This is a genomic window from Lysinibacillus sp. NPDC048646 (assembly GCF_050272295.1).
Lineage (GTDB): Bacteria > Bacillota > Bacilli > Bacillales_A > Planococcaceae > Lysinibacillus.
The window spans coordinates 173,015-230,279 of sequence record NZ_JBNNLZ010000001.1 but is presented as its reverse complement, the minus strand read 5'-3'; the positions used below and the strand labels follow the sequence as shown (position 1 = coordinate 230,279).

Genomic DNA, 57,265 nt, shown 5'->3' with positions numbered 1-57,265 from the left:
ATACAGTAAATATATAGAATGAATATTCGAATAATATAGAGGTGATGATGAAATGGAGTTAAGCTTAAAGGGGAAAGTAGCAGTTATTACAGGATCAAGTAAAGGCATTGGTTATTATACAGCGATGCAGCTTGTCAAAGAAGGCGCAAAAGTTGTGCTGTGTGCGCGTGGTGAAAAACAGCTACAAGTAGCAGCCAGTTGTATTAAAAACGAAACGGGCGAGGATGTTTTATTCGTGCCGACTGATATTACGAAAGAAAAAGATTGTAAAAAGCTAATCGAGCGAACAGTGGAGCATTATGGGCGTATTGATATTGTCATTAATAACGCTGGTACAGCATCGGCAAATCCATTTGAAGATGTAAGCAGTGAAGTATGGCAGTCTGATTTAGACTTAAAGGTGTTTGGTGCCATCAATTGTTCGAAATATGCCGTACCCCATATGCGTAAGGTCGGTGGGGGTGCAATTGTTAACGTAACAGCTGTTATGGCAAAAACGCCACCAGCTAGTTCGCTTCCGACCACTGTCAGTCGTGCAGCGGGACTTGCGCTAACGAAGGCTATGAGCAAAGACTTAGGAAAAGATAATATTCGTGTAAATTCGGTTTGTATTGGATTAATTCGCAGTGATCAAATCGAGAATCGATGGAAAAGCGAAGCGTCTGAGCTATCATGGGAAGATTATTCTCGCAAGGTTGGCCAAGCGATTCCACTAGGTCGTGTTGGCGATACTCAGGAAGCGGCAAATGTTATTACTTTCTTAGTATCTGATGCTGCAAGCTATGTGACAGGAACATCTGTTAATATCGATGGTGGTTCAGGACACGCATTATAAAAATTATAACCTGCGTAAAGAGACAATATTCTTCTTTGTGTAGGTTTTTTTCTATTATTTTTCTAAAATTATAATAGACAGAAAATTCCCGCACATGTAGAATGAACGTGGGGGGTGAAAGTGGTAAATGTTGAACGAAAATTTTGCTGCTGTGTTAATGAGGGTTGTTCGAATTATTGTCCAGATAGGGATACTAAATATTTTTTATTATATGGGCGTTGGTATTGTGTCTTTCTTGCATCTGCCTCTTCCAGGAAGTGTAATTGGGTTACTACTATTAGCACTTTCATTCAATTTCAAAATCATTAAAGTAGAATACATTCAAGAGGGCGCTGGTTTTTTAATCGGTATATTAACATTATTTTTCATTCCCGCAACAGTAGGGGTGATTGACTATCCAGAGCTTTGGTCAAAGACGGGTCTGCTAATTATTTTAGCAGTTATCGCTAGTACATTAATTTCTATTTATATTACTGGTTTGCTTGGCCAACTCATTGAGAAAAAAGAGGCGGCTAAAAAAGAAGCTATTGTAGATGAGGGCGAGGGGGAATTAACCGTTGACTGAGATAATTGTCGTATTGGGCACAATTGCTTTATTCTATTTATTGACAAAACTTTATCAGCGTTTCCCATATCCTTACATGATTCCATTAGTAACGACAACATTACTCAGTATAGTGATGTTATTGGTATTTGATATTCCATATGCTACGTATATGGAGGGTGGAGAATGGCTTCAGAAAATGTTAGGACCTGCTGTAGTAGCACTTGCTTATCCGTTATACAATCAGCGTACTATTATCATGAAGTACAAGATTTCAATTTTGTCGGGAATTGTCATTGCGATGCTAACAGGTATAGTAACGATCTTTATGATGCTGAAATGGATAGGGGTTAGTGAAAGTTGGCTGTTAACAGCACTGCCTAAGTCATTGACAACTCCTGTTGGGATGCAAGTTAGTGAGACGATAGGCGGTATTCCTCCTCTCACAGCTGTATTTGTAATGATAGCAGGATTTGTAGGAGCTATTATCGGGCCATTGGTTATTAAGTATGGCAAAATTGAATCAGCTGTCAGTCGAGGTGTTGCAGTAGGAAGTGCCTCACACGGTGTAGGACTTGTCAAATTGAAAGATTACGGGGAGCAGGAATTATCCGTCGGATCCTTGTCAATGGGCTTAACAGCGATTATAGGGGCGTTTCTGTGCCCACTCTTTGTCTATTTATTTATGTAAAAAGGCTATATACAGAAGAAAATCTGTATATAGCCTTTTTTAACTTTTTTCTATAATAAATTGAATGGTATGCGCAAGCCCTGTATGCAGAATACCTTCATTTCTTACCTGTTCTCCTGTGAAAAAGTGCAAAATTTTATGCGATTGACACCAAGAAAGTACATCAATTGGATTATATAAAAATTCAAGCTCTCTAGGACCACCAGATGCATAAGGAAGTTGATAAATAGAATATAATTCCATCATAATTAGCCCGCCAGGTTTCACAGAATCAATGATACGTTTAATAATGTCATGCTGATGTTCTACATGAAAATGACCAAAGACCATGATGGCAGCATCGAAGATTTCCACAGGTATTTCATCTTGGAGTAAGTCAGTGAGTTGTGTTTCCACAATAACGTCATGCCTTTTTGCAAGTTGTTGTGTTTTCTCTAGACCACTTTGTGCATAATCAAAGGCTGTAACAGTATGCCCCTCAGCCGCTAAAAAGACTGCATTGCGCCCTTCGCCCTCTGCATAAGCAGCTACGTTAGGACAGTTTTTAAGGTAATCAGCATAATCTTTTATGAAGGTATTTGGCTGTTCACCGTATACATATTCTAAAGTTTGAAATCGTTTATCCCATGAATTCATCCAATCACTCCTTTATCCTTATTGTAGATAAAGTGTCCAATGAAATCGAGTTTTTTGTTCAATGCCATAGCAAGTAAGTTGGAATATTTTATTTAAAAGTTTGGATGCAACTTAGTTATTCAGGAATGCAACTAGTAGTTGCGAAATGGCAAACAATAACTTCTAGTGAAATATGTGTGAAAAATTTATGATTTATTCAAGATCATAAAATATGGGGGTTAAGTGCTATGAATTTAGAAAATCGTTTAAAAGAATTGAGAGAATAACGTCAATATACACAAGATGATGTTGCGGAATTTTAAATATATCCAGAGTGGGAATTAGGAAAAGGTTATCCTGACATCGAAAACCTGATTAGACTAAGTGATCTGTATGAGATTGCATTAGATAAGCTTATTTGAGGAGAGGAAAAACACCAAAAAAAAGAGGTTATCAATCGTCCAAATAATGGTAAACAGAAATCCATTGAGGATTTTTTATGGAATTATTGGTGGCTTATTTTCCCTGTATTAGGCATGCTATTTTTCCGTACCTAGTTATAGTAGTTGAAGTATGAAAATAAGCTGTCTCATTTGAGACAGCTTATTTGTGTTTAAATAATAGCTCTGCGTTCTTTAATAACGCGGATTGTTTTTAAAGTTGTATCTTCTGGACCTTGGACAGGTAAACCAGCTTCAACATTCATTTGGATATAACGAATATTTTCCTCAGTTATTATTTCCCCGGGAATAAAAATTGGAATACCGGGTGGATATACCATTATGAATTCTGCACAAATACAATTATCTGCTTCTGCGAGTGGCACAACTTCTGTATCTGCATAAAAGGCATCGCGAGGCGACATTGCAAGTGCTGGAATTTCTGGCACATTGACGACTGTTTCAGTAATAGCCGCTTCTGAATCAAAAGCTTTAGACATACGACTTAATGCATTTATCAGGAGGTTAATTTCCTTTTTGGTATCAGCCAGTGTCACAAGACATAAAATATTGTATAAATCGGATAATTCTACCTCGATATTGGCATTGTGACGAAGCCATTCTTCGGCCTGGTGACCGGATATGGCTAAATCTTTCACACTAATTAACAGTTTTAATGGATCCATATCAAAAGTTGCAGATGAGTGTAATTTTTCTTTTCCTGCACATTTTAAATGTGGAATTTGGTTAATGCGTTTACGCGCATCTTTTGCCAAACGAATCGCATCGCCAATTAAATCATAGCCATGAATTGCTAGCTGACGACGTGCTGTGTCCAGCGAAGCAAGTAATGGATAGGACGTCGAAGTTGTTGTTAGCATCGAGAATACGGCTTGTACACGCTTTGCAGAGACTAGCCCTTCACGCACATTTAAAATCGACGTTTGCGTCATGGAGCCACCAAGCTTATGTACACTTGTCGCAGCCATATCGGCACCTGCTTCCATAGCGGAATAAGGTAGCTCGTCATGGAATTTAATGTGGACACCATGAGCTTCATCAACAACAACTGGAATATTACGACTATGGACAATTTCAACAATACGTTTTAAATCGGCTGAAAAGCCATAGTAAGTTGGGTTAATAACAAGGACAGCTTTTGCATCAGGGTAAGCATTTAATGCTTTTTCTACTGCTTCTGCCGAAATACCGTGAGAAATACCATACTCGCTATCCACCTCAGGGTGAATAAAAATGGGAATAGCACCAGCGAAAACAATCGCTGACATAATGGATTTATGAACATTCCGTGGTATTAGAATCTTATCACCTGGACCGACGACGGTCAGAATCATCGTCATAATGGCGCCACTAGTACCTTGAACGGAAAAGAATGTATGATCAGCACCAAAGGCTTCTGCAGCAAGTGCTTGTGCCTCTTTGATCGCACCCTTTGGTGAATGTAAATCGTCTAGTGGAGCAATATTAATTAAATCAATTGATAAAACGTTGTCGCCGACGAATTCTCGGAAAGCTGGATCCATACCGTGCCCTTTCTTATGGCCTGGAATATGGAACTGAATTGGATGTCTATTCCGATGTTTTAGTAATACGTCGAACAATGGAGTCTCTAATTGTGACAACGCAGGTACCACCTCACTTTTATAATATATAAGAAAACAAATGAATTATAGCACCTAACGACATGAAAAAATAGACTTTAATTAAAAAATAAAGGGATTTTTTGATGATTTCGAGAAGATAGTATCGTATGAAAGGGGAGATTTGATGAATTGGGATACACGTGTCACAGAACTTTTGAAGGTTAAATATCCAATTGTTCAGGGGGGATTAGCGTATTTAGCATATGCTGATTTAGCAGCGGCAGTGTCGAATGCTGGAGGACTTGGACAAATAACTGCAATGAGCTTGCGTGATGCTGACTTATTACGTGCAGAAATTCATAAGGTACGAACATTAACGGACAAGCCATTTGGTGTGAATTTTGCAATTGGCATGTATGGTACGGGTTATGAGGATATGGTACGTGTAGCAGTCGAAGAAAATGTGCCTGTTGTGACAATGACGGGTGGTAATCCTGCACCAATATTTGAGTTGCTTTCAGGGACGGACATCAAGAAATTAGTACTTGTTGCAGCACGTAGACAAGCTCAAAAGGCTGAAGAGCTTGGAGCAGATGCAGTCATGGTAGTCGGACAAGAAGGTGGTGGTCATCTTGGACGTGATGACATTGGTACAATGGTGCTCGTACCACAAGTTGTGGATAGCGTAAAAATTCCTGTCATTGCCTCTGGTGGTATTGGTGATGGCCGTGGCTGGATGGCCGCACATTCACTAGGTGCTGAGGGAATTGAAATGGGTACACGCTTTATTGCAACAAAGGAATGTATCGATGCATCAGAAGTATATAAAGAGGCACTACTCGCAAGCTCTGAAGCAGATACAACGGTCATTAAACGCTCCATTGGTGCACCAGCTCGAGCGTTACGTAGTGAATTTACAGAGAAAATTTTAGAGATTGAGCGAACAACACCTACTTATGATGCATTAAAAGATTATATCAGCGGTAAAGCGAATAAACGTTTTATTTATGATGGTGACAAGAATGCTGGTATTGGTTGGGCAGGACAAGTTACGGGGATGATTCACGATATTCCAACAGTGGATGAGCTGATAACACGAATGGTTGCAGAAGCGGAAAGTATCCGGGTAAAATGGGGACAGTAACGTAAAGGTGGTAATGTCCAAATGGAATATTCTTATCCGTTTTCAATTGATTGGTCGACTGAAGAAATAGTCGATGTTATTAAATTCTTTGAAGGCATCGAGCAGGCCTATGAAAAGGGCATTAAACGTGAAGTGATGATGGCGAAATATCGTCGCTTTAAAGAGATTGTACCTTCACAGGCCGAGGAAAAAACAATTTTTCGTGAATTTGAAGAAGCGAGTGGCTATGTGAGTTATCCGGTAGTAAAGCAAACAAAAGAGACATCGGATGGTACAATCATAAAGGTTTTACCGAAGCAACGACGTTAAAAAAGTGTGGATGTGAGAAATACTCACGTCCACACTTTTTTGTCTTGCTTTTTTTACCAAGCCTAAAGAAATTTACGCATTTAGCAATTATTTGTACTGCATTAACTGATAATAATCAGTGTTAAAGATCAAATTTTTGCATAAAATACATCAACATAGACTTTTATAATGTAAGATTACCTCAAGTTTGAAAGCCATCGCATTATCAATGTGAAAATGATGAACTTATAATGTCACATTAGTTCTCATGTCATACCTCTGTAATTGTCATGTTCAATCCTCTAATGAATCAGTTGGTGGGAAGGCTTTTAAGCTTGCAGATTCCTACAAGCACCTTTGAAGTTTGAGCTTTGACCCTTTAGATATACCATGTTGGGTAATGAAACCTCGATAAATTTGCTGTGTCGTATGTCCTACCATCATTTGAGATGATGGTGTTTTTTGTATCTGAATATTTATTCTGAAATTAAACCAAAGAATTATCTGAAATTAATCGTTTTTGTATGAAGCATTGTCATTTTTATTTTCCTAAAATGATGTTATAGACCGGCAGTAAGCTGTTGAAAGTATCTTCTGCTAATTGATGGAATTGACTGGAAGACAATTTTATGGCTTCATCGCGAGGAATATGTCGACCGACTAAAAACTCGCCTTTTTTAACATCGCGTAGTCGAATAAGTAACTCCTCCAGCTTCTCTTCTTTAGCCTCTTTAATGGAAAAAGCCAACGGGGACATGTGATCACCGGAAACAATGAAATCATTTGGAAGCTGTTGTAACAATGATCTTTTTGTAAGTAGTCTTTCTGCCATCACATTTTTTTGCGGTGCTTCATAAATAATGGCTAATACGATGAATAAATGTGAGCTCCAAAGACCAATCTGAAAGTGAGGTAATGCTTTATAACCTCTTTTGTATGGAGCGAAGGCAACCCAGCTATCTTTTGGCGGATTGACTGTTCGTCGAGCATGTTTAGCAACATGCGGGAAAAATTCTTCTCCAAGCTGACTAGAAAAGAAAGCGGAAAAATCTTCCCCGAGTTTATTGAATTTTGGCCGTACACAGGAATTTAAAGCATCCATTCTTTGTTCTAAACCATTTATTTGAAAAACATTGAAATCTTTGTTAGTCCATTTTAGTTTCGGCATTTTTAGTAACTCCTTTCGATTATAAGGTTTATTTTATTAAGAAAATGGGAAAAAATCTTATAACAAGTACTTTAACGAAATCTGATAAGGTTTTGTAACAAAATAAAAAGGACGTGATTTTTATGAAACAGATCGTAAAAATTATACGAAAAGTTGACATTGAAAAGCAATATGAACACATTTTGCAATTAGAATTAGATTATGAATTAGCCTCCTTGTTCGCTGCTATGAATGAGAAAGATGAGCTTGAAATTAAAAAAAGTAAAAAACGTCTGGCTGAAATCCAGATGGAGCTTGAAAGTTTACACGCCTATGCGTAAAAAAAAAATCATTCCAATTTAAAATCACTTGCTGAATATTCCGACAGCAGGTGATTTTTGTTGTTATAAAGGGTAAAATAGATAATATATCGTAATAGAAACTGTATTTGGTAAAGCTCTATTTTAAGAAGTTACTGTTTAGCGTTGTTTAAAGATTGATGTCGCATGTTTGAGATTTATTCTATTGGCTAGCACTTGCGTTTAGTTCTACGATACTCAAAAAAGCGATTGTTTCTTAAATGTAAGAGGCAGTGCGATACTTTGTGATTAGCATTTGAGACTTAGCGATGAAGACAGGTCTACATTTTGTGTGTAAGACAGGGCAGTAGCATGATGATGTAAGGAAATTACGGTTTGCTGATGGGCGTGAATGCGCTTTTCTTATATTCGAAGGGTGGGTTATTATGAGTTTACAACGTATCGATGAATTTGCGAAAAGTATTATTTTTGAAGCGGGTAAACGCATTAGAAATGCATTTTCGTACAATTTAGTTATCGAAACAAAATCTAATGCAAATGATCTTGTTACAAATATTGACCGTGAAACAGAATTATTTTTCATAGAAAGAATTAAAATGTTCGACCCGACTCATAAAATCTTAGGTGAAGAGGGGATGGGGGAGGAAGTCGAATCGTTAGAAGGTGTTGTTTGGATTATTGATCCAATTGACGGCACCATGAATTTTGTTAAGCAACATCGTCACTTTATGATTTCAATTGGGATATTTATTGACGGTGTTGGTAAGCTTGGTTACATATTCGATGTTATGCGTGAAGACTTATTCTATGCAGTTGCTGGCGAGGGAGCTTGGTACAATGATTCACCGTTACGTAAATTGCAGTCAGTCACAATTGAAGAGTCAGTGATTGGAATTAATGCTAGTTGGGTAGCGCCAAATCGACATATCCATCATGAAAAGGTAATTGAATTGATTCGGAAAGTTCGTGGTACACGTTCATATGGCTCGGCAGCCATGGAAATAGCTTTTGTTGTGAGTGGTAAGCTTGATGCTTATGTCTCCATGCGATTGTCTCCATGGGATATCGGCGCTGGTACGATTATCGCCACGGAGGTGGGGGCGATTGCGACAAATTTACATGGAGAAGGTTTTGATTTCCTACATCAAGATACTTTCATCATAGCCAACCCTTCCATCCATAAAGAGTTATTAGAAAAATATATTGTACCTTATCGCTAAGAAAGGAGCTGTCCAAATAGTGGACAGCTCCTTTTCCATATGGCGTAACTAAAAGTAATTTAGCAAACAAACGACTTGTATACGCTTATATCGACATTTGTTGTGACCTTAAAGTAAACCTTGTTCACGTAGTTTACGTTTCATTTTAAAGGCTGTCATGAAAATGACACAAGTAGCCACAATGCCTGCTAATATGCCAAATCCACTACCAGCTGCTACGGAATAACCGATAGCACACATAGCTAATACAGCTGCCAATGCATAAATGGCCATTACGAATTTTGCACGATTCATAGTCGAGCCTCCTATATAAATTTTTGAAATAAAAATATTTTTTTAGAATGATAGAAATTCTAATAAGGACAATTACATCCTTCTTGTGCTATAATATCACAGTTAAACATACGAAAAAAGAATATGGAGTGGAATAATGACAAACTTACGTCAAGATCTTCGCAATATCGCAATAATCGCCCACGTTGACCATGGTAAAACTACTTTAGTCGACCAATTATTAAAACAATCAGGTACATTCCGTTCAAACGAACGTGTTGAAGAACGTGCAATGGACTCTAATGATATTGAACGCGAACGTGGTATTACGATTTTAGCTAAAAATACAGCAGTAAACTATGAAGGAACTCGTATCAACATCCTTGATACGCCTGGACACGCTGACTTCGGTGGTGAGGTAGAACGTATTTTAAAAATGGTAGACGGCGTTTTACTAGTTGTCGATGCGTATGAAGGTTGTATGCCTCAAACACGTTTCGTACTGAAAAAAGCATTAGAACAACGCTTAACACCAATCGTTGTTGTTAACAAAGTAGACAAAGATTCAGCTCGCCCACTAGAAGTAGTAGATGAAGTGCTTGAATTATTCATCGAGCTAGGTGCAGATGAAGACCAATTAGACTTCCCTGTTGTCTATGCTTCAGGTGTAAATGGTACAGCTTCTTTGGACGCGGATCCATCTAAACAAGAAGAAAGTATGAAATGTCTATTTGAAAAAGTTATTGAGGCTATTCCAGCACCAATTGATAACTCAGAAGACCCATTACAATTCCAAGTAGCTCTACTTGACTATAATGACTTCGTTGGACGTATCGGAATTGGTCGCGTATTCCGCGGAACAATTACTGTAGGTCAACAAGTTGCACTGATGAAATTAGACGGTACAGTGAAAAACTTCCGTGTAACGAAAATCTTTGGTTTCTTCGGTTTAAAACGTGAAGAAGTAGAGACAGCAAAAGCTGGTGACTTAATCGCCGTTTCAGGTATGGAAGATATCAACGTAGGTGAGACAGTTTGTCCTGTTGAGCATCAAGAAGCGCTTACACCATTACGTATCGATGAGCCAACTTTACAAATGACTTTCTTAGTAAACAATTCTCCATTCGCAGGTCGTGAAGGGAAATGGGTTACTTCTCGTAAAGTAGAAGAGCGTTTACGTGCTCAATTACAAACGGACGTATCTTTACGTGTTGAAGATACTGATTCTCCGGATGCATGGACAGTTTCTGGCCGTGGTGAGCTTCACCTATCAATCCTTATCGAAAATATGCGTCGTGAAGGTTTCGAATTACAAGTATCTAAACCACAAGTAATCGTGCGTGAAATCGACGGCGTAAAATGTGAACCATTCGAGCGCGTTCAAATCGATGTGCCTGAAGAAAATGTTGGTTCAATTATTGAATCGATTGGTACACGTAAAGGTGAAATGCTTGATATGGTGAACAACGGCAGTGGCCAAGTTCGTTTAACGTTCTTAGTGCCAGCTCGTGGTTTAATCGGTTATACAACTGAATTCATGTCGATGACAAAAGGTTTCGGTATTATCAACCATACGTTTGATTGCTACCAACCATTATTACCAGGTAAAATTGGTGGACGTCACCAAGGTGTACTAGTTTCAATGGAAACTGGTAAATCAACAACTTATGGTATGATGCAAATTGAAGACCGTGGTACACTGTTCTTGGAGCCAGGTACAGATATTTACGAAGGTATGATTGTTGGAGAAAATACTCGTGACGCTGATATCACTGTAAACATCACAAAAATGAAACAAAAAACAAACATCCGTTCAGCAAATAAAGACCAAACGAATGTTATTAAAAAACCACGTATTTTATCTTTAGAAGAAGCACTTGAATACCTAGGTGATGATGAGTACTTAGAAATTACACCAGAATCTATTCGTCTTCGTAAAAAAATTCTAGATAAAAACGAACGTGAGAAAGCAGCGAAAAAAATACGTAACGCAGAATAATAATTTTCCGCTGACATGAAAGGAAGAGGAGTCTTGGATATAAAGTCCGCTTTATTGGGTGAACTAAATGTTATTCAAGTTGCTGCATCAACAAATGCAGAGGAAACAACAAAGGTTTATGAGAGAATGGCTGGTATAACAAGATTTTTATATGAAAATTTACCGAGCTATGACATTGCAGGCTACGTTGTATTTCTTCTTGTCTTTGTACTTTCTGCAATCGTCTATAAATTAGGCTTTGCAAAGAAGTTAAAGCTATCTCAAAATATTGTCATTTATGCGTTCTTATTTGTAGGATGTATTATGTTGACATTTTTCGCGTTATTCCTACCTATGATTGAAGGTCTCATCGTAGCGGCGTTAATTTTAATTGTATATAAAACACGTATGTGGCGTGAAAAAAGAGAAGAGCAACAAGCTGCCAATCAATGAGAGTAGCTTGGCTCCTATACCGTGAAACTTGTATTGAGTTTTTAAGGAATGAAACAGCCTTAGCATTAATTTGCTAAGGCTGTTTTATTTGGTATAGTAAAAAATTTTAACGTTTTAAGCCATCTACATATAAACGAATAGCTACAGAACCCATGTTCAATAGATTGTGTCTCTCAAATCTAAATTGATTGGCACCGAAATCTTCTAGTGTGAATAAGTTAATGTCGATAGGTAATTTCATTAATCAGGGAGGAAAAAAGAATGCGTTGGCTTAAAAAGGGCATTTTGTTTAGTGTGGTAGCTTTGTTGCTTCTTTCTTTGACAGCATGTAATTCAGGAGAGCTTCAAAAAGTTAAAGTAGGAGAAGTAACGCGCTCGATTTTCTATGCGCCTCAATACGTAGCGCTTGAAAAAGGCTTCTTTGAAGATGAGGGACTTTCCGTGGATTTACAAACCATTGCTGGTGGCGATAAAACGATGACAGCATTGCTATCGGATGGTATTGATATTGCTTTAGTTGGCTCAGAAACTTCTATATATGTAACGGCGCAAGGCTCAAATGACCCGATTCAAAACTTTGCGCAATTAACGCAAACGGATGGCACATTTTTAGTTGCACGTGAAAAGATGGAGAACTTTTCGTGGGAAGATTTAAAAGGGTCAACATTCTTAGGGCAACGTAAAGGTGGAATGCCACAAATGGCGGGCGAGTTTGTGTTGAAAAAACATGGTATTGATTCTTCAAATGATTTAACCCTCATTCAAAATATTGATTTTGCTAATATTGCTACAGCATTTGCTTCTGGTACTGGAGATTTTGTTCAATTATTTGAACCAACTGCTAGTGTATTTGAAAAAGAAGGGAAGGGTTATATTGTTGCTTCATTCGGCACTGAATCAGGCCATTTACCGTATACCTCTTTTATGGCGAAAAGCAGTTATTTAGAGGATGATGCAAAAACAGTCCAAAGCTTTACAAATGCGCTGAAGCGAGCGCAAGATTTTGTGCAGGAAAAAAGTTCGGCAGAAGTAGCGAAAATTATTCAACCCTATTTTGAAAATGTGGATGTAGCATTGATTGAAACAGTTGTTGAGCGCTATAAATCTCAGGGATCATATGCCACTGATCCAATTTTAGATGAAGAAGAATGGGATAACCTACAAACGATCATGGAGGAAGCAGGTGAACTTCCTCAACGTGTAGATTATGATGAGCTTGTTAATACGACGTTTGCTAAAAAGGCTGCAGAGTAATGGGATTTTTAGAGCTCAAACATATTCACCATAGCTATTTTTCAAGTACGCAGGCGAAAGAAGTTTTACGTGATATTAACATAACTATCCAGGAAGGTGAGTTTGTATCTTTTATAGGGCCAAGTGGCTGTGGTAAAACGACCCTATTGTCAATAATAGCCGGATTATTTCCATCCACGGAAGGTAAGGTATTTATTGATAAGGAGGAAATTTCACCACATAATCAGTCGCTCATTGGCTATATGCTGCAACAAGATTATTTATTTCCATGGAAAACCATCGAAGAGAATGTCACAATTGGTTTAAAAATAATCGAACGTAACAAAAAATCGCATAAGGTGACTGCGAGTGCACTTTTACAAGAAATTGGTTTGCCGCATGTAGGTAGCTATTATCCGAGAGAGTTATCGGGAGGGATGCGTCAACGTGTAGCCCTAGCAAGGACACTGGCAGTTAATCCAAAAATCTTATTGCTAGATGAACCATTTTCTGCACTTGATTATCAATCAAAATTAAAGCTTGAGGACTTAGTCGTTGAAACATTGAAGGCTTATCATAAAACAGCGATTCTCGTGACACATGATATTGGTGAGGCAATTGCAATGAGTGAACGAGTGTTTCTGTTCTCGGCAAACCCAGGTACTTTGCATAAAGTGTTTGAAATACCGACAGAATTACAAGCGTTATCACCGTTTGATGTAAGACAGCATCCGGCATATTCAGAAGTATTCCAAACGATTTGGAAGGAGCTGGAGAGTCTTGGATAACACACTATTTAAACAATATCTGCAATTGCTAAAAAAAGAAAAACGTTTTGTTCGGTTATATCAGCTTATCATCTTACTCGTATTTTTTGGCGGATGGGAGTTATTTTCAAGACTTGAATGGATTGATCGATTAATTTTTAGTTCACCGACTCGTGTGTGGCACACATTTATAGAAAAAGTGAGTGATGGTACGTTAACATTACACGTCGGTGTGACACTTATGGAGACGATTATTGGCTTTATCGCGGGTACTTTACTAGGCACTCTAATCGCAACGGTCCTTTGGTGGTCACCTATACTTTCAAAGGTACTAGATCCATATTTAGTAATTTTAAACGCGATGCCAAAAGTTGCTCTCGGACCGATACTGATTGTCGCACTCGGTCCAGGATACATTTCAATCATCGCTATGGGTGCACTGATTTCGATTATCATTACAACTATTGTTGTTTATACCGCATTTAAGGGAGTTGACCCGAATTATAGCAAAGTTTTACAAACATTCGGAGCGACTAGATGGCAAACATTTAAAGAGGTCATTTTACCCGCATCATTTCCAACAATTATCTCAACATTGAAGGTCAATGTTGGGTTATCATGGGTCGGAGTTATCGTAGGCGAGTTTTTAGTTGCATCGAAAGGACTTGGCTATTTAATCATTTATGGCTTCCAAGTGTTTAACTTTAACCTTGTATTAATGTCGTTGCTTATTATCGCTTTTTTTGCGACTATTATGTATCAAGTTGTCGAATTGATTGAGAAGGCAATTATAAAAAATAATGATTAATCAACAAAGGAGATGTCTCAAATGATTTTTGAGACATCTCCTTCTTATATTCCCAATGAACCTTAAAACTCTTTATCCATATGTGGAGACGTACGATGGAAACGGAAGTTGCCCGTTTCTATTCGTGTCACTGTATTTTGCTTAATACGATCATGGCAAGTGTCGCACATGTATGTGTGAATCGGTCGATTGCGTAATTTTTTTGCTAACGGTAAGTCATCATCTAACTGGTTAATTGTATCGCAAATGACACATTTTACGCGCATAGCATACCCTCCCTATTCTGCACGAATGGCTAACACATTTTTAATAGGATTGTCTACATTTGTTCCGTCTCCGAACAACACATGAACGGGCCCATCTTCATTTAATGGCTTACCGTCTTGGCTATATTTAAAAATGAGCGTATATGCTTCTTCAATCGTAAATGTATGTTCTTTGCCTTCTTGACATTCGATGACGATTTTTGTCGCATCTGGTTTAATTTCAGCATTTATCAAAAAATGACCTAATTCGATTCCAAAAGTGCCCGTTTCCATCCCTTTGCGGTCGAATTTTCGCTCAGATTTTAATGTTGGTGGGAAAGTAGCACCTTCCATAATTTCACGTGACCAGTGAGCACCAACCTCACGCATATATTTTGTATCTGCATCTTCCTCGTCTTTTTTTGTGTGGAAGTATGTGTTTAAGTCTAGTTTACGGTCATCGAAAATCCAAACAGTTGGATCTAATGTAAGTTGAAATGATACTGCACCCTTGATAGGAATAATTGTTTCCATAATAGAAATCCTCCTCAAATCTTGTATATCCATGAAATAGTATACCGCTAATGACAGGAGATAATAAAGAAATATAATTCGAATTCTCTTTTTACAACGAAGACACTTGCATTTTTAGCGACTAAAAGATAAACTTTATTAAGATAGAATCGAAGAAATATCAGATAATGGGGGCGTCCTCATGGATACGAAATCACAAACTTCTTTTCAAGAGAAGGCTTTGGAGCTTTTAGTTGCTGATGCAGATAAAATTGCTCGCCTCATTCGAGTACAAATGGATCATTTAACAATGCCACAATGCCCTTTATATGAAGAAGTATTAGATACACAAATGTTCGGCCTTTCACGTGAAATTGACTTTGCTGTGAAGCTTGGGCTCATTGAACGCGAAAAGGGCAAAGAAATTCTCGACTCACTCGAGAAAGAACTTTCTGTACTACATGACGCGTATACAGACAAATAAAAAGAAAAAACTCAAACGCTCCTTGCGATTTGAGTTTTTTTTCTAGAACGAGGTTTTCACAATGAAACAATACTTAAAACGGTATGCACAAAATTTTGATTATCCATTATTTTTTACGGTCCTATTGTTAAGTTTATTTGGGTTAGTGATGATTTATAGTTCAAGTATAATGGTGGCCATTCGAAAGGAATATGACCCGGATTACTATTATCAAAAGCAAGTAATCAATTTAACTGTAGCTTTTCTTGGGTTTTTAGTGACAGCATTTTTCCCGTATAAGCATTATGCCAATAAAAATATTATGTTGCTACTTACGGTCGTACTGGCTGTGCTATTTACTTGGGTCAAAGTAGCGGGTAATGGTGCAGAGGAAGTAGGCTCTCAGAGTTGGATTTCTGTGCCAGGTCTAGGGAATTTCCAGCCTTCAGAATATGCGAAACTATTTATAATTTTATATTTTGCCGCTGCTTTTTATCGAAAGGGACAAAGATATACGTTTGAAAAACTACAACCAACAGAAATTTTTTATCCAATATTTCTTTGGATACTTGTTGTAGCAGGGGTAGCCTTCGAAACCGATTTAGGGGCTGTAATCATTCTTTGTGGGATAGCGATTTCTGTTGTAGCGGCGAGTGGTATTCCTTTTAAAACGTTCTGGAAATTTTTTGGTGTCTTAGGGGCATTTGGCGCAGCCATTTTGGGGATGCTCTGGCTATTTAAAGGGGAGCTGTTAACAGGAAATCGTAAAGGACGTATTCAATCCTATATAAATCCTTTTGATTATGAAGATGGTGTTGGTCATCAGGTTGTGAATAGCTATTATGCTATTGGTGGTGGCGGTTTAGAAGGTAGAGGTCTCGGTCAATCGATTCAAAAACTAGGTTATTTACCTGAACCACAAACAGATTTTATTATGGCGATTATCATGGAGGAACTTGGTATTTGGGGAGTACTTATCGTTTTAGGTGGTTTAGGATTTATTGTTTATAAAGGATTTTCAATTGCTTTGCGTACGAAAGATCCGCTAGCACGCATGATTGCGGCTGGAATAGCAAGCTGGATTGCTTGGCAATCGTTTATAAATCTTGGGGGTGTAACAGGGATAATCCCGTTAACCGGTGTAACGCTACCTTTTATTAGTTATGGCGGGACATCTATAATTTTGCTATCTTTAGCTATGGGAATATTAGTGAATGTTTCCATGTTTGAAAAGGTAGCAAGAAAAAATTCACAATCATAAGGGGGATACCAATGGAATCAATCAACAAAATTCTTGTAGCAAACAGGGGAGAAATTGCAATTCGTATTTTCCGTGCGTGTACGGAGCTTAATATTAGTACTGTCGCTATTTATTCGCGTGAAGATAGCGGAGCATTCCATCGCTTTAAAGCAGACGAGGCATATTTAGTCGGTGCTGGTAAGAAACCAATTGATGCTTATTTAGATATCGAGGGCATTATGTCCATTGCCAAAGATGCAGGCGTTGATGCGATTCATCCGGGGTATGGTTTTTTAGCTGAAAATGTGGACTTTGCACGTCGTTGTGAAGAAGAAGGCATACTTTTTATTGGGCCAACCTCACAGCACCTTGATATGTTTGGCGATAAAGTGAAGGCACGCGAACAGGCTGTGCGTGCAGATATTCCTGTGATTCCTGGGACAGATGGTCCAGTGGCGTCTGTCGAAGAAGTATTGGCATTTGGTGAGCAATATGGGTATCCACTCATGATTAAAGCGTCCTTAGGTGGCGGTGGACGTGGTATGCGCGTTGTCCAGACGAAGGATGAGGCAGCGTCAGCCTATGAACGTGCCAAATCTGAAGCCAAGGCAGCCTTTGGTTCAGATGAAGTTTACGTAGAAAAATGCATTTTATATCCTAAACATATTGAAGTACAAATTATCGGAGACAAGGAAGGCAATATCGTCCATTTATATGAACGAGATTGTTCGATCCAGCGTCGCCATCAAAAAGTAGTTGAAATCGCGCCATCGCATTCGATTTCAGAACATCTAAGAAATCGAATTTGCGATGCAGCTGTGAAACTGATGAAAAATGTCTCGTACATAAATGCAGGGACAGTGGAATTTTTAGTCGCGGGAGAAGATTTTTATTTTATCGAGGTCAATCCTCGTATTCAAGTCGAGCATACGATTACGGAAATGATTACAGGTATCGATATTGTCCATGCACAAATCAAGGTAGCAGCGGGTTATGGCTTGCATAGTGAGGAAATTCATATGCCCGAGCAAGCAGCTATTCCGTTGTTTGGCTATGCGATTCAAGCGCGTGTCACGACAGAAGATCCTGCAAATGACTTTATGCCCGATACAGGCAAGCTGATGGTGTATCGTTCAAGCGGCGGCTTTGGCGTACGCTTAGATGCCGGCAATGGCTTCCAAGGAGCCGTTGTCACACCGTATTACGATTCATTACTCGTGAAAATTTCAACATCGGGCATGACGTTTAAAGAAGCTGCAGCGAAGATGGACCGCAATTTAAAAGAATTCCGTATTCGTGGTGTGAAAACGAATATTCCGTTTTTAAATAATGTCGTGACACATGAAAAATTTATCTCAGGGGCGTTTGATACAAGTTTTATTGATACAACGCCTGAATTATTTAACTTCCCTGTGCGTCAAGACCGCGGAACGAAATTACTAAGCTATATCGGAAATGTCACATTAAATGGCTTCCCGGGGGTAGAGAAAAAGGCTAAACCAATTTTCACACAGCCTATTAAACCATTAGTAGACTTGCATGGACAACCTTTATCGGGCACCAAACAGATTTTGGCGTCGCAAGGGGCAGAGGGGCTCGTAAAATGGATTCTCGAGCAGGACGATGTGCTGTTAACCGATACAACGTTCCGCGATGCGCATCAATCCTTACTGGCGACACGTGTGCGTTCACAGGATATGTTCCAAATTGCGGATGAAACTGCGCGCATGATGCACAACTTCTTCTCACTTGAAATGTGGGGCGGAGCAACGTTTGACGTAGCCTACCGTTTCTTAAAAGAAGACCCGTGGGAGCGTTTAGCCAAACTACGTGCCCAAGTACCGAATGTGTTATTCCAAATGTTACTGCGCGGGGCCAATGCCGTTGGCTACACAAACTACCCAGACAATCTGATCCGAGCGTTTATTGCGGAATCGGCTGCATCAGGCATTGATGTGTTCCGTATTTTCGATAGCTTGAACTGGATAAAAGGTATGGAAGTGGCGATTGATGCAGCGCGTACTTCCGGCAAAGTGGCCGAAGCCGCTATCTGCTATACAGGCGATATTTTAGACGATGCGCGTGCGAAATACTCGGTGCAATACTACAAAGATATGGCGAAGGAGCTCGAGGCGGTCGGTGCACATATTTTAGCGATAAAAGATATGGCCGGTTTATTAAAGCCAGAAGCTGCCTATCGTTTAATATCGGAGCTAAAAGAGGCAACGAACTTGCCCATTCATCTGCATACACATGATACAAGTGGTAACGGTATTTATGTATACGCAAAAGCGATTGAAGCAGGAGTGGATATTATAGATACAGCCCTCGGCTCAATGGCCGGTTTGACGTCACAGCCAAGTGCAAACTCCTTGTACTACGCGATGAAGGGTGGCAAGCGAGCGGTTCGTGCCGATATCGAATCACTAGAAAAGCTGTCGTACTACTGGGAAGATGTGCGTAAATACTATAAAGATTTCGAAAGTGGCATGATGAGTCCGCACTCTGAAATTTATGTGCATGAGATGCCAGGCGGTCAGTACAGTAACTTACAGCAACAGGCGAAAGCAGTTGGACTCGGCGACCGCTGGGATGAAGTGAAACGCATGTATGCACGTGTCAACCTGTTATTTGGCGATATCGTGAAAGTCACACCGTCCTCCAAAGTGGTCGGCGATATGGCGTTATTCATGGTACAAAATGATTTGGACGAAAACAATGTCCTGACAAAGGGACAACAGATTGACTTCCCAGATTCCGTGATCGAGTTCTTCCAAGGCTACTTAGGGCAGCCCTATGGCGGTTTCCCACAAGCGCTACAACAGGTTGTCTTAAAGGAACGAGAAGCGATTACAGTGCGTCCAGGCGAGCTATTAGCGCCTGTAGATTTTGCACAATTAAGCGCCGTACTGGAAAATAAATTAAAGCGACCTGTCACACAGCAAGATATTCTCGCGTATGCTCTCTATCCGAAAGTATTTGAGGAGTACGCGAAAACCGTAGAGTCTTTCGGAAATGTTTCGGTATTAGACACACCGACGTTCTTATACGGCTTAAAACTAGGTGAAGAAATCGAAGTAGAAATTGAAAAAGGCAAGACGCTCATTGTGAAGCTCGTATCGATTGGTGAACCTCAGCATGATGGTACACGTGTGATGTATTTTGAGTTAAACGGCCAATCACGTGAACTCGTGATTCAAGATATGACTGTCGAAGTAGACGGCAGTATTGCGTTAAAAGCAGATCCAAGCAACCCGAACCAAATTGGTGCGACGATGCCAGGGACTGTGCTGAAGGTGGTCATATCAAAAGGCAGCCCAGTCAAACGTGGGGACCACCTACTCATTACCGAAGCCATGAAAATGGAGACGACGGTACAAGCACCAAAGGATGGTGTGGTCAAAGAGGTCTACGCGACTGCGGGTGACGCTATTTCAACAGGTGATCTCTTAATTGAAATTGAATAATGAATAATGAAGAAGGTTATTAGACGACTATTTTAGTGTCCTAATAACCTTTTTTCTATTTTTAATTGATATTTTATATGTGAAGTCAATCTTAGCACAAATTGCAAAGCGCGCTTCTATTAGTACTGCACTTATCTTCTATCACTTTGCAGATCGGCAAGATTTGATTGATCAAACTTTGCAAGCACTACTAGAACAATCTGCAACCTTTATTTTAACGAAAACATTCGAATCTAATGAGCCAAATGCACAACTTGCAAGATTTATCGAAGCGAGCATTGCGTATCAAGCAACACATCCTAAGCATAATGTGGCCTTGCTAGAAATTATATTTAATGCGCGTACAGAAGAGGGCATGCCGTATTATAAGCTTCCAGATGATGGAGATGATTCGCTACTAGTAGCGTTGTGCGGCGTGTTGGAAATTGGTAAAGCACAAGGGGATTTTAAGGTTAGTCCCGTTAATGTGATGGCGAAAGTAATTCAAAGGTCGATAGGTGAGTATATGTCAACTGGGAAATCACTCGCAATTGATGCACAGCAGTATAGTGAAGAAGTAATTGAAATTATAAGAACAGCAATGAAAGTAGAGGGGACGAAGCATGCTTAAAAGTATATTTAACTAAATGCTTATTATTGGTTTATTATTATTAGCGGGGCGTATTATTACAGCAATTTGTCGGTTTTTCGACATACCATTTACTACATTTTTTATAGATCTTGCTCTTGTATCATTTGGGATTTTAATTGTAGGTGCGATTGGTTCAGAAGTAATGAAAAGGCAAATCAAAGCTTAATTATGAAAAAAGATTCGACACGTTATTGTGTCGAATCTTTTCTATAATCATTTACTTTTCTCATTAAAATTACTACGTGCTACTAGCATAATCATATAGCACAGCAGACCGAATAATAGTGAAATAAACAATGAATGCAATAAAGCGACTGTAAGATTCAATCTAGTAAGGACTACTAACATACCAGCTAAAACTTGTAGAATAACAATAATGAAGGCAATTATCCAACCATAGTAAATAACGCGTTGATTTTTGTATTCTTTTATAGCGTGCCATGTTATGTATGTAACCCAAATGAAAATAATGAGTACTGCAAGGCGGTGTCCCATTTGCACCCATTCGTACATATTGTTTGGAAGTGCAAATGGTGTTTCGTTGTAACAAAATGGCCAATCAGGACATATCAGACTCGAATCTGTATGGCGTACCAGTGCCCCCGTATAAACAACTAAATAAGAATAAATTGTGACAGCAATCGTATGCCAACGTAACTTTTTGCCAATAAATACGTTATCAGCATCAAATTTTCGATCTACTTCAAATACAATCATAGAAAGAAGGAGAACCGCTGCAAAGGAAATAAGTGAAATCCCAAAATGCAGAGCAAGGATGAAATCACCTTGTCCCCAAAGTACTTGAGCTGCACCGATGAAGGCCTGTGCGATTAAGAAGAACATGGCTAAGAAACCTAAAAATTTTACTTCTCGAACATGACCGAGTTTACGCCACGTCCAAATTGTTAAGGCAAGAATTGAAAGTGATACGACTCCTGTAACAAGACGATGCGAGAATTCAATTAATACTTCTGGTGTTATTTCTTTTGGAATTAGAGAACCATTGCAATCGGGCCAGTTTCGGCCACAGCCTAAGCCACTATCTGTTTTTGTAACGAGTGCCCCTCCAAGTAAAATAAGGAGCATTCCCACAGTAGCAGCAACAGCAAACCACTTCATATACCTGTTGTGTTGCATAAAATGAGTCACCTACTTTATCTGTCAACATTACATGAACGTAATGTTTCTGCTACTAGATAATATCTAAAATACGTTTAAAAAACAACTTGTAATGAGGAGGGAGTAGTAGATGTCGATTCCATTTCACAAATTGTTCATAATTTCGTGCTTTAACCTTCACAATTCATTTTAGAAAATGTTTTACTATAGATATGTTGTTTTTAATTATATTTCTAGACTAAGCTAATTTTTACAACTTCATCTAAATTTCACTAAACGTCTAGAAATCAATCGCAAATTTCGCTATAGTTAGTGTTAGCGGAATATGCTTACAAAAATGAAAGGAGAGGTAACATGTCAAACGGTCGTACACTGACGGCTACTAGAAATACTGAACCACAAACAACATCTGTTGTAAAAGATTTCTTAGCACTGATTAAAATTGGAATCGTTAACTCGAATCTTGTCACAACGTTTACAGGGATGTGGTTGGCATTTCAGTTTACCGGTAGACATTTCTTGCAAGAGCTTGATGTCATATTTTGCACCATGCTGGGTGCGGCATTAATTATCGGTGGTTCGGGTGCTATGAATAATTTCATTGATCAAGATATTGACCCGATTATGAAAAGAACGAAAGCAAGACCGACAGTAACAGGTAGATTCAAGCCGAATTTTGTATTGACCATTGCCCTCTCATTTTTAATTGTAGGTGAAATTTTGTTATTTGCGGCATCATTTGCGGCCGGCATGTGGGGACTAGTAGGGATATTTGCTTATGTCGTTCTGTACTCAATGTGGTCAAAAAGGAAGCATGTTAGTAACACGGTTGTAGGAAGTATTTCTGGCGCGATTCCGCCAATAATCGGTTTCGCAGCAGTTGAACCTGCACTTGGTTCAGGAGCACTTGCTTTATTTCTCATCATGTTTGCATGGCAACCACCGCATTTTTATGCACTTGCTATGAAACGTACCGAAGAATATCGTGCGGCTAATATTCCCATGCTACCTGTTGTAAAAGGATTTAAACGAACAAAGTACTCAATGGTTTTCTGGATTCTTTTATTATTTCCGTTACCGTTCCTTTTAACAGAGCTAGGAAATGGATTCTTAATACTTGCGACTGCATTGAACTTGGGTTGGGTAATACTAGCTCTTAAGGGCTTTACCACAAAAGATGATATAAAGTGGGCAAATAAAATGTTTATTTATTCGTTGAATCATATGACCATTCTATTTGTATCCATCATTATATTTGCGGTATTTAGCTAATTTCAGGAATTCTTTCTTTTCCCTAAAGAATTCATATAGACAGAACCAATGTCCTAGGTACACATGAAAATACAACAAAGAAAGAGGGGTTTAATTAAGCTATGATGAAAGGGCTTAAAAAATGGCGTCTTTTTTCACTTCTAGCAGTGATGATGGTCTTCCTTTCTGGATGTGGTGAAGAATACATTTCTGCACTGAAACCATCTGGTGAAGTAGGTAAAGAGCAATTGAATTTATTACTGTTAACTACAGGAATTATGACGCTAGTAATAGTAATAGTATCAGTTATCTATTTACTTGCATTCGTTAAGTTCCGTCGTGCTAAAGTCGGAGAAAACGTAATTCCTAAGCAAGTAGAAGGAAGTCACACTCTTGAAGTGATTTGGACAGTTATTCCAATAATCTTATTATTAATTATTGCTGTACCAGTTGTTACGGCTACTTATAAATTTGCAGATGTTGCTGCAATGGATGAGGTAGACGAAAACGGTAATAAAACTGCTCTTACAGTAAATGTAACTGCAAAATTATATTGGTGGGAGTTCGAATACCCTAACCAAGGTATCGTAACTGCACAAGAATTAGTTGTACCAACAGGCCAAAAAGTTTACTTTAACTTAAAAGCTGCCGATGTTAAGCACTCATTCTGGATTCCTGCTGTAGGCGGTAAGATGGATACAAACGTAGAAAACTTAAACAAATTCTACCTCGTATTCGATAAAGAATCGAAAGACCTTAAAGACGGCGTATTTTATGGTAAATGTGCTGAGTTATGTGGTCCTTCCCATGCATTAATGGACTTTAAAGTAAAATCATTAAGCCCAGAAGCGTTTGATGCTTGGGTGGCTTCAATGAAAGCTACAGAAGGACAAACTGCTGACAAAGCATCTACAGATCTTGGTGAAGCAACATTTGCTAACAGCTGTTTAGCTTGTCATGCTGTATCGGGAGTAGGCGGAACAGGTGGAGTAGGTCCTAACTTAACGACATTTGGTGACCGTAACCGTGTTGCTGGTTTCTTAGAGCACACTGAAGAAAACTTACAAGCATGGATTAAGGATCCTGGACAATACAAACCAGGTAACTTAATGATGAATCCTGATGGTACTGCACCAATCTATGGCGACTTATCTGACGAAGAAATTCAAGCTCTTGCAACTTATATCATGGGCTTATCAGTAGAGAAATAATTTTAAGTTTTATGTAACAAACTTTGAGGGAGGTAAGAGTTGTGAGCTCATACACACAGAAAAAGGGCTTTGGAGCAGCTGTCTGGGACTACATTACAACTGTTGACCATAAAAAGTTAGCAGTAATGTATTTACTAGCCGGTACATTGTTCTTCGCTATCGCTGGTTTTGAAGCGTTATTAATGCGTATTCAGTTAATGAAACCGAATAACGATTTCGTTTCAGCTGGTTTTTTCAATGAATTATTAACAATGCACGGAACGACAATGTTATTCCTAGCTGCGACTCCGTTATTATTCGCATTTATGAACATGCTTGTACCATTACAAATTGGTGCGCGTGACGTTGCATTCCCATTCCTTAACTCTTTAGGGTTCTGGTTATTCTTCCTAGGTGCAGTATTCCTTCACCTGTCATTCTTCATGGGTGGCGCTCCTGATGCGGGCTGGACATCTTATGCATCATTATCTTTATATTCTCCAGGACATGGTATTGACTTCTATGTACTTGGTTTACAAATTTCAGGGGCAGGTACATTAATTTCTGGTCTTAACTTCATCGTTACGATTATTACAATGCGTGCTCCTGGTATGACGTTCATGCGTATGCCATTATTCACATGGACAGCACTTGTATCAAGTGCATTAATCTTATTCGCATTCCCTCCACTTACAATTGGTTTATTAATGATGTTATTTGACCGTATGTTCGGTGGTAACTTCTTTGACCATACAATGGGTGGTAACACAATTATTTGGGAACACTTATTCTGGATCTTCGGACACCCAGAGGTTTATATCTTAGTATTACCAGCATTCGGTTTATTCTCTGAGATTATTCCAGCGTTCTCTCGTAAACGCTTATTTGGATACTCTTCAATGGTATTCGCAACAATCTTAATTGGTTTCTTAGGTTTCATGGTTTGGGCCCATCACATGTTCACAGTTGGTCTTGGGCCAACAGCTAACGCAATCTTCGCTGTTGCAACAATGGCTATTGCCGTTCCAACAGGTATGAAAGTATTCAACTGGATCTTAACAATTTGGGGCGGATCTATTAAAGTTACGACACCAATGCTTTATGCACTTGGTTTCATCCCGTCATTCGTTGCGGGTGGTGTTACGGGGGTAATGCAAGCAGCTGCTCCTCTTGACTACCAATTACACGATTCTTACTTTATCGTTGCTCACTTCCACTACGTAATCGTAGGTGGTATCGTATTAGCTTTATTTGGTTCAGCACACTTCTACTGGCCAATTTTCTTCAACCGTATGTTAAACGAAACGCTTGGTAAAATTACTTTCTGGGTATTCTTTATCGGTTTCCATTTAACGTTCTTCCTTCAACATTTCTTAGGTTTAATGGGTATGCCACGTCGCGTATTCACTTACATGGAAGGTCAAGGTTGGGATCAATTTAACTATATTTCTACAATCGGTGCATTTTTGATGGGTGTAGGGGTTATCTTAATGGTAATCAACTGCTTAATGTCTATCAAAGGTAAACCAGCAGGTCGCGATCCATGGGGCGATGGACGTACATTAGAGTGGGCTATTCCACAGCCAATTCCATTCTATAACTTCCGTCAAACTCCACTTGTGCGTGGATTAGACCCTTATTGGATTGAAAAACAAGAAGGTAACAAAGAGGGTATGACATATGCTGAGCCACTTGGCGATATTCATATGCCAAACAACTCTGCAATTCCATTCGTTATTTCTTTAGGTATGTTTATCGCAGCATTCGGTGCACTTTATAATCCGGATACAGATAAGCCATGGTCAATCTATGTATTAATCATTGGTCTTGCAATTACATTTGGTGCAATGATTGTTCGTTCTGTTAAAGATGATCACGGCTTCCACTTACACAAGGAAGAAATTATCGAAATTGAAGAACAACTTTATGGCAAAGGAGGAAATAAATAATGGATTTCAATACTAAATTTACTCCTCATACTTGGCCAGATCATCCTGAACAAGCAACGCTAGAAGGTAAAAATAAAGTCGTTGGTTTCTGGATTTTCCTTGCATGTGAAGTTGTACTTTTCGCAAGTTTATTTGCTACTTACTTAGCACTTAAGAACAAAGGGCCAGCTGGCATGGAGTTCACAACACAAGATTTATTTGAATTACCGTTAGCTTTTGCAATGACGATGTTACTTTTAACATCTTCACTTACATCAGTTTATGCAATTTACCATATGCGTAACTTTAACTACAAAGGTATGCAAACTTGGTTAGCTATCACTTTACTTCTAGGCCTTGGCTTCTTGGCCCTTGAAATTTATGAGTTTTATCACTATGTGCATCTTGGTTTTACTTTTAACCAATCTGCATTCGCCACTTCGTTCTATTCGCTAGTAGGTACACACGGTTTCCACGTAACGTTAGGATTAGTTTGGATTACAACATTACTTATTCGTAATGCTAAACGTGGTCTTAACCTGTACAATGCGCCTAAATTCTTCGTTGCTGCCCTATACTGGCACTTTATCGACGTAGTTTGGGTATTTATCTTTACAGTAGTATACTTGATGGGAGTGATCGGATAATATGTCATCACACGATACACCTGTAGTTGCTAAGTCTCAAGCGCAATACGAGTATGATCGTCATCATAATGCCGTTCATATGCGTAAACAAGTAATCAACTTTGCAATCATGATTTTCTTAACATTCATCGCATTCGCAGTAGTTGCAGCTGATTTTTCTAAATACTTAATATTCCCGTTCGTTTTATTGCTTGCTGGTGTTCAAGTTGTTCTTCAACTTTACGCTTTCATGCACTTAGAAGACAAAAAAACTCACTTCGGTGGAGTAATTGGTTTCTTCATGTGGATGGGTATATTAATCGCATTTACATTCTTCTTAGCATTCTTAACAATCATTTGGTGGTAACCAGAAATGCACGTTCTCTACTTTTAGTAGAGACGTGCTTTTTTCGTTGGATACTAGAGAAGACTAGGTGATAGTAAATTGTTCACCTTTCGTTCATTGCAGTTCAGCTGTAAGCATTTTATAATAGGGGTACTGAAGTTTAAAGGAGTGCGTACTGTATGCCACTTAGTATATTTGGTTTTCAAGCTTTATGGAGCCCGTATTTAATAGGGGTTCTCGTTTTCATAACAATTATCTATTTTTTAGTAACTACGAAATGGCGTAAAGATTTTAAAGTAAGTGAGCCATTGAAAAGAGGAGAGGCAATATACTTCGTTTTGGCAATGGTAACGATTTATATTATTAAAGGATCTCCTATAGATTTAATGGCACATATTATGTTTACAATGCATATGGTGCAAATGGCTATATTACTTTTACTTGTGCCGATTTTCATTATTAAAGGGATTCCATGGTGGGTATGGAAGGTTGCTATTGAGGCACCAGTTGTAAAACCTTTATTTAGAGTTTTAACATTACCGGTTGTTGCGATATTTGTATTTATCGGTCTATTTTCTTTTTATCACTTGCCTTCAGTCTTAGACTACATTAAATTAAATGAGACATTACATAGTACATATACTTTTGTATTATTTGTTTCTTCTGTTTTAATGTACTGGCCATTAATTCAAAAGATGCCAGAAAGTTCTCAAATAAAGCCTTTGTATAAGTTAGCCTATATTATTGCAAACGCGGTATTAATTACTCCTGCATGTGCTTTAATTATTTTTGCTCCAAACGCGATGTATGAAACGTATACAAATGGTGACGCTTGGTTAAAAGCAATGGAGCTTTGTGTACCAGCTTCTACATTGTCTGGCTTATCTTTGTCGGGACCAGAGATATTTACAGATATGAAGCCTGTTGCGGATCAACAACTTGGCGGCGTTCTTATGAAAATATTGCAAGAGCTTATCTTTGGTGTTTTAATTGCCTCTATTTTCACAAAATGGTATCGCTCAGAACAAAAAGATCCTGATAAAATTACGGCAGATGCTCTAAAGGCACACCAACAGAAATGGGAAAGCGAACATCAACATCAGCTGTAAAAAGATAAATTTACATTGTATAAGGAGTTTTGTGCATGGAATTACAAATTTTGCCTACTATTAGTACGTCATTTATCGTCATTAGTGCGGTACTAGTAGCAATCGGTTGGGGCTTAATCATGAAGGGGAAAGTAGAAGCGCATAAAAAAGTAATGTTAGCTGCTGGTGCTGCTGCGCTTATATTCTTTATCATTTATGCTTCACGTACAATCTTTATTGGGAATACTGCGTTTGGTGGCGGTGAGGATTTAAAACCGTATTACACATTCTTTTTAATATTCCACATTACTCTAGCGACAGTGGGAGCTGTATTCGGTATTGTAAGTATTATTTCGGGTTTGAAAACAAAGATTAAACTTCACCGTCGAATTGGCCCTATTACGAGTATTATTTGGTTCTTCGTAGCCATTACAGGTGTTATGGTGTACATGTTATTGTATATCCTGTTTGAACCAGGTGAAACAACGTCAGTTATAAAAGCAATTTTAGGATTTTAATAAATCTCCCTCCTTACTTTTGAGAAGGAGGGGGATTTTTTATGTCCGATTGATTAAATAGTGAAAGTACAACGACAACGAGTAAAGGTCCTATTAAAATACCGAGAAACCCAAATATCTTAAAACCGATAAACATCGCTATAAATGTTGAAAGGGAAGATAGCCCAATTTTATCTCCGATAATTTTTGGTTCGATCATTCGGCGTACTAAAAAAAGTACAATCGTTAGTACAAGCAAGGAAATAGCAAAAACATATTCTCCTGTAAATGCTTTGTAAATTGCCCCAGGTATAAGTAATATAAACGAATCTAAAAAAGGAATTATATCTAAGATAACGAGTAACAGTGCTAAAATAATAGGAAATGGCGTTTTTAATAAAAAAAAGGCGGCTAAAGCGATTGTGAAAATACAAATACCGACAAAGAATTGAGCCTTCATAAATCCAAATAAAGCAATCTTGACTCGCTGGCCGATAAATATTATTTTTTGTTGATGATGAAAGGGAATTGGCGCCAAAATTTTTTGATTAATAGAAGGTAATTCTAACAGTAGCATGTAGAGAACAATCCAATAAACGAATATATCAAACAAACGTGAAGATAGATGTGTAATTAACGATGACCAAACATTTACATTTGTTAAAGAAAAAGCAAATTTTTCAATGGATGAAAGTGCACGTGCAATGATGAGCTGAATTTGTGCAACGAGTTCTAAAGGCAGATGATAAGTGTAATTGGCTAGTTTTGATTGAATTTGAATCCAAAGCGCTGATAATTGATTGAGGTAGTCTGGAATATGGAGTAAAAAAGATGAAAATTGTTTCCAGCTGATAAATGCTGCAAGAATACATAGGATAAGAGTTAGGAAAAAAAAGAATAAAAAGAAAATAGAAACGACAATTTTTCGCTTTTTTCGAAAACGCTTGCTGATGCGGAAGATGACAGGTTCTAGTAGTAGTGCCGTAACGTAGGCAAATAAGACTGGTAAAGATAAGGACATGAACCACAGTATGATGATTCCAATAGCGATGACGACTATTGGATGTCGAAAAAAAGGCCTTTTGAAAAATTCTATCATTAAATTCACCTACATCATTTGAAAGATATAGTTAGTATGAGGAGAAAAAATTATTTTACTCAAAATAAAAAAGACTGGACCACCAGTCTTTTCAAAGCTTCTAGGTATTTCATGCACGTAGCCAACCTAATGTTGGAATACCATCTACTAAACTTTTATTAAAAACATAGTTTGATGATAATTATTTTTTGCCGACATACGAATTAAATGTTTTGTCTATCCTATTATAAGTTAGACGCGAACTTCATAAGCTTCTAAATCTAATTTTACTTTTTTTAAGATCTCTTCACATTTTTTAACAAGGTGCGCTGGGTAAACTTCATCTTCCCCATACTCAACCCCATGTGGATAGTAGTATTTACCGATTGCTGGTTTCATTAAAGTTAAAACTGCATCGTGGGCACCAACATCACCAGATTTAGCATATGCGAATACGCGTAGGTAGTAACGACCTTCACGAGTATCGAAACGACGATCGAAAGTCATACGTTCGTAATCCCAGCCACCGTCACATTCAAGACCGTTCTTATTCATAACGCTTTCGATTAGTTCTTGGTCAGCTGTTAAATTTTCAAGGTTAGTATTTTCAAAATACATCTAATAATCCTCCTTTAGCTTTTCGTACATAGTATACGCTCATTTTTATAATAGAGCATATTCGACATTGTTGCAATGACAACATTGTGTCAACACGATTACAATTGATATAATAAAATACATTAATGGTGATGAAAAGGGGTCGTGTATGAAAGCTTTATTTCGCATTTTAATTGTATGTCTAGCAATTGCTTTTATCGGCTTTATGTTCTTTAATACTGCACGAGAAAATGAACCACTCGAAGGCCCAAATACTAATTCTAATGTTATCCCGAAGACAGAGCTGAAGCAGCCTGAAGAGGGGGCAATGACTCGTCCACAAAGTGGTATGTCGACACTTGTCGGACAGGGAGCACAAATAGTGCTGGAACAATATGGTGAACCAGCAAGGAAAGAGCCATCTTCATTTGGCTATGAATGGTGGGTTTATAAGACAAGTGTTTCTTCATTTTTTATGGTTGGTGTGCAAAATAATATTGTGACACAAGTATACATAGCTGGTGATGGTTTGGATGCAGCACCATTTAAAATTGGTCAGAAGCGTGATGAAATTTATCGAATGACAATAATTGATTATGAAGTGGCTGCTAATGTAGGGGAAAATATTTTCGTTTTCTCGATGAGTGAGGAAGATATGCAGACACGATTACTTGTAAAGTTTGATGGACTCTATGCACAGCTTTATATAGATGGAGAAACCAGTGAATTACAAGGTATACGCTTTACAGATAGCGAGACGCTTGTACTACATCAACCGTACGAAATGATTTATCAAGGCGAGTTAGTTATACCTACACCACCGTCCTCGTTTTTACAGCAAGATATTAACTTGGCTAGTGGAGTACAGCTTGATGATTTAATTAATGTAACAAGAGTTCATCATGATCTAGCACCATTAGCAATGGATGATGCATTAGATGAAGTAGCAAGGCTGCATAGTGAAGATATGAAAGTGCAAAATTTTATCTCACATGAATCCCCAACAAATGGTGATTTGAAAAAGCGATTGGAGGCATATGAAATTGCCTATAATGAAGCAAATGAAAATCTAGCAACTGCTTATTTCGATGCTATTGAGGCGATGCATGGTTGGCTCAATTCCCCAGAACACCGTAAAGTAATTTTAAACGATAAATATTCGCTGGTTGGGTCAGGTGTTTTTTTAAATTACTATACACAAATTTTTATTGAACCGACTGAGCAGAATGTAAACGGTGAAATAAAAGATATCGAAGAACCACAAGATATTTCAGACGCAGATTCAAATCAAAATATTCAATAATGGAAAAGAGGTTGTCTTGCATATAAGACAACCTCTTATTTTAATGTCATATTTCCTATCTGGAAATTTTTTGCATCCCGGACTACCGTGTTTCATTCAATTAGTGCGTAGCAAGCGACTCTTAAGCCGTCTATATTTTTCGTCACAACGTTACAAACACCGTCATATGATAGAGAACTGAAAGGAGGAATGAGACAATGCAATTAGCTGAGTTATTAAAAGACTGGCCGTGCAGTGTGACAGGTGGATCGATTCGAACAATTATTACTGGTGTAGAGGATTACGCACAGGCGGTGAAACCTGGGGATATTTTTGTTGTGCGCAAAGGCAAGAAAACATCAGGGAGCCGATTTGTAAAAGAAGCAATAACCAGAGGTGCTGCTGCCATTGTATCTGAGGAAAGTATTTCACTACCCGTCACTGATCAAAATATTCCTTTCGTTTGGGTACCGAATACTGCGTTGTTTTTATCATATACAAGTGCAAAACTCGCAGCTTTTCCAGCAGAGGCTTTAAAAGTTATTGCCATTACAGGAACAAATGGTAAAACAACTGTGAGCCATTTTGTTAGTCAATTACTAAGAGCTTTACATAATAATGTAGCAGTTATTGGAACAGTTGGTTATTTCATTAATGGGCAAAGGCAACAAACATCATATGAGCAGCTAACAACATTACAGGCAAAAGAACTTCAGCCAATACTAAAACAATGTGTACGTCAGGGGGTGACACATGTTGTTTTAGAAGCTTCTTCGATGGGTTTACAACAACATAGACTTGATCATTGTGATATTGATTGTGGCATATTTTTAAACTTATCAGAGGATCACCTAGAAGATCATGGGGGATTAGAGGCATATAAACGTGCGAAAAAAAGATTGGCAGATTTGTCGAAAAAACTTGTATTAAATGGAGACGACAATTTTTGCCGTTCAGTAGGAATTTACGATAAGAAAAAATCGTGTTCATTTGGCTTTGACAATCACAATGATTTACATATTCAAATTGTGAGTGAATCAAGGGGGAAAACAGTACTTTGTTTGCAAACAACTAAGAGCGAGCATATTGTAGCTATTCCTTTTGTTGGTAAGTATCATGTGCAAAATTCAGTAGCCGCATTAATGGCTGTATGGCGTTTAGGCTATTCTATTGAAGAGATAACGGAGCATATGTGGGCATTAAAATTACCTGAAGGGAGACTTGAAAAAATTGAGAATTCACTTGGTATAGATGTCTATGTAGATTATGCCCATACGGCAGAGGCACTACAGGCTGTTTTACAAACTTTTGATAGCCAGAAGACTCTATTTCTTGTTTTTAGCTGTGGTGGCAATCGAGACAAGGCAAAACGCTTTGCGATGGGGGCTGTGGCCAGTAAGTATGCGGATGTAATTTTTTTAACGACCGATAATCCACGCGATGAGGATCCCATTTTAATTAATGAAAGTATTATTGCAGGTTTTTCTGAACAGCAATATTATGAAATTTTCTTGGATCGAAAGGTTGCGATTCATCAAGCATTGGCTAAGGCAAAAAAAGGAGATATTATCCTTGTTGCCGGAAAAGGGCATGAACAGACTCAACAAATAAAAAATCTTAAGTTCCCTTTTTCCGATCAACAATGTATTCAAGATTATTTTTCAAGTCTTATGACTGGCGACGTTGAATGACGAAGAAAGAAGCTGTGGCAATAGCAAGTTTGCGACCTGTTTCATCCTCGATATCACATGCCATCACGAGCGTTTGTCGGCCTTTATGTACGAAACGTCCGCGTGCAATGAGTTCCTTATTTGTAGTTGTTGCAATATAAGAAATGTTGATATTAGTTGTCACAACATTAAAGCCCTCTGGTACAGAACGTGAAGCTAGTCCTCCCATTGCTGCATCAGCAACGGTTGCAATGATTCCTCCATGTGGCACTTTAATGGTATTATGAATAACCGGTGTAATTGGTATACGTACCTCACTGACCTCAGGCTCAAATTTGCCCACCATATGTAAGGCAGCGTTGATGTAACGGCGATGAATGCCTTGTTGCTTGTGGCGAATGCCATTTAGCAAATGTAGTAGAACTTCCTCATCTTCCATTGTACTATTGTGTAAAATATCTGCTAGTAAATCTTCTATTTGTTCTTTAGATGATGGTACCAAGTAAAAAAACTCCTTTATTATAGAAATACCTATAATGTAAAATTAACATAAAATCTGTTATGATGGGTAAGAGATTGGAGGAATTAAAAATGATGATGACCTCTGAATGGGCAATCATTTTGGATGAGGCCGATGCGCTTTGTCAGATGATTCTGTCCTCTGAACCTGCCAATACGCTACAAGTGGCGTATAAAGCCGTATATAGCGATGCTCATTTAGTGGAAGCTATTCACGCATTTAGCCGTATGAAGGAGCAATACGAAGATGTACAACGATTCGGAAAATATCATCCGGACTATCATACAATAATGAAATCGATTCGTCAGCAAAAGCGCGAACTCGATTTAAATGAAAAAGTTTCAGCATTAAAGCTTGCTGAAAACGATTTTCAAGATTTACTTGATGAAATTAGCTTGCTTATCGGGAAAACAGTATCAGAAGCAGTAAAGGTTCCGGTAAGTAACCCCTTCTTCGCATCCGGTTCGTCATGTGGAAGTGGTTGTGGCTCAGGGGGCTCTTGCTCCTGCTCAGCCTAAAAATAGAAGAAGTGTCCAAAACGACACTTCTTCTATTTTTTTATTGATTCGACAAGAACACTCGTGACTTCAGTCGTGAGATGAATCAACGCCCCCCTGGTAGTTTTTTAAATCTACATATGAATTCTCAAAAATATTGATATATAGACAACGGGAATATCCATCAATGTTTGAACCAGTACATGGCTCTGCTCCTGATATTGCAGGAAAAGGTATCGCTAATCCACTTGGGCAAATATGGACAGGGAAAATGATGCTTGATTTTTTAGGTTATCCAGAACTTGGTGCAAAGGTCATGGATGCAATGGAAGAAACACTAGCGCAAGGTATAAAAACAGGAGATTTAGGTGGAGAGGCAACGTTACATCAGTTAACTGATGACATATTACATCAGTTACAATATCGGCTTTTTTATGTGGTATTTTTATTCAAAGCTTTTATTTTGAAAAATGGATAGCTGTGATCATTGCTTAACACGACACGTCTTATTGATTTAAGCCAAAAACATACATAAAGGTAAGAGCATCTCACTAAAATGGCTCTTACCTTTAAATTTAATAGCTCGGCATTCACCTTACTCTTATTCGTAGTTTTGTAATAACTCGCTAGCAATATCAGGGCGATCGGTAATAATACCTTTTGCACCGTTGCGAATTAATTTATTCATCGTCACTAAATCATTAATTGTCCAATAATGAACGGGGATGTTTAGATTGGTTAAAAACTGAATAAATTTCGGTGAATCTAGCGTGACAACACCTGATTTTGGAGGGATTTGAAAAACATCTACTTTGGGATGATATAAATGACCAAATTGGCTAGAAAACGCAGTGAATGCTTTTCGTACATCAGATTCACCTGCTCCTAATGCAACTTGGTTTTGTGCATATAAATTAAAACGGTCTATTTGCTCCCCGTAGAAACTGGTAACAATCACACGATTTTCTGCGCCTATCTCTTCGATTAAACGCCAAAGTTTAGAAGGCATTAAGCTACCTTCATACGTATCAGGTGCATCTTTAATGTCAATATTTATTAACATATTTGGGTAGCTTTCTAGTAGTTCATGTAATGTGACTACATCTGTTTTCTCATCTCGATAAGGGGTTTTTCCCTCTAAATCCTCGAAATGATAGCCGTGATTCAATGCGTTAATTTCTGCTAACGTCATGTCTGCCACTAGGCCATAACCATCAGTCGTACGTTCCACGGTTGCATCATGAAAGACAATAATTTCCTCGTCTTTTGTTAAGCGAATGTCTATTTCAAAGCCGTCTACACCGAGCTGTGCGGATTTTTCAAAAGCAAGCATGGTATGCTCAGGTGCTAAATGGGCTCCTCCACGGTGTGCGATAATAATTGGTCGTTCAGATTGTAGTGCATGTTTTCCTTCACGTTGTTGAGGTTTAGAAATAGCTTTACTACCTGCCCAAGCCGCTGCACTAGCTGCAGCGATTGCAAGTGCTATCTTCGTTTTTTTACCCATATTCGTCCTCCTTAACAATTAAATGAATATAAAAGGTACTGGCGAATTCACTGTTTTTTAACTTGATTCAATGGATGTTCAAAAACCGGATGAATCTGAGGAACTCTGACAAAGGTCACTTTTTTCTCTAAGGCAATTATCTGTGTGGTAAGGGACCCTGTGAATAAAAAATCCAGTTAGTTATAAGCTCCTGCTGATGTCTCAAATTTTGAAGGGAATGAAAATTTGTTAGCCTAAAACACATCCCATTCATGAAGAATAAGGATAACTTACCCGTGACACGCTTGTCTAAACACATTTCAAAATCGAGATTCAATTACGATGAGACGGAATTGAAATAGCTAGACTAAAGTACTTTTATCTAGCATAAGTGAATGGAATCTGTCTATAAACGCGCTATGCTTATCCATTATAACGGAAAAACGAGCGTTCTGTCAGCTAAACTCTGTTGCTATCATTTTCCGGTCTATGGTATTCTTTTATGTAAGAAATGAGGGAATACTATATGAACGAACGACAAGGGCTAATCGTTTACGTCCATCAATTAAAACATGCAAAGTCACTTCGAAAATATGGTCATGTTCATTATATTTCTCGTAAGCAAAAATATGTAGTACTTTATTGCGATCGAGAGGACATTGAAATAATGACAACAAAGCTACAACGCCTTCCTTTTGTGAAAGACGTTGTGGAATCTTACCGTCCATTCGTTAAAACTGAGTTTGAAAATGCTAAACCAGATAAAGCGAAGGAATATGACTATAAAGCGGGGCTATAATATTAGTTTAATGCTGGAATATAGTGATGTAGTCTCATTATTCCAATTAAGTATTGATAAAATAGTTTTGGCTCCGAAAATATAGATGAGTGCTTTATTTCTACAACAACCGCTTTTCGACCTAGTTGTTCAATACTTTCTTCGAACATGATTTGACGCTTCGATGGCTTTTCCTCATTAAAAGGAATGCCTTCGCGACAAATATAAATCGGCATGAATTTACTTTCACCAACTGGTTTTAAAGCGACTGCTAAAGAGGTAACCTTTTTTTCTTCTTTTGTGGACATTAGTATAAAGGCTTGATGAAAACGCTCTTGATTGGTTTTAATAATTTCGAGTAGCTCGTATACATCACCATAGCCTTCACCTAATTCAATAAATTGTTGTGGCATTTAAACTTGCACATCCTTTCCAATACACATAGTATCATGCTGCGGGAGGTCAAGCACATGAAATTTGCAATGAGTTTTTTTTCCATTCTAGCACTAATTATTGTAGGAACAATTTTTTTCCAGTATCAAGCGTATTCATCTAATTTAGAAACGGGAAATGGAGAATTCCATTACTCACAGGAAATTGAAATTGTCTATCGAGAAAACAGTTTAGATATCCGACAGCATTTTAAAAACTTGCCAAATCAAAAAGTGAAAATTAAATGGCCAAAAAATGCCATAAATCCAAGCTGCTTTATCGAAAATGAGAAAAGCTGTAATCGTTTATCAGAAGAAGTATCCTATTTTGAAAAAGGCGATACTAAATCCCAATCTGTTTCGTACATAATCCCTATCGAAGGCGGCTTAAAAGATAAAATGCTTATTCAGAACGTTTTCGCAACATTAACAAACGGAGAAGCATCTTATACTGTTATGCATATTTCGACAGATAGTAAAACGGTCGGTCAATGGATAACAGGTTTACCATTAGTAGGACAGCAGCAATTATCACTCGTCAACTATACGATGTTTAGTGGTAACGGCGCGGTACGTGATATTTATTGGCAAGCTGGAAATCTTAAGGTTCAGAAACAAACTCCGGTATTATCAATTTATGCACAGCAGGCTATATCAAAAGATTTCTTGAAATCACTGGAAACACTGAAGTTTTTAAATAACGAACATATTTCCATTATTCAAGAAGCAAATCCAACCGCGGAACACGATGAACGGCTTTTATTTTTACCAGCTCTAACTGTACAAGCAGTTGAACAGGAAGTTGTTCTTTCACAAATTAAATCGCAATTTACGTTTGAAGATTCACCAGCATGGTTGCAAGAAGTTGTGGCATCCTATCTAGTGAAAGAAACGATTGGTTCAGACAAGACAAAGGAAATCGTTAAGACCTTAAAAGAGTTTATGACAGCAAACCAAGAGTTAGCATGGCAAGAAGCTATCAAAACTTTTGGAGAGGATCCAATTTCTCCTACGACAATGGATAACCTATTATCTGACGTTCTAGACGCGAAAACTTCTTATTTTCAGTTAAACGCAGCACAGGAAAATAGTACGTATCCGTTATTATTTGAAGATGATCGTAGTGTTTATGTAGACGGCTTAATCAAGAAAGACGTTGATGTTATTTTTTATGAGGGGCAAACTTTATACACAGCTGATACATTGCTACCACAACTTGGCTATACAGCTGATGAAGGAGAAAATGGATATTATGTAAATAGCGATAAACGTACGTTCCGTTTCCCGAAAGAGCCTGGATTCTACGTATTCAATCAACGTAGGTACTCTACAATTTCAGAACCAATTATTAAAATTGCGGATCATTATTATGTAGAAGAAGCTTGGTTACAACGTTTATTTTTAGTAGAATTACAAAAAAGTGATGGGCGTATTCAAGTGTTAACTCAAGAACAACAATAATTTTTTTGCAGCGGAGGTGTCCTTTCGCTGCAAAATGCTTTTTATTGATTAGACGAGAACACTCGTGAGATGAATCGACGACCATCCCTTTCAGAACTGTCAAACTCAGGACGGGGCAAAGCCACTCACTATTCGTAAGTGGACCTGTTCTGTATGTGGTATTTTTCACGATTGAGACATGAATGCTAGTTGTAATATTGAAATCGAAGGTTTACGTATTTTAAACCAACAAGCCGTAGGAACTACGGTAATAGCCTAATCATATAACTGTTTCCTCTGTATCTGTTGAAATCAACACTTACAAGAAAGGTGTTCTTAGGAATCTCGTGACTTCAGTTGTGAGAGGTTCAAATGTAAAAGAAAGTATGGTGACATGCATCTTATGAGAGTAGTAGCAGGTGAACGAAAAGGGATGCCGTTAAAGGCAATTACTGGAAATACAACGAGGCCTACAACAGACAAAGTAAAGGAATCTATCTTTAATATGATTGGTCCATTTTTTGATGGAGGACTAGCACTTGATCTATTTGCTGGGAGTGGAGGACTAGGTATTGAGTCTTTAAGCCGGGGGATCGAGCAAGCTGTTTTTATTGAAAAGGATGCGAAAGCTTTTCAGGTATTACAAGAGAATATAAAAAAATGTCGTTATGAGGATCACGCTGAGCTTTTTCGTATTGATGCTAAACGTGCTGTGAAAGCGCTCTTAAAACGTGATCTCTCGTTTAAACTTGTATTCCTAGATCCTCCTTATCATCACAAAGAGTACTATGATTTAGTGCAAGTGCTTGTCGACAATGATAAAGTACAACGTGATGGCATTATTTTATGTGAACATGCAAAAGAGGTCGAATTACCACATAGCTTTGGAGCCTATATATTACAGAGACAAGAAACATATGGCGGAACGATTATTTCAGTTTATCGTTGTGCAGAGGAAGAGGGAGAGTAAGTTGTCAGAGAAAATTGCTGTAGTTCCTGGGAGTTTTGATCCCGTGACATTTGGTCACTTAGATATTATTAAACGTGCAGCAGATGTATTTGATGTTGTCTATGTTGCGGTTTTAAATAATTCATCGAAGCAAGCATTATTTTCAGTCGAAGAGCGAATGGCATTAATGGCTGAGGTTACTAAAACATTGCCTAATGTTCGTATTGAAAGTTCTTCTGGTCTTCTAATCGATTATGCAAAAGAAAAGAATGCAATAGCTATTGTCCGTGGTTTACGGGCAGTCTCAGATTTTGAATATGAAATGCGCATAACTTCGATGAACCGTTTTCTTGATGAAACGATTGAAACATTTTTCATCATGACAAAAAACCAATATTCATTCTTAAGTTCTAGCATTGTAAAAGAAGTAGCGAAGTATGGTAGTGATGTCCATGAACTGGTCCCGGTTTGCGTAGAACAGGCGCTAAAAGAAAAATACGGCTTTGCCAACTAACGAGAAGAGGATGTCTTACTTTTGAGACATCCTCTTCTTTATGCACCTAGCATGGACGCAATGTAAAAGGCGTAAGTCCCAACCAAGAGAAGTTGATAGTCAATTTATTTCAAGAAGAAAATAGCATAAATAGTTGGAACAATGATTATGCTAAGAAGGCGGAATTTAATATACGGACGAACGGAAAGTTTGGCAGATTTGGCAATAACGAATATTTGTAAATGTATACTTATACTTTGCATGGTCAATAAAATTACAACTAGTAATGGTAAATACGTAAAGTTAGGTAAGGCTGTGACCGTCATTTTCAATCCATTTGTTACTTCTAGAATTGCAGCTATAGAAAGTTCCGCTGTCTGTGGGAGCGTAGGTAGCATTTTGTCTAAACCTTGTTGCACAATTGTTTGGATAGTTGTGAAAAAAATAATAGTTGTTCCGACTAGTAGAATAGTTGGCGCTGTTTCTTTAATGCTCTCTGAAAACGGGGCTGCATACAAGGTAGAATTGTGTAAAGAAATGGTAGGTGGGTCGGTTTTTCGAAATAAAAAATAACCAACTACTAAGCAACAAATATTAAAACTATGTAGTAAACATAAAAACAGCCAACCGAACGTATTACTGTGTAATAAATCAAGACTTACAAAGCCAAGCACAAAAAGTGGACTTGGTGCATGACAAACGGCCAATAAAAAATTTGCTTCTTTAGGGTGTAGTTGTCCGCTATTTTTTAAATAGACAATCGTTGTTGCACCGGTTGGATAACCGCCGAGTGCGCTAATAAGATAGGCTTGTACGTACAAGGAGGCCCTTTTCGTTTTCGTACGCATGGGAGCGGTTAAACGGAGTAGCCATTGCGTTAAAATCAAATAAGGCAGTAAATATGGGAAAAGTGCCTCCATGAAAAGGTTTAGTCCTAAATCAGTGCCAGTATGAGCAGTTTGTGGGAATAACAAGAGTAATAGAATAAGAAGTATGCAGAGCGCTATTTGAATTGTCGCAAACATGTTATCATCTCGTTTCAACTTTTTGTCATTCACATAGGCAAATGCTAAAATCAATATATGTCAGAAAGGCAAAAACATGAACAGATGGTTTTGTGTGCGTCTTAGGAGGTGTCCATCCGAATGAAGAAAAAAATAAGTATTTATGCAGTGTTTTTAGTCGTGATTTGTTTTTTAATGTTATACCGACTAGACGCGTATATTATGAAGCCTGGAAGTGCATACGATGTTAGTGAGTTTGTCACTGTCTCAGATGGTGATACGGATGATGCAGGAACAATGAGTTTAATGACAGTTGCCATGCAGCAAGCAACACCGTTTACGTATCTATGGGCAAAAACTCAAAAATATCAAAAGTTAATGGATATTAATCAGGTAAGAAACCCATTAGAAGATGATGAGGAATACAATATTCGGCAACTTAAATTAATGTCAGATTCCCAATTTAATGCAAAATATGTAGCCTTTCAAAGGGCTGGGCTAGAGGCGAAAATTCACTTCGAAGGTGTATTTGTATTAAATGTGTTAGACGGCGGTGCTTCGGATGGTCTATTAAAAGCTGGTGATGAAATTATCCAGGTCGATGGTCAAAAAATTAGTAATCAACAAATGCTTGTTGAACTTTTGAAAGATAAGCAAATAGGTGATCATGTGACGATTCAGTTTGTTCGTGATAAAAAAGAACAACAAGAAACGATTATCTTGAAGGAAATCCCTAGATCGGAAGAAAGACGGGCTGGCTTAGGTATCACGTATGCAGAGAGTAAATCAATTACAACAAATCCAAATGTAACGATGAAAACGGAGGATATCGGCGGGCCTTCAGCTGGCCTAATGTTCACCCTTGAAATTTTAAATCAGCTATTGGATGAAGATTTAACAAAAGGCTACGCAATTGCAGGAACTGGTGAAATGCTGATAGATGGATCAGTTGGAAGAATTGGTGGTATTGACTACAAAGTCATCGCAGCGGATCGAGATGGTATGGAGATATTCTTTGCGCCGGATGATGAAATTTCAGCAGAAATGAAAGCAAAGTATCCTGAATTAGAATCTAATTATGCTACTGCTGTGAAGACTGCTAAAGATATAGGTACGAAAATGAAAATTGTACCTGTCAAAACTGTCGATGATGCAATTGCCTATTTAAAGCAATTACAAACAAAATAAAAAATGCCGCATTGCGCGGGATTTTAGGCCGTAGACAAACTCAGAATTTTTCGAGTTTGTCTACGGCCTTTTTTACAATAAATATGGATGAGTAAGACCGTTAATTTTCAATGCGGGGCAGACGGAACTTATAGTAATTGTCGCCGGTTTGCAATGCTGGCTTGTGCGGCATTGCATGATGGATATTACTTAAAGTCTTGTAACGCCCAATTAAAAACGAATGGGCGGGGTTTGATAATCTTTTGGAAGCTTACCTTGTTGTGTACCATGTTCAATACTTAAATTATATATTTCTGTAGCATGGATATCGACGGCTAGCATGTTGTCTTTCGTAGCAGCAACACGACTTATTAGTGGTAACGTAAAATCCTTTTTACGCTGTCCTAAATATGCCTGACCTTGTGAACTCATACCAAGTAAGCGAATGGCAGAGGGGCTCTTAAAGCTTTTTAGTTGCTCCTTTGTAAAACCTGTATAAATATGTGTGAGCATGCGTTGAAGTCGTGTCCAAGTATAGCGTTTGGACTTAATTTTCTCCATAAAGCTTGCAAAAGAATCACTTGTTTTTGCAGCCTTCACAAGTGCGTACTCGATGCCTTCTATTACTTCGGCATAGCGTGTTAGTTCACTAGGCGTGTGTCGCACAATCGTAAATTGCAATAATGGCCAAAAAGTCTCCCAGTTAGCAAACTTATTAAAATGACGATGCCAGTCATGTAAATATTCATAGGTTGCTTTAGGAAGAGCTTCTCGCACATTTTGCAAAGTGCCTGTCGTTGCAAGTATTTTGCGAATACCTGTTGCACTTGCAATGGATGCCCCTTCCTGTAATGCATCGTGATACCCTGCAACAATGCGCGGTATCGTGAGTGGTTTAATGCTACTACCGAGCATGCTAGCAGATTCTATATAGTGAAAGCCGAGAATATTGTTCGGTTGTGCCAAATCAATGTATGTTGCAGGAAATTTTTGAGTAAGCTGTTCATAGGCGTAATGTAGACTTTTAGGATAGCTAACACCTGTTTGTAGGTTCTCTTTGATAAGTGCGTTATATTCGATACGATGGTCATCTATCAATCGATACGTGTTCATAAAGGGTTGAATAGAGCCATTCTCGCTTCCAAAGGCAAAAGAATCGCAGCAAATTGCAGATAATAATGAAATCGCTCCCTTTGCGAAATCAGTTGCTGGTGCGGTACTATAGACATAAGGTAGCTCAATAACAATATCGACACCGCTTGCGAGAGCCATTTTTGTGCGTGTCCATTTATCGACCATGGCTGGTTCACCGCGCTGTAAAAATGATCCGCTCATTACAGCGATGGCGATATCTGCTTGTGCTATTTTTTTCGCCTGTTCCAAATGGTAAGCATGCCCATTGTGAAATGGATTGTATTCAACAACAATGCCGACTGCTTGCATAACTTAAAACCCCCTTCATTTATGTCACACATTGGCGCAGTTTTGACGATGCGTGTGCGGACGGGTACGAATGTGCTATTATTAAGTATAATTATAGGTGGGTTTTAGAGTGGTGACAAGAAATTATCTTGACATCTATTTTTACACATTATATAATCAACAGTGTTGTCTCGAGGTGATTAAACGAATGAAATGGTCAATTCATCAATTATCTAAATACCGCCAAGACGGAATGCCAATTGATGCCTATGTACAGTTGGACGAGGTGATGGAGCGAAACCAGGATATTCGAGCAATTTCGCCCGTTCATGTAAAAGGGCTATGTACTTTCGGTGCATCGCAAATGACATGTCAGTTAACTGTGGCGGCAACGTTAACACTTTCATGTGCACGCACGTGGGAAGATGTTGAGTTTCCTATCGAAATTGAGACAGTTGAAATCTTCAGCTGGATTGATGATGAAAAAAGAGGGGAAGATGACGGAGACATTCACTATATTGATGGTGATGTAATCGACATGAAGCCAGTTATTGAGGAGCTAGTGCTTCTTGAGATACCAATGCAAGTATTCAAAGAGAATACCGAAGGACAAGTGCATGGTGGTAAAGACTGGACTTACGCAACGGATGAAGACGTTGAACTACACAAAAAAACTGACGTACCAAAAGTGGATCCAAGACTAGCTGCTTTAGCTAAGTATTTTGATCAAACAGACGAATAGACGATCTGTAAGGAGGTGCCATCAATGGCTGTACCATTTAGAAGAACTTCTAAAACTGCAAAAAGAAAGCGTCGTACGCATTTCAAACTATCTGTACCTGGTATGGTAGCTTGCCCAAACTGTGGTGAAGCTAAATTATCACACCGTGTTTGCAAAGCTTGCGGACAATACAAAGGTAAAGAAGTAGTAAGCAAATAATTCAGTGTTTGCTCACTTAAAAGGCTAGTAGAGAGACCATGGCTCTTTACTAGCCTTTTTGTTGGTTAAAAGAGACGGAATTTTTAGTTAATAACGAAAAGTTAAATAGTGCTATAATAATTTTGTGATACAATCTATCCAATGGGACAAAGGGGGAAATGGAAATGGCCTATACAATTGACAATAAAGAAGGCATCATGACGTTTACGATTAATCGGGAAGAAAAACGTAATGCAGTAAATGATGAGGTTATGGATGGTTTTCAGAAAGTAATTACATATATTCACAATCATAAGGATGTTCGTTTTTTAGTTGTAACAGGTGTGGGAGAGAAATCTTTCTGCTCTGGCGGTGATTTGTCGGAGTTTCATTCACTTGAAACAGAGGATGAGGCATTTGGGATGTTAAGTAAGATGGGGAAAATATTATATGATCTTGCGACTTTACCAGTACCGACGATTGCGTTAATGAATGGGACAGCCGTTGGGGGTGGTTGTGAGATTGCAACTGCTTGTGATTTCCGCCTAGTAGCAAGTCATGCGAAGTGTGGTTTCATACAAGGGACATTAGCGATTACAAGTGGCTGGGGTGGCGGTACATACTTATTTGAACGAGGTTTGCGCCACGATCGTGCGATGAAGATGCTAGTGGATGCGAAGCCATATCCTGCGGAATTACTATATGAGATTGGCTGGGCAATGCGTGTCTTTGAAGGGGCAAAAGAGGATGCGCTGAATGATTTTATTGAGCATATGCGAAAAATCCATCCTTCAGTGCACAAGGCATATAAGGAAATTGAGCTTCGTAAGTGGCGAGAACGAAATATGTATGAGCGTGTTATGGAAGAAGTGCGCACATGTGCGAAACTGTGGGAAAGCGAGGCTCATCACGAGGCGGTTAATAATTTTCTGACAAAAAAGAATAACAAGTAGTGTATAACGGCGGTGATTGTTAAAAAACATAATCACTGTCTTTTTTTATCCCGTGATTCTATTTTGCTCGCTAAAGCATATAGTAGTAAAAAATGTGAGGGTGATAGATTATGGAACTGAAAAAAAGAAAAGACCAATGGACAAAGGAAGATGATGAAAGATTAGCGGAAATTGTGTTGCATAATGTGCAAAATGGCAAAACACAGCTAGAGGCTTTTGAAATGGCGGCTCAGGAACTAGGCCGTACAAAACAAGCATGTGGTTTCCGATGGAATAAAACGTTACGTGGTCAATATAGTCAGTCACTATTAGCTGTACGAAATCAACCACAGCAATCTATGAGAAGTCATTTAAAATTGGCGTTGACAAGTTTTGATGAATTAACAGAGGCCTATCAAACGCTGGAAATTAAGCACCGTGAATTGCAGAATGAGCATGAAAAGCTAGTGAAATGGTTACAGCAAGGCTACTCTCTGATGAAAGATTAAAAATTTCAAAACGCAAAGATGGTAAGTAGAATTTATTTATATTTTATTTTAGAAATAATGGATTTTTAACCTTGAATGAGCGCAAATGCTTTCGAAGTATGGATGAAATAGTTATAACTAATAATGCATATGAACAACATTGCTTGAATCAATTCCTCATTACGTATCGTAAACAATTAGACAATCCTGTATAATAGAAGCACCTGCAAAGGAGGTGTCTCAGAGATGTTTCTGAGGCACCTCCTTCTGAGCGTAAGGGAAGTCGTTGTTATGAGGCATTTAATAGAGTGAAAGCACATGGAGGAACACGAAGTTCTTGTTATTTTAAAGAAAGTGCTGTTTAAAAGGTTTGTTTTCTCCTTTTTAGATAATAGCTTTTATATTATGTACAAGGTGGGGTTACGTTATGAATGTAGTAGTTATTGGTGCGGGGGCAGTCGGTCAGCTAACGGCAAGCTATTTAGCCGAGGCTGCTATGCACGTAACGTTAGTTGTAAGGCGACGAGAGCAAGCAAACCAACTAAATGTCGAACAGTTAACGAGAATGAATGTTGATGGAACAACAACGGTCCATCAAATCGTTTCAACAACAAAGTTAGCTGAGTTGACGCAGCAGGATTTGATTATAGTTGCGGTTAAATATGGTCAACTACAGGAGCTCTATGATCAAATAACTGTTCTACCAAATGAGGTACCATTATTATTTATGCAAAATGGCTTAGCGCATTACGATGAGGCGCTGCGTTTACCACAACAAAATATTGCCTTCTGCTCTGTTTCTTTTGGCGCCCAGGTAATAAATAATACAACTGTTCATCATAGAGGAATTGGTACCTGTAAAATTGCTGTTGCGCGTGGGAATAATGCTGTATTTAAAAAGCTCTCGCAAATGGAAAATCCTTTGTTTCCGCTTGAATTTGTTCAAAATCCTGAGCAGATGTTGTTTGAGAAAGCTGTCTTTAACTGCATGATTAATCCATTAACAGCTATTTTACAAGTGAAGAATGGGGAGCTTTTAACGAATAAACATGCATTTATATTAATGCAAACAATCTATCAAGAGCTAACGGAAGCTTTTGTGAATTTAGAATATACTATACCTTTTTCTGCGGTGACTGCCTTGTGTGAAAAAACCGCGGCGAATACGTCGTCTATGCTAACGGATCGTATACTTGGGAAAAAAAGTGAAATTGATACGATTGTTGGCCCAGTCTTGCAAAAAGCGTTAACGAACGGCCGTATTTTACCTACTCTAAGTACGTTATATAACCAAATGCTAGCGATAGAAGAGAGCGGTGAACGCTATTGAAAGATTTTTTACATATAATTATTAGTATCATTATTTTTTGTCCCTTACTGTTATTTATTCTTGTCTATTTAATTAGTCGAAAGGTTAACATTCGAGGTACACATGCTTTTGGCGCAGCTTCAGATGTTACTACATTTTGGTTATTTTTTTCAGTACCACTGGCGATTGGTGTGCTATGGGGAGTTAATATTGGTGCTCTGCTTGTAATGCTAGCAATAATGCTAGCGATGGTTTTTACATATATTGAATGGCGTACAAAAAAGGAACTTGAAGTGAAACCACTATTACGCAAAATTTGGCGTTTTTTATTTTTAGTTCTAAGTTCAGCGTATTTTCTTATTTGTCTAGTAGGTTTGATTCAATCCGTTGTAGAATATTTACAATCTGTATAAGCATTTTCTTTTCATGTTGAAGCCATAAGCGTTAAAATAAATAGCATTAAAAAGTTTATAACGAAATTGATGATTTAGTGAGTAGAGGAGTTTATGTTAAATGAAACTGGAGTCAATCCAAGTACCGGTTAAAAATCGTGTGCTAGCAGACTATTGGTCAACGAATACTGCCATTCATACGTTTTTTGAATACGAATATAGTGATGAATCGTTTATACAGCGAGTGAAATATTTAGAACAACAAGCGCGTGATCAAAAAGAATTAACAGCAATAATCCGTCAATTTATGGAGCCGCTGGGTTTATCAGAAAAAGTGAAGGAACATTTACAGCAATTAGAACAGGGAGCTGTCGCGGTTGTCGGTGGGCAACAAGCGGGTGTCTTAACAGGTCCACTTTACTCAATTCATAAGGCAATTTCAGTCATAACATTAGCGAAAGAGCAAAGTGAAAAACTTCAAAGAACAGTCGTGCCTGTTTTTTGGATAGCTGGTGAAGATCATGACTTAGAAGAGATAAACCACACATATACAATGCACGGTGTGGAGCTCAAAAAGCGCGCCTATAGTGAGCGTTCAAGACGTAAAACAATGGCGTCTACCACAAGTTTAAACAAAGAATCTATGACGCAATTAGTCAATACTATTGTAAAAGATTTTGGTGAAACAGTACACACTGAGGGACTCATCAAACAGCTGGTAGATGCACTAAACAAAAGTGAAACATTTACCGACTTCTTTGCGCGATTGATGAATCAATTGTTTAAAGAAGAAGGTTTACTAATGATTGATGCAGCTGACGTGAGTTTCCGACAATACGAAAGCAAGTATTTTGCGCAAATCATTCATCATAGTGAAGAAATTGCAAGATTAGTAACAGCGAAAGAAGCTGAGTTTGAACGTGTTGGCTATGATAAACCGATATTCGCAACGAATGAAGCGGCTAATCTATTCTATGTGAAAGATGGAGAACGCCATTTATTAGAAAGGCGACATCATCAATTTGTTAATTTAGCAGCAAATATTAAGCTTTCTCGTGAGGAGCTTTTGGCAATTGCAGAAAAACACCCTGAACAATTAAGTAATAATGTAGTCACGCGTCCGTTAATGCAGGAAATGGCATTACCGGTATTAGCATTCGTGGGAGGACCTGGGGAGCTAGCTTATTGGGCAACGTTAAAGGATGCCTTTTCGGTGTTAGACTTACAAATGCCTATTTTTGCACCACGACTCAATATTACGATTATCACACGTCAAGTAGAACAGCTATTGCGTGAATATAGTTTGACTGTTGAGGATGTGTGGAAAGGTAAAGCGTTGCAGCTGAAAAATCAATTTATTGCTGATGTGCAAGATGATGAAGCGAAACGTCAAATCCAAACTATGCAGCGATTACTGTTAGAACAATATGAGGCATTTGAGACATACTTAACTGAACAACAAATGCCGCTTGAAAAAATTCTTGCGAAAAATAAAGAAAATCATATAAAACAATTTGAGTACATGCAACAAAAAGTTGAGCAAATGGTACTTGGTAAACATGAGACGACAATTCGCAAATTTACGAAGCTACAAAATGAGCTATACCCAAATGACGGATACCAAGAACGATCATATAATCCGTATCAATATATCAATGAGTTTGGATCTAAACTAATTGATGAAATGCTTGGAAAAACATACAGTATCGGAAATCACCACTATGTGCTTTATCTTTAATAAGTAAAATTGAGTCTTTTTTCCTATATGACTATATGAAATTTTTATTAATTTGATGAACTTAGTCGAATAACAGGTAAAATAAAGAGCTACCCACCTAAGGGTAGCTCTTTATTTATGTCATTTAGCACATATCAAATAATTCGCTAAAGGTCTAATTTCATATTAGAAGTTAAATTGTCAAGTTTTTTTTAAAAAAAGTGGAGGAAAGTGGGGGGATGTGGTACATTATTTAATAAAGTGGGGTGAATAGCATGTTCATGGGAGAATATCAACACTCTGTTGATGCGAAAGGACGATTAATCGTGCCCGCAAAATTTCGTGAAGCCTTGGGCGAAACGTTTGTAGTGACACGCGGTCTCGATAATTGTTTGTTTGGCTATCCTATGGATGAATGGCGAAAACTCGAAGAAAAATTAAAAGGTTTACCGATGACAAAGAAGGATACCCGTGCATTTGCAAGGTTCTTCTTTTCCGGTGCGACAGAAGTTGAGATAGACAAGCAGGGACGTATTAACATTCCTTCAACCCTCGTACAGCATGCACACCTTGTAAAAGAATGTGTAGTGTTGGGCGTTTCAAATCGAATTGAAATATGGGCTAAAGATGCTTGGGAAACTTACTTTAATGAATCAGAACAATGTTTTAATGAAATTGCAGAAAATATGATTGGCTTTGATTTTTAACTTTTGTATGGGACGTTTTTACGTCAATTGAATGAAGTTAAGGCCTGAAGGGAGCGAGTGGTATGTTTGATCATACAACCGTGTTATTAAAAGAAACTGTTGATGGGTTGAACATCGATCCTGATGGTGTATATGTGGACTGTACGCTTGGCGGAGCAGGGCATAGTGAATATTTAGTAAAACAATTATCTGATAAAGGTCGTCTCATTTGCTTTGATCAAGATACGATCGCTATTGACAACGCGAAAGTTCGTTTGGCACCTTATCTAGAGCGTGTGACATTTGTACATTCAAACTTCCGTTATTTAAAAGAAGAACTATTAGCACTTGGCATTGAAGAAGTAGATGGCATTTTATATGATCTTGGCGTATCTTCTCCCCAATTAGATACGCCAGATAGAGGTTTTAGCTATCACCATGATGCACCGCTTGATATGCGCATGGATCAAACGGCTACACTTTCAGCATTCCATGTTGTAAATGAATGGGCTTATGGTGATCTAGTGCGAATATTCTTCCGCTATGGGGAAGAAAAGTTTTCGAAACAAGTTGCTCGTAAAATCGAAGAGGCACGTAAAACGGCACCGATTGAAACAACAGGACAGCTTGTAGAACTGATTAAAGAGGGTATTCCAGCAGCGGCTCGCCGTAAAGGTGGACATCCTGCGAAGCGTATATTTCAAGCAATTAGAATTGCTGTCAATGACGAGCTAGGCGCAGCAGAGGACTCACTAGTCGATGCGATTGATATGATTAACGTAGGTGGACGCATTAGTGTCATTACGTTCCATTCTTTGGAGGACCGCCTATGCAAGACCATTTTTAAGGAAGCGTCATCATTACCGGAATTACCGCCGAATTTACCTGTAATTCCTGAGGGCATGAAGCCAACTTTAAAGCTTGTAACGAGAAAGCCGATTGTTCCTTCTGATGAAGAATTAGAAGTAAATAACCGTGCACGTTCAGCGAAACTTAGAGTGGTGGAGAAAATTAACGACAAAGGGCGTGAGTAAATGGCAGCAGTTCGTGTAAGGCAGCACCAACAGCAACATGTGCAACAACCGATAACACCACCTAGTCCACAACCCACTATCATACGTCGTAAAAAAACAAAACAGAAATTTGAAAAGACGATGCTAATTGTCCTAGTTAGCATTATTGCTGTACTAGCCGTACTAGTAATAAATAATCAAGCAGCTATACAAACGACAAGCATGGATATTCAAAAAATCGAAGCAGAGGCAGATGAGATTGCGAGACAGAATGTTGACTTGACAGTACGTGTAAGTGAACTTTCTACATACGAAAACATATGGAAAAAAGCAGAAGAACTCGGTTTAACTCAAAATGAGAAAAATGTAAAGGTAGTGCCGGGAAAATGAAAAAAAAGAGATTTCGATTCCAATGGGGAGCCTTTCTATTATTAATTTTTTATGGAGGGCTCTTTTTCCTATTATTTTCCAGAATGATCACATTACAAGCGACAGGTGAAGCAGAGGGACAAGCACTTGCGGCAAAGGCTGCAGCTAAGTATAGCAAAGAGAGTGCGATTACTGCGAGCCGTGGGAAAATTTACGATAGAAACGGACAAACAATTGCCGAAGACACGCTAAGTTATCGCTTAATAGCAGTTGTCAATGAGAGTGCAACGGTGAATAAAGAGAAACCTCGTCATGTCGTTGATGCGGAAAAGACTGCCAAAGTTTTAGCAAAGTACATTGACAGCAAGATGATGGATGAAGAAGCAATATACAAACAGCTGACAAAATTGAAGCCAGATGGCGAAAAGCCCTATCAGGTTGAGTTTGGTAGTGCAGGTCGCGGGATTAACCATGAAGTCATGAGCAAAATTAAAGCGGAAGGTTTACCAGGGATTTTATTTGTCAGTGATTTAAAACGCTATTATCCAAATGGGGTATTTGCCTCACATTTAATCGGCTTTGCAATAAAAGAGGACAAAGAAGACGGCTCAGTAACGACTAAAGGTAAAATGGGGCTTGAATACACGTATGACAAGGAGCTAACTGGAGAAAACGGCAAAATGAAATACCAAACGGATGCTTTTAGTTATTTATTGCCGAACAGTGAGAAGATGGTAACGCCAGCGAAGAATGGTGACGACATCTTTTTAACGATTGATAAAACGATTCAAAGTTTTTTAGAGGAAGCAATGACTAAAGTTGCACAGGAATATAATCCTGAATCAATGACGGCTATTATTGCGGATCCAAAAACAGGGAAAATCTTGGCGATGTCACAGCGACCTACATTTAATCCCGATACACGTGAAGGTAAAAACATGAAATGGTTAAATGAGGTTATTGAAGAGACGATTGAACCAGGCTCGACGATGAAAACGTTCACGTTAGCTTCGGCTATTGATACTGGGACATGGGATCCAAATAAGCACTATCAATCAGGCTCGTATACAATCCTTGACCGAACTATTCGAGATCATAATAGATACGGTTGGGGCAAAATTTCCTATTTAGAGGGCTTCCAACGCTCATCCAATACCGCAATGGCACACTTATTAAAAGTTATTGGTGACGATAATTTTCTTGAGTATCTAGATAGATTTGGTTTTGGTAAGAAAACAGGTATTGATTTACCGAATGAAGCAACGGGTACGATTTTATCGCAATACCCAATTCAACGTGTTACAACAACTTATGGTCAAGGCTCCACGGTAACACCAATTCAACTTATTCAAGCGATGACAGCGATTGCGAATGACGGAACGATGATGCAGCCCTACGTAATTGATCGTATTGTTGACTCATCAACAGGGAAAACGATTCAAAATCATGAGCCGGTTGAAAAGGGACAACCAGTTTCAGCCGACACAGCGAAGCAAGTACGGGAAATACTCGCTTCTACATTAACGTCAGAATTCGGAGTAGCAAAGGATTTTGTGCTCGATGAATATCAAGTCGCAGGGAAAACGGGTACTGCCCAAATTCCTAAGGCAAATGGTGAATATTCTTGGGGGGCAAATCAGTTTCTGTATTCATTTTTAGGTATGGCACCAGTAGATGATCCACAATTAATTATGTATGTATCGGTAACAAAGCCAAAACTTAAAAATGAACTTGGCTCTGTACCCGTGTCAAAAATATTTAATCCTGTCATGCAAAATAGTTTAAAACATTTAAACATTAACCCTGAGGATGTTCAGCATGTTAATCATGTAAATATTCAAGATTATACTGGGAAAAACGCACAAGCAGTGCAGGTGGAGCTAGCGAATGACGGCTTGCAACCAGTAATTGTAGGTGCTGGTGGTGAAATTATTGAACAATATCCTAAAGGCAAACAAAAACTTGTAAAAGGTAGTACGGTATTCTTAAAAACAGCAGGTGATACGACCCTGCCAAACTTTACGGATTGGTCGTTGCGTCATGTACTCGTCTTCAAATCGATGTCAGGTCTACAAATCGAAGTAGTCGGAGAGGGCTTTGCTGTAGGTCAAAGTGTATCTGCGGGTACAGTGATATCGGATCATGCACCGATTGTAGTTAAGCTGAAAACACCTGCTGAAAGCTTTGTGAAAGACGTAGAAGCTTCATCCGAAGGTGAATTAGAACAAACAGAGGATGAATAGATACTGAATAGAAGTCCACTTTATTTCATACGTTGTAAAAAACAAGGTGTGATGTCGAATGAAGTGGATTTCTATCCATTCAAAAAAGCGTTTACGTATTTTATATGTATTGTTTATGTTTGTAGCAGTGGCAATTGTTATTCGTCTGTTCTTTTTGCAGATATTTGACCAAAAGGAACTGACGAAAAAGGCGGAAGAAAACTGGGATCGTGAAATTCCTTTTGCGAATGAGCGAGGACATATTACGGACAGAGACGGTAATGGTATTGTGAAAAATAAGCTAGCACCTACTTTATATTTTATGCCCTCGCAAAGTAATGATATTGAAGGTGCAGCGGCAAAAATTGCACAAGTGCTTGAAGTAGATGAACAAAAACTTTTGGAAAAAATGAAGAAAAAAGTATCCTTAGTAAAACTGGCACCTGAAGGCAAGAATATTTCCTATGAGAAAGCCGTTACATTACAAGGTATGCAAATTGAAGGATTATATAGTGGTGTCGATTATTCAAGGGACTATCCCTACGGTACGTTACTATCACGTTTCATTGGTTTTACAGGTTATGATGCGCAAGGGCTAGCAGGTATTGAATATGAATACGATAAACTATTAAAGGCAAACTCCTCTGCTATACGGCTTTTTACAGATGCTAGAGGCAATAACTTGTCTAATGTAGCGAGTGCATGGAAGTCTGGAGAAGATGGGGCAACGGTAGAACTAACGATTGATGTGGATGTACAACAGGTGGTTGAGCGTGAATTGTCACAGGCAATGGAACGCTATGAAGCCGACCAAGCGATGGCGATTGCGATGGACCCCAACACTGGGGAAATATTAGCGTTATCCTCCTATCCGACCTTTCATCCAGCAAAATACCAATTAGTAGAGCCAGCCATCTATAATCGAAATTTACCGGTTTGGATGACCTATGAACCAGGTTCTACGTTTAAAATTATTACGCTTAGTGCGGCACTAGAAGAAAATGTAGTGGATTTAGAACATGACACTTTCTACGATCCTGGTTATGCCATGGTTGCAGGAGCTAGACTGCGCTGTTGGAAACGTGAAGGACATGGACATGAAACTTTTCTAGAAGTTGTAGAAAACTCTTGTAATCCAGGTTTTATTGAATTAGGCCAGCGTATTGGTAACGAAAAGCTACTTCAGTATATTAAAGACTTTGGTTTCGGTGAAAAAACAGGTTCCAATATTGCTGGTGAAGCATCAGGCATTTTATTTTCAAAAGAAGCATTTGGACCAGTAGAGCAAGCAACGACCTCATTTGGGCAAGGCGTAGCGGTAACTCCAATTCAACAGGTGCAAGCAGTTGCCGCTGCAGTGAATGGGGGCAAGCTTTATACGCCATATGTTGTGAAAAAGGTTTTTAATCCGACTACAGGGGAAGTTATAAAGGAAACTGAACCGGTCGTGAAAAGGCAGGTTATTCGTGAAGAAACATCTGCAAAGGTACGAGGGGCGTTGGAATCTGTTGTTGCAAAGGGTTCAGGACGCCAAGCCTATCGGGATGGTTTACGTATTGGGGGGAAAACGGGTACAGCACAAAAAGTGGAAAATGGTCGTTATAAGGATGGCGAATATATCGTATCGTTCATAGGTTTTGCACCAGCGGATAATCCACAGATTGTGGTCTATGTAGCAGTAGATAACCCGAAGAAAACGACGCAATTTGGTGGAGTTGTGGCAGCGCCAATTGTTGGTCAAATTATTGAAGATGTTGCACCTTTTATTGGTATTGAAAAATCAAAGGAACAGCTTGAAAAAGATTATCGTTGGGGTGACCCGATTACTGTGAAGGTACCAAGTTTTATTGGTCAAACAAAGGATGATATTGCCAAGCAACATTACCCATTCCGTATTGAATGGCACGGGGAAGGAGCTAAAATTGGTAGTCAATTACCTGAAGTGGATAGTGTTATCGAACAAGATGGCACCATACATTTATATTTAGAGAGCTAATGTAACTTTACCTTTAAAAAAAGGGAAAGAACCACTATTATTATGAAGGGTAGTAATAAATATATGAAAGTTTGTACTTTTTTCTTAATGAAGAAAGGGAAACAAGATTTAAAGGAGATTTTTCAATGAAACTCGCAACAACGCTTACCATTTTAGCTATTGCTTTTATAGTAACAGTTATCCTGGCACCAATTTTTATTCCGCTTCTTCGTCGACTGAAGTTTGGGCAAAGTATTCGTGAAGAAGGGCCAAAATCCCATATGAAAAAAGCGGGTACCCCGACAATGGGTGGCCTTATCTTTTTAGCTGCCATTATCCTCACAACTGTGGGAATTGGTAACTTTTTAGATTTATTCACGACACAAACCGTAGTCCTATTACTCGTTTTAGCAGGATTTGGATTGATAGGCTTTCTAGACGATGGTTTAAAGGTGATTTTCAAACGTAATTTGGGATTAACTTCGATTCAAAAGCTAATAGGTCAAATTGTTATTGCCATTCTTGCTTATTTCTTATTGTATGTTGGTTCATTTGACACAACACTGGCCATTCCATTTACAGATTGGACGATTGATCTTGGTTTCTTCTATGTAGCCTTTTTAATTTTCTGGTTAGTTGGCTTCTCAAATGCAGTCAACTTAACGGATGGTCTAGACGGCCTTGTGGCGGGAACAGCATCTATTGCATTTGCTGCATTTGGTGTTATCGCGTTATTCCAGAATCAAGCAGACATCGCCTTATTCGCATTTGCAGTGACTGGTGCTCTACTTGGATTTTTACTATTCAACGCAAATCCAGCGAAGGTGTTTATGGGGGATACGGGTTCACTTGCCCTTGGCGGTGCGCTTGCAATGGTATCTGTTTTAGTAAAAGAAGAGTTTTTACTCGTATTAGTTGGATTAGTATTTGTGATAGAGACATTATCCGTTATTTTACAGGTGGGGAGCTTTAAAATTCGCAAAAAACGTATTTTTAAAATGAGCCCTATCCACCATCATTTTGAATTATCTGGTTGGTCAGAATGGAAGGTAGTACTTGTCTTTTGGTCAACTGCTTTAGCAGTAGCATTGATTGCAGTCTTATCGGAGGCGTTCTTATGAGAAATTATACAGATTTACAACATAAAAAAATTCTTGTTCTAGGTCTAGCCAAAAGTGGTGTAGCAGCAGCTGAAATATTACATGAACTTGGAGCCTTTGTGACGGTCAATGATTCAAAGCCGTTTGATGAAAGCCCAGACGCGCAAGGCTTATTACAAAAAGGGATTACGGTTATTTGTGGACGCCATCCAGAAGATTTGCTAGATGAAGGTTTTGAGTTGGTCGTAAAAAATCCAGGAATTCCATATAGCAATAAAATTGTTGCAGATGCATTAAGCCGTGATATTCCAGTATGGACAGAAATAGAACTGGCATATTTAATTAGCGATGCACCATTTATTGGT

60 protein-coding genes and 1 pseudogene (1 of these 61 only partly in view) are annotated in these 57,265 nt (G+C 38.4%); 47 read left to right on the top strand and 14 right to left on the bottom strand.

Features of this window, described 5'->3' with window-relative positions; genetic code table 11:
* Positions 1-52: 52 nt before the first annotated feature.
* The 3 genes from ACQKII_RS01125 (at position 53) to ACQKII_RS01115 (ending at position 2,070) form a co-directional block, all read left to right on the top strand.
* A complete protein-coding gene (locus tag ACQKII_RS01125) occupies positions 53-835 on the top strand; it encodes an SDR family NAD(P)-dependent oxidoreductase (protein WP_427455514.1) in 783 nt (260 codons plus the stop codon).
* A 127-nt stretch (positions 836-962) separates the two neighbouring features.
* Entirely contained in the window at positions 963-1,400 is a 438-nt protein-coding gene (locus ACQKII_RS01120) for a CidA/LrgA family protein (protein ID WP_427455512.1), read from the top strand.
* Positions 1,393-2,070: an LrgB family protein gene (locus ACQKII_RS01115; protein ID WP_427455510.1), complete on the top strand. Its 678-nt coding sequence runs from the start codon at positions 1,393-1,395 to the stop codon at positions 2,068-2,070. Before ACQKII_RS01120 ends, ACQKII_RS01115 begins: the two co-directional genes overlap by 8 nt.
* Before the next feature lie 39 nt (positions 2,071-2,109).
* Here ACQKII_RS01115 and ACQKII_RS01110 read toward each other — a convergent pair whose 3' ends face one another.
* Both ACQKII_RS01110 and ACQKII_RS01105 read right to left on the bottom strand, forming a co-directional pair.
* The gene (locus tag ACQKII_RS01110; RefSeq protein ID WP_427455508.1) at positions 2,110-2,706 is read right to left on the bottom strand and encodes a class I SAM-dependent methyltransferase; all 597 of its coding nucleotides are present in this window, start codon (positions 2,704-2,706) and stop codon (positions 2,110-2,112) included.
* Positions 2,707-3,298: 592 nt separating this feature from the next.
* Entirely contained in the window at positions 3,299-4,768 is a 1,470-nt protein-coding gene (locus ACQKII_RS01105) for an aminotransferase class I/II-fold pyridoxal phosphate-dependent enzyme (RefSeq protein WP_427455506.1), read from the bottom strand.
* Positions 4,769-4,913: 145 nt separating this feature from the next.
* Here ACQKII_RS01105 and ACQKII_RS01100 point away from each other — a divergent pair, with 145 nt between their 5' ends.
* Positions 4,914-5,873, top strand: a complete 960-nt coding sequence (locus ACQKII_RS01100) for an NAD(P)H-dependent flavin oxidoreductase (protein WP_427455504.1) — start codon at positions 4,914-4,916, stop codon at positions 5,871-5,873.
* Positions 5,874-5,894: 21 nt separating this feature from the next.
* Complete coding sequence (locus ACQKII_RS01095; protein WP_427455502.1) at positions 5,895-6,182, top strand: UPF0223 family protein; 288 nt, start codon at positions 5,895-5,897, stop codon at positions 6,180-6,182.
* Positions 6,183-6,702: 520 nt separating this feature from the next.
* On the opposite strand, the gene ACQKII_RS01090 is transcribed toward ACQKII_RS01095, so the two are convergent.
* Positions 6,703-7,329, bottom strand: coding sequence for a YktB family protein (locus tag ACQKII_RS01090; RefSeq protein WP_427455500.1), 627 nt, complete (start codon positions 7,327-7,329; stop codon positions 6,703-6,705).
* Between the two features lie 122 nt (positions 7,330-7,451).
* Between ACQKII_RS01090 and ACQKII_RS01085 the strand changes: the two genes are divergently transcribed.
* Both ACQKII_RS01085 and ACQKII_RS01080 read left to right on the top strand, forming a co-directional pair.
* Positions 7,452-7,649, top strand: coding sequence for a hypothetical protein (locus tag ACQKII_RS01085; protein ID WP_427455498.1), 198 nt, complete (start codon positions 7,452-7,454; stop codon positions 7,647-7,649).
* A 404-nt stretch (positions 7,650-8,053) separates the two neighbouring features.
* Complete coding sequence (locus ACQKII_RS01080) at positions 8,054-8,848, top strand: inositol monophosphatase family protein (RefSeq protein WP_427455496.1); 795 nt, start codon at positions 8,054-8,056, stop codon at positions 8,846-8,848.
* Positions 8,849-8,956: 108 nt separating this feature from the next.
* Here the strand turns inward: ACQKII_RS01080 and ACQKII_RS01075 are convergent, their stop codons facing one another.
* Positions 8,957-9,142, bottom strand: coding sequence for a DUF5325 family protein (locus tag ACQKII_RS01075; protein ID WP_427455494.1), 186 nt, complete (start codon positions 9,140-9,142; stop codon positions 8,957-8,959).
* 136 nt (positions 9,143-9,278) lie between these two features.
* Here ACQKII_RS01075 and typA point away from each other — a divergent pair, with 136 nt between their 5' ends.
* The 5 genes from typA to ACQKII_RS01050 all read left to right on the top strand — a co-directional run bounded on the left by typA (position 9,279) and on the right by ACQKII_RS01050 (position 14,360).
* Positions 9,279-11,120 (top strand): translational GTPase TypA, encoded by a 1,842-nt coding sequence (typA, locus tag ACQKII_RS01070; protein WP_427455492.1) that lies wholly within the window; start codon positions 9,279-9,281, stop codon positions 11,118-11,120.
* A 33-nt stretch (positions 11,121-11,153) separates the two neighbouring features.
* Positions 11,154-11,552, top strand: coding sequence for a YlaH-like family protein (locus ACQKII_RS01065; RefSeq protein WP_427455490.1), 399 nt, complete (start codon positions 11,154-11,156; stop codon positions 11,550-11,552).
* Positions 11,553-11,813: 261 nt separating this feature from the next.
* Complete coding sequence (locus tag ACQKII_RS01060; RefSeq protein ID WP_427455488.1) at positions 11,814-12,806, top strand: ABC transporter substrate-binding protein; 993 nt, start codon at positions 11,814-11,816, stop codon at positions 12,804-12,806.
* A complete protein-coding gene (locus ACQKII_RS01055) occupies positions 12,806-13,573 on the top strand; it encodes an ABC transporter ATP-binding protein (RefSeq protein ID WP_427455486.1) in 768 nt (255 codons plus the stop codon). The genes ACQKII_RS01060 and ACQKII_RS01055 overlap by 1 nt, the downstream gene beginning before the upstream one ends.
* Positions 13,566-14,360, top strand: a complete 795-nt coding sequence (locus ACQKII_RS01050; RefSeq protein ID WP_427455484.1) for an ABC transporter permease — start codon at positions 13,566-13,568, stop codon at positions 14,358-14,360. The genes ACQKII_RS01055 and ACQKII_RS01050 overlap by 8 nt, the downstream gene beginning before the upstream one ends.
* Before the next feature lie 62 nt (positions 14,361-14,422).
* Here the strand turns inward: ACQKII_RS01050 and ACQKII_RS01045 are convergent, their stop codons facing one another.
* Positions 14,423-14,626: a YlaI family protein gene (locus ACQKII_RS01045; protein WP_427455482.1), complete on the bottom strand. Its 204-nt coding sequence runs from the start codon at positions 14,624-14,626 to the stop codon at positions 14,423-14,425.
* A gap of 12 nt (positions 14,627-14,638) precedes the next feature.
* Entirely contained in the window at positions 14,639-15,139 is a 501-nt protein-coding gene (locus tag ACQKII_RS01040; protein ID WP_427455480.1) for a peptidyl-prolyl cis-trans isomerase, read from the bottom strand.
* Positions 15,140-15,320: 181 nt separating this feature from the next.
* Here ACQKII_RS01040 and ACQKII_RS01035 point away from each other — a divergent pair, with 181 nt between their 5' ends.
* The 5 genes from ACQKII_RS01035 to ACQKII_RS01015 all read left to right on the top strand — a co-directional run bounded on the left by ACQKII_RS01035 (position 15,321) and on the right by ACQKII_RS01015 (position 21,085).
* Entirely contained in the window at positions 15,321-15,602 is a 282-nt protein-coding gene (locus ACQKII_RS01035) for a YlaN family protein (protein ID WP_004224778.1), read from the top strand.
* A gap of 61 nt (positions 15,603-15,663) precedes the next feature.
* A complete protein-coding gene (locus tag ACQKII_RS01030) occupies positions 15,664-16,842 on the top strand; it encodes an FtsW/RodA/SpoVE family cell cycle protein (RefSeq protein WP_427455478.1) in 1,179 nt (392 codons plus the stop codon).
* 11 nt (positions 16,843-16,853) lie between these two features.
* Positions 16,854-20,288, top strand: a complete 3,435-nt coding sequence (pyc, locus tag ACQKII_RS01025; protein ID WP_427455476.1) for a pyruvate carboxylase — start codon at positions 16,854-16,856, stop codon at positions 20,286-20,288.
* Between the two features lie 79 nt (positions 20,289-20,367).
* Positions 20,368-20,898, top strand: a complete 531-nt coding sequence (locus ACQKII_RS01020; RefSeq protein ID WP_427455475.1) for a TetR/AcrR family transcriptional regulator — start codon at positions 20,368-20,370, stop codon at positions 20,896-20,898.
* A 16-nt stretch (positions 20,899-20,914) separates the two neighbouring features.
* The gene (locus ACQKII_RS01015; RefSeq protein WP_427455473.1) at positions 20,915-21,085 is read left to right on the top strand and encodes a hypothetical protein; all 171 of its coding nucleotides are present in this window, start codon (positions 20,915-20,917) and stop codon (positions 21,083-21,085) included.
* 47 nt (positions 21,086-21,132) lie between these two features.
* On the opposite strand, the gene ACQKII_RS01010 is transcribed toward ACQKII_RS01015, so the two are convergent.
* The gene (locus ACQKII_RS01010; protein WP_427455471.1) at positions 21,133-22,056 is read right to left on the bottom strand and encodes a COX15/CtaA family protein; all 924 of its coding nucleotides are present in this window, start codon (positions 22,054-22,056) and stop codon (positions 21,133-21,135) included.
* A 336-nt stretch (positions 22,057-22,392) separates the two neighbouring features.
* Between ACQKII_RS01010 and cyoE the strand changes: the two genes are divergently transcribed.
* The 7 genes from cyoE to ACQKII_RS00975 all read left to right on the top strand — a co-directional run bounded on the left by cyoE (position 22,393) and on the right by ACQKII_RS00975 (position 28,985).
* Positions 22,393-23,310 (top strand): heme o synthase, encoded by a 918-nt coding sequence (gene cyoE, locus ACQKII_RS01005; protein ID WP_427455469.1) that lies wholly within the window; start codon positions 22,393-22,395, stop codon positions 23,308-23,310.
* Between the two features lie 101 nt (positions 23,311-23,411).
* Positions 23,412-24,500 carry a cytochrome c oxidase subunit II gene (coxB, locus tag ACQKII_RS01000; RefSeq protein ID WP_427455467.1) on the top strand — a complete coding sequence of 363 codons (1,089 nt, stop codon included), beginning with the start codon at positions 23,412-23,414 and terminating at the stop codon, positions 24,498-24,500.
* Between the two features lie 41 nt (positions 24,501-24,541).
* Positions 24,542-26,428: a cytochrome c oxidase subunit I gene (ctaD, locus tag ACQKII_RS00995; protein ID WP_427455465.1), complete on the top strand. Its 1,887-nt coding sequence runs from the start codon at positions 24,542-24,544 to the stop codon at positions 26,426-26,428.
* Positions 26,428-27,054: a cytochrome c oxidase subunit 3 gene (locus ACQKII_RS00990; RefSeq protein WP_427455463.1), complete on the top strand. Its 627-nt coding sequence runs from the start codon at positions 26,428-26,430 to the stop codon at positions 27,052-27,054. Before ctaD ends, ACQKII_RS00990 begins: the two co-directional genes overlap by 1 nt.
* Before the next feature lies 1 nt (position 27,055).
* A complete protein-coding gene (locus ACQKII_RS00985) occupies positions 27,056-27,400 on the top strand; it encodes a cytochrome C oxidase subunit IV family protein (RefSeq protein ID WP_107923188.1) in 345 nt (114 codons plus the stop codon).
* 158 nt (positions 27,401-27,558) lie between these two features.
* Entirely contained in the window at positions 27,559-28,488 is a 930-nt protein-coding gene (gene ctaG / locus ACQKII_RS00980) for a cytochrome c oxidase assembly factor CtaG (protein ID WP_427455461.1), read from the top strand.
* A gap of 35 nt (positions 28,489-28,523) precedes the next feature.
* Positions 28,524-28,985, top strand: a complete 462-nt coding sequence (locus ACQKII_RS00975; protein ID WP_143997524.1) for a DUF420 domain-containing protein — start codon at positions 28,524-28,526, stop codon at positions 28,983-28,985.
* Between the two features lie 13 nt (positions 28,986-28,998).
* Here the strand turns inward: ACQKII_RS00975 and ytvI are convergent, their stop codons facing one another.
* Both ytvI and ACQKII_RS00965 read right to left on the bottom strand, forming a co-directional pair.
* Entirely contained in the window at positions 28,999-30,063 is a 1,065-nt protein-coding gene (ytvI, locus tag ACQKII_RS00970) for a sporulation integral membrane protein YtvI (protein ID WP_427455458.1), read from the bottom strand.
* A gap of 231 nt (positions 30,064-30,294) precedes the next feature.
* On the bottom strand, positions 30,295-30,660 hold the full coding sequence (locus ACQKII_RS00965; RefSeq protein ID WP_427455456.1) for a YugN family protein: 366 nt from the start codon (positions 30,658-30,660) through the stop codon (positions 30,295-30,297).
* 148 nt (positions 30,661-30,808) lie between these two features.
* Between ACQKII_RS00965 and ACQKII_RS00960 the strand changes: the two genes are divergently transcribed.
* Complete coding sequence (locus tag ACQKII_RS00960; RefSeq protein ID WP_427455454.1) at positions 30,809-31,942, top strand: CAP domain-containing protein; 1,134 nt, start codon at positions 30,809-30,811, stop codon at positions 31,940-31,942.
* A gap of 197 nt (positions 31,943-32,139) precedes the next feature.
* Positions 32,140-33,612, top strand: a complete 1,473-nt coding sequence (locus ACQKII_RS00955) for a UDP-N-acetylmuramoyl-L-alanyl-D-glutamate--2,6-diaminopimelate ligase (RefSeq protein ID WP_427455452.1) — start codon at positions 32,140-32,142, stop codon at positions 33,610-33,612.
* On the opposite strand, the gene ACQKII_RS00950 is transcribed toward ACQKII_RS00955, so the two are convergent.
* Positions 33,590-34,093 carry a PaaI family thioesterase gene (locus ACQKII_RS00950; protein WP_427455451.1) on the bottom strand — a complete coding sequence of 168 codons (504 nt, stop codon included), beginning with the start codon at positions 34,091-34,093 and terminating at the stop codon, positions 33,590-33,592. The two genes, ACQKII_RS00955 and ACQKII_RS00950, sit on opposite strands and share 23 nt — an antisense overlap.
* Positions 34,094-34,182: 89 nt before the next feature.
* On the opposite strand from ACQKII_RS00950, the gene ACQKII_RS00945 reads away from it, so the two are divergent.
* Positions 34,183-34,629, top strand: coding sequence for a YlbF family regulator (locus tag ACQKII_RS00945; protein ID WP_427455449.1), 447 nt, complete (start codon positions 34,183-34,185; stop codon positions 34,627-34,629).
* A 154-nt stretch (positions 34,630-34,783) separates the two neighbouring features.
* Positions 34,784-35,086, top strand: a pseudogene (locus tag ACQKII_RS00940) (isocitrate/isopropylmalate family dehydrogenase); the annotation flags it as partial.
* Between the two features lie 123 nt (positions 35,087-35,209).
* Here the strand turns inward: ACQKII_RS00940 and ACQKII_RS00935 are convergent.
* Complete coding sequence (locus ACQKII_RS00935) at positions 35,210-36,115, bottom strand: glycerophosphodiester phosphodiesterase (RefSeq protein WP_427455447.1); 906 nt, start codon at positions 36,113-36,115, stop codon at positions 35,210-35,212.
* 505 nt (positions 36,116-36,620) lie between these two features.
* Between ACQKII_RS00935 and ACQKII_RS00930 the strand changes: the two genes are divergently transcribed.
* Positions 36,621-36,893: a YlbG family protein gene (locus ACQKII_RS00930; protein WP_427455445.1), complete on the top strand. Its 273-nt coding sequence runs from the start codon at positions 36,621-36,623 to the stop codon at positions 36,891-36,893.
* Between the two features lie 2 nt (positions 36,894-36,895).
* Here the strand turns inward: ACQKII_RS00930 and ACQKII_RS00925 are convergent, their stop codons facing one another.
* On the bottom strand, positions 36,896-37,285 hold the full coding sequence (locus ACQKII_RS00925) for a DUF7147 family protein (RefSeq protein ID WP_427455443.1): 390 nt from the start codon (positions 37,283-37,285) through the stop codon (positions 36,896-36,898).
* Positions 37,286-37,342: 57 nt separating this feature from the next.
* Between ACQKII_RS00925 and ACQKII_RS00920 the strand changes: the two genes are divergently transcribed.
* From ACQKII_RS00920 to coaD, 3 genes are all read left to right on the top strand, one after another.
* Positions 37,343-38,764: an RNA polymerase II gene (locus tag ACQKII_RS00920; RefSeq protein ID WP_427455441.1), complete on the top strand. Its 1,422-nt coding sequence runs from the start codon at positions 37,343-37,345 to the stop codon at positions 38,762-38,764.
* Between the two features lie 382 nt (positions 38,765-39,146).
* Positions 39,147-39,713 (top strand): 16S rRNA (guanine(966)-N(2))-methyltransferase RsmD, encoded by a 567-nt coding sequence (gene rsmD / locus ACQKII_RS00915; protein WP_427455439.1) that lies wholly within the window; start codon positions 39,147-39,149, stop codon positions 39,711-39,713.
* Position 39,714: 1 nt separating this feature from the next.
* Positions 39,715-40,206 carry a pantetheine-phosphate adenylyltransferase gene (gene coaD, locus ACQKII_RS00910; protein WP_427455437.1) on the top strand — a complete coding sequence of 164 codons (492 nt, stop codon included), beginning with the start codon at positions 39,715-39,717 and terminating at the stop codon, positions 40,204-40,206.
* 104 nt (positions 40,207-40,310) lie between these two features.
* Here the strand turns inward: coaD and ACQKII_RS00905 are convergent, their stop codons facing one another.
* Complete coding sequence (locus ACQKII_RS00905) at positions 40,311-41,210, bottom strand: hypothetical protein (RefSeq protein WP_427455435.1); 900 nt, start codon at positions 41,208-41,210, stop codon at positions 40,311-40,313.
* Positions 41,211-41,330: 120 nt separating this feature from the next.
* Here ACQKII_RS00905 and ACQKII_RS00900 point away from each other — a divergent pair, with 120 nt between their 5' ends.
* Complete coding sequence (locus ACQKII_RS00900; RefSeq protein ID WP_427455433.1) at positions 41,331-42,377, top strand: SepM family pheromone-processing serine protease; 1,047 nt, start codon at positions 41,331-41,333, stop codon at positions 42,375-42,377.
* 210 nt (positions 42,378-42,587) lie between these two features.
* Here ACQKII_RS00900 and ACQKII_RS00895 read toward each other — a convergent pair whose 3' ends face one another.
* On the bottom strand, positions 42,588-43,799 hold the full coding sequence (locus ACQKII_RS00895; RefSeq protein ID WP_427455431.1) for a nucleotidyltransferase: 1,212 nt from the start codon (positions 43,797-43,799) through the stop codon (positions 42,588-42,590).
* Positions 43,800-43,986: 187 nt separating this feature from the next.
* On the opposite strand from ACQKII_RS00895, the gene ACQKII_RS00890 reads away from it, so the two are divergent.
* The 14 genes from ACQKII_RS00890 to murD all read left to right on the top strand — a co-directional run.
* The gene (locus ACQKII_RS00890) at positions 43,987-44,520 is read left to right on the top strand and encodes a YceD family protein (RefSeq protein WP_427455429.1); all 534 of its coding nucleotides are present in this window, start codon (positions 43,987-43,989) and stop codon (positions 44,518-44,520) included.
* A gap of 24 nt (positions 44,521-44,544) precedes the next feature.
* A complete protein-coding gene (gene rpmF / locus ACQKII_RS00885; RefSeq protein ID WP_010858320.1) occupies positions 44,545-44,718 on the top strand; it encodes a 50S ribosomal protein L32 in 174 nt (57 codons plus the stop codon).
* Positions 44,719-44,882: 164 nt separating this feature from the next.
* The gene (locus ACQKII_RS00880) at positions 44,883-45,650 is read left to right on the top strand and encodes an enoyl-CoA hydratase/isomerase family protein (protein WP_427455427.1); all 768 of its coding nucleotides are present in this window, start codon (positions 44,883-44,885) and stop codon (positions 45,648-45,650) included.
* A 110-nt stretch (positions 45,651-45,760) separates the two neighbouring features.
* Entirely contained in the window at positions 45,761-46,138 is a 378-nt protein-coding gene (locus ACQKII_RS00875) for a transcriptional regulator (protein WP_107923168.1), read from the top strand.
* A gap of 406 nt (positions 46,139-46,544) precedes the next feature.
* Positions 46,545-47,447 (top strand): 2-dehydropantoate 2-reductase, encoded by a 903-nt coding sequence (locus tag ACQKII_RS00870; protein WP_427455425.1) that lies wholly within the window; start codon positions 46,545-46,547, stop codon positions 47,445-47,447.
* Complete coding sequence (locus ACQKII_RS00865; RefSeq protein WP_427455423.1) at positions 47,444-47,839, top strand: DUF3397 domain-containing protein; 396 nt, start codon at positions 47,444-47,446, stop codon at positions 47,837-47,839. Before ACQKII_RS00870 ends, ACQKII_RS00865 begins: the two co-directional genes overlap by 4 nt.
* A gap of 100 nt (positions 47,840-47,939) precedes the next feature.
* On the top strand, positions 47,940-49,556 hold the full coding sequence (gene bshC, locus ACQKII_RS00860) for a bacillithiol biosynthesis cysteine-adding enzyme BshC (RefSeq protein ID WP_427455421.1): 1,617 nt from the start codon (positions 47,940-47,942) through the stop codon (positions 49,554-49,556).
* A gap of 254 nt (positions 49,557-49,810) precedes the next feature.
* Entirely contained in the window at positions 49,811-50,242 is a 432-nt protein-coding gene (mraZ, locus tag ACQKII_RS00855; RefSeq protein ID WP_427455419.1) for a division/cell wall cluster transcriptional repressor MraZ, read from the top strand.
* A 62-nt stretch (positions 50,243-50,304) separates the two neighbouring features.
* On the top strand, positions 50,305-51,255 hold the full coding sequence (gene rsmH, locus ACQKII_RS00850; protein WP_427455417.1) for a 16S rRNA (cytosine(1402)-N(4))-methyltransferase RsmH: 951 nt from the start codon (positions 50,305-50,307) through the stop codon (positions 51,253-51,255).
* A complete protein-coding gene (gene ftsL, locus ACQKII_RS00845) occupies positions 51,256-51,624 on the top strand; it encodes a cell division protein FtsL (protein WP_143997546.1) in 369 nt (122 codons plus the stop codon). It abuts the gene before it with no gap.
* Positions 51,621-53,846 carry a penicillin-binding protein gene (locus ACQKII_RS00840; protein ID WP_427455415.1) on the top strand — a complete coding sequence of 742 codons (2,226 nt, stop codon included), beginning with the start codon at positions 51,621-51,623 and terminating at the stop codon, positions 53,844-53,846. The genes ftsL and ACQKII_RS00840 overlap by 4 nt, the downstream gene beginning before the upstream one ends.
* A 58-nt stretch (positions 53,847-53,904) precedes the next feature.
* Positions 53,905-55,821, top strand: coding sequence for a stage V sporulation protein D (locus tag ACQKII_RS00835; RefSeq protein ID WP_427455413.1), 1,917 nt, complete (start codon positions 53,905-53,907; stop codon positions 55,819-55,821).
* Positions 55,822-55,946: 125 nt separating this feature from the next.
* The gene (mraY, locus tag ACQKII_RS00830) at positions 55,947-56,921 is read left to right on the top strand and encodes a phospho-N-acetylmuramoyl-pentapeptide-transferase (protein WP_427455411.1); all 975 of its coding nucleotides are present in this window, start codon (positions 55,947-55,949) and stop codon (positions 56,919-56,921) included.
* Positions 56,918-57,265, top strand: partial view of a UDP-N-acetylmuramoyl-L-alanine--D-glutamate ligase gene (murD, locus tag ACQKII_RS00825; protein WP_427455409.1) — the beginning only. The gene runs 1,002 nt beyond the window's last position; 348 of the gene's 1,350 nt are visible here — the first part of the coding sequence; its start codon is at positions 56,918-56,920; the stop codon falls past the right edge of the window. Before mraY ends, murD begins: the two co-directional genes overlap by 4 nt.

Excerpts from the sequence above, each read along its gene's own strand:
- ACQKII_RS00965 (WP_427455456.1), bottom strand. The coding sequence starts at position 30,660 with ATGTATTTTGAAAATACTAACCTTGAAAATTTAACAGCTGACCAAGAA.
- ACQKII_RS00990 (WP_427455463.1), top strand. The coding sequence starts at position 26,428 with ATGGATTTCAATACTAAATTTACTCCTCATACTTGGCCAGATCATCCT.
- ACQKII_RS00900 (WP_427455433.1), top strand. The coding sequence starts at position 41,331 with ATGAAGAAAAAAATAAGTATTTATGCAGTGTTTTTAGTCGTGATTTGT.
- ACQKII_RS01010 (WP_427455471.1), bottom strand. The coding sequence starts at position 22,056 with ATGCAACACAACAGGTATATGAAGTGGTTTGCTGTTGCTGCTACTGTG.
- ACQKII_RS00895 (WP_427455431.1), bottom strand. The coding sequence starts at position 43,799 with ATGCAAGCAGTCGGCATTGTTGTTGAATACAATCCATTTCACAATGGG.
- cyoE (WP_427455469.1), top strand. The coding sequence starts at position 22,393 with ATGTCAAACGGTCGTACACTGACGGCTACTAGAAATACTGAACCACAA.
- ACQKII_RS00890 (WP_427455429.1), top strand. The coding sequence starts at position 43,987 with ATGAAATGGTCAATTCATCAATTATCTAAATACCGCCAAGACGGAATG.
- pyc (WP_427455476.1), top strand. The coding sequence starts at position 16,854 with ATGGAATCAATCAACAAAATTCTTGTAGCAAACAGGGGAGAAATTGCA.
- ACQKII_RS00835 (WP_427455413.1), top strand. The coding sequence starts at position 53,905 with ATGAAGTGGATTTCTATCCATTCAAAAAAGCGTTTACGTATTTTATAT.
- bshC (WP_427455421.1), top strand. The coding sequence starts at position 47,940 with ATGAAACTGGAGTCAATCCAAGTACCGGTTAAAAATCGTGTGCTAGCA.
- ctaG (WP_427455461.1), top strand. The coding sequence starts at position 27,559 with ATGCCACTTAGTATATTTGGTTTTCAAGCTTTATGGAGCCCGTATTTA.
- ACQKII_RS00945 (WP_427455449.1), top strand. The coding sequence starts at position 34,183 with ATGATGATGACCTCTGAATGGGCAATCATTTTGGATGAGGCCGATGCG.
- ACQKII_RS01090 (WP_427455500.1), bottom strand. The coding sequence starts at position 7,329 with ATGCCGAAACTAAAATGGACTAACAAAGATTTCAATGTTTTTCAAATA.
- ACQKII_RS00920 (WP_427455441.1), top strand. The coding sequence starts at position 37,343 with ATGAAATTTGCAATGAGTTTTTTTTCCATTCTAGCACTAATTATTGTA.
- ACQKII_RS00955 (WP_427455452.1), top strand. The coding sequence starts at position 32,140 with ATGCAATTAGCTGAGTTATTAAAAGACTGGCCGTGCAGTGTGACAGGT.
- ACQKII_RS00985 (WP_107923188.1), top strand. The coding sequence starts at position 27,056 with ATGTCATCACACGATACACCTGTAGTTGCTAAGTCTCAAGCGCAATAC.
- ACQKII_RS00930 (WP_427455445.1), top strand. The coding sequence starts at position 36,621 with ATGAACGAACGACAAGGGCTAATCGTTTACGTCCATCAATTAAAACAT.
- ACQKII_RS00840 (WP_427455415.1), top strand. The coding sequence starts at position 51,621 with ATGAAAAAAAAGAGATTTCGATTCCAATGGGGAGCCTTTCTATTATTA.
- ACQKII_RS00935 (WP_427455447.1), bottom strand. The coding sequence starts at position 36,115 with ATGGGTAAAAAAACGAAGATAGCACTTGCAATCGCTGCAGCTAGTGCA.
- rsmH (WP_427455417.1), top strand. The coding sequence starts at position 50,305 with ATGTTTGATCATACAACCGTGTTATTAAAAGAAACTGTTGATGGGTTG.
- ACQKII_RS01125 (WP_427455514.1), top strand. The coding sequence starts at position 53 with ATGGAGTTAAGCTTAAAGGGGAAAGTAGCAGTTATTACAGGATCAAGT.
- ACQKII_RS01120 (WP_427455512.1), top strand. The coding sequence starts at position 963 with ATGTTGAACGAAAATTTTGCTGCTGTGTTAATGAGGGTTGTTCGAATT.
- ACQKII_RS01035 (WP_004224778.1), top strand. The coding sequence starts at position 15,321 with ATGGATACGAAATCACAAACTTCTTTTCAAGAGAAGGCTTTGGAGCTT.
- ACQKII_RS00975 (WP_143997524.1), top strand. The coding sequence starts at position 28,524 with ATGGAATTACAAATTTTGCCTACTATTAGTACGTCATTTATCGTCATT.
- ACQKII_RS01080 (WP_427455496.1), top strand. The coding sequence starts at position 8,054 with ATGAGTTTACAACGTATCGATGAATTTGCGAAAAGTATTATTTTTGAA.
- typA (WP_427455492.1), top strand. The coding sequence starts at position 9,279 with ATGACAAACTTACGTCAAGATCTTCGCAATATCGCAATAATCGCCCAC.
- ACQKII_RS01060 (WP_427455488.1), top strand. The coding sequence starts at position 11,814 with ATGCGTTGGCTTAAAAAGGGCATTTTGTTTAGTGTGGTAGCTTTGTTG.
- ACQKII_RS01110 (WP_427455508.1), bottom strand. The coding sequence starts at position 2,706 with ATGAATTCATGGGATAAACGATTTCAAACTTTAGAATATGTATACGGT.
- ACQKII_RS01055 (WP_427455486.1), top strand. The coding sequence starts at position 12,806 with ATGGGATTTTTAGAGCTCAAACATATTCACCATAGCTATTTTTCAAGT.
- ytvI (WP_427455458.1), bottom strand. The coding sequence starts at position 30,063 with ATGATAGAATTTTTCAAAAGGCCTTTTTTTCGACATCCAATAGTCGTC.
- ACQKII_RS00880 (WP_427455427.1), top strand. The coding sequence starts at position 44,883 with ATGGCCTATACAATTGACAATAAAGAAGGCATCATGACGTTTACGATT.
- mraY (WP_427455411.1), top strand. The coding sequence starts at position 55,947 with ATGAAACTCGCAACAACGCTTACCATTTTAGCTATTGCTTTTATAGTA.
- ACQKII_RS00870 (WP_427455425.1), top strand. The coding sequence starts at position 46,545 with ATGAATGTAGTAGTTATTGGTGCGGGGGCAGTCGGTCAGCTAACGGCA.
- rpmF (WP_010858320.1), top strand. The coding sequence starts at position 44,545 with ATGGCTGTACCATTTAGAAGAACTTCTAAAACTGCAAAAAGAAAGCGT.
- ACQKII_RS01040 (WP_427455480.1), bottom strand. The coding sequence starts at position 15,139 with ATGGAAACAATTATTCCTATCAAGGGTGCAGTATCATTTCAACTTACA.
- ACQKII_RS01030 (WP_427455478.1), top strand. The coding sequence starts at position 15,664 with ATGAAACAATACTTAAAACGGTATGCACAAAATTTTGATTATCCATTA.
- ftsL (WP_143997546.1), top strand. The coding sequence starts at position 51,256 with ATGGCAGCAGTTCGTGTAAGGCAGCACCAACAGCAACATGTGCAACAA.
- ACQKII_RS00925 (WP_427455443.1), bottom strand. The coding sequence starts at position 37,285 with ATGCCACAACAATTTATTGAATTAGGTGAAGGCTATGGTGATGTATAC.
- ACQKII_RS01085 (WP_427455498.1), top strand. The coding sequence starts at position 7,452 with ATGAAACAGATCGTAAAAATTATACGAAAAGTTGACATTGAAAAGCAA.
- coxB (WP_427455467.1), top strand. The coding sequence starts at position 23,412 with ATGATGAAAGGGCTTAAAAAATGGCGTCTTTTTTCACTTCTAGCAGTG.
- ACQKII_RS01100 (WP_427455504.1), top strand. The coding sequence starts at position 4,914 with ATGAATTGGGATACACGTGTCACAGAACTTTTGAAGGTTAAATATCCA.
- ACQKII_RS00960 (WP_427455454.1), top strand. The coding sequence starts at position 30,809 with ATGAAAGCTTTATTTCGCATTTTAATTGTATGTCTAGCAATTGCTTTT.
- ACQKII_RS01045 (WP_427455482.1), bottom strand. The coding sequence starts at position 14,626 with ATGCGCGTAAAATGTGTCATTTGCGATACAATTAACCAGTTAGATGAT.
- ACQKII_RS01075 (WP_427455494.1), bottom strand. The coding sequence starts at position 9,142 with ATGAATCGTGCAAAATTCGTAATGGCCATTTATGCATTGGCAGCTGTA.
- ACQKII_RS01015 (WP_427455473.1), top strand. The coding sequence starts at position 20,915 with ATGCTTATTATTGGTTTATTATTATTAGCGGGGCGTATTATTACAGCA.
- ACQKII_RS00905 (WP_427455435.1), bottom strand. The coding sequence starts at position 41,210 with ATGTTTGCGACAATTCAAATAGCGCTCTGCATACTTCTTATTCTATTA.
- ACQKII_RS01095 (WP_427455502.1), top strand. The coding sequence starts at position 5,895 with ATGGAATATTCTTATCCGTTTTCAATTGATTGGTCGACTGAAGAAATA.
- mraZ (WP_427455419.1), top strand. The coding sequence starts at position 49,811 with ATGTTCATGGGAGAATATCAACACTCTGTTGATGCGAAAGGACGATTA.
- rsmD (WP_427455439.1), top strand. The coding sequence starts at position 39,147 with ATGAGAGTAGTAGCAGGTGAACGAAAAGGGATGCCGTTAAAGGCAATT.
- ACQKII_RS00875 (WP_107923168.1), top strand. The coding sequence starts at position 45,761 with ATGGAACTGAAAAAAAGAAAAGACCAATGGACAAAGGAAGATGATGAA.